The following is a 57,671-nucleotide window of genomic DNA, read 5'->3' on the forward strand; positions in this document are numbered from 1 at the left end:
GGTAGCCCTCGGCGTACTTGTTGGTCAGGACGGAGCCCTGCGCTTCCATCACGGCGCGCGGAGCGAAGTTCTCGGAAGCGATCATTTCCAGGGTGCCGCGCTGGCGGCCCAGTTCCTGGGCCAGTACGGCGGCAATTTCCGGATCGAGTTCGGCCAGCGGCTGGTTGCTCACGGCGGCTGAGGTGGCGGTAGTAGTAGTCACGAGGAACTCCTGGTAGGCAACGGGTACGGCTATTGGTCAGGCTACCGGCTGGCCCGTTGCACCGCCTATGATTACGCGCTCCTTGCCAGCAGAACTGACAGCGGACCGCGACAGCGGCAGTTGACACCCCGCGCGGGCGCCAGCAACGGTACGGCAGCGGTGATTGCTGCCGACCGGTAAGACATGACCCTCGGCCCAGGCGTACGATCCGTGGTCTTCGTGAGTGCCGCTCCCTGATGGTTAGCCATCCAACGCCAGTTGCGACGGGTTAACACTACCAAAACCCTTTCAGAACTGCCCCTGAAGCGCAGGTAGGCTGGTCCTCGTGACTGACGTAAACCTGACTGCCTCCTACATCCTGACCCTGTCCTGCCCGGACCGGCCCGGCATCGTGCACGCCGTCGCCGGAGCCCTGCTGGTGGCGGGCTGCAATATTACAGACTCCCAGCAGTACGGCAGCCAGGGCACCGGCACGTTCTTCATGCGGGTGGAGGCGACGACGGCGGCGGCCCAGGCGGAGCTGCAGGCGGCGCTCGAGCCCGTGGCGCAGGCCTTCGGGATGCAGTGGAGCCTCAACCCCGCCGGCCGGAAGGTCCGCACCCTGCTGATGGCGAGCACCTCGGCCCACTGCCTGAACGATCTGCTGTTCCTGCAGCGCTCCGGCACCCTGCCGATCGAGATTCCGGCCATCGTGTCCAACCACCGCGACCTCGAGGGGTTGGCGGAGTTCTACGGCATCCCGTTCCACCACATCCCGGTCACCCCGGACACGAAGATCCAGGCCGAAGACGCCCTACGCGTGCTGATGAAGGAGCACGACATCGAGCTCACCGTCCTGGCCCGGTATATGCAGATCATCTCTGACGAGCTCTGCAACGACCTCACGGGCAAGGCCATCAACATCCACCACTCGTTCCTGCCCTCCTTCAAGGGGGCCAAGCCCTACCACCAGGCGCATGCCCGCGGGGTGAAGCTCATCGGCGCCACGGCGCACTACGTCACGGCCGCCCTGGATGAGGGACCGATCATCGAGCAGGAAGTGATCCGGGTGGACCACCGGCGCACCGCCGAGCAGTTCGTCCAGATGGGCCGCGACGTGGAGGGCCGTACCCTTGCCCAGGCCGTGCAGTGGCATGCTGAACACCGCGTCCTGCTCGACGGCAACCGGACGGTTGTCTTTAACTGAAACCGGTTCTTCACTAGAGCTATGGACTCCACCCGCAGGGACCGGCTCGAATCGTTCGTGGCGATGCTGAAGAACGAGGGCCGACACGCAGTACTGGGGCTGGATTGCGGACAGGGCGCCGACGGGCTGCACTTTGTGCAGTCCGGCATCCATTTCATCGGCGTCGACCGGTCCGAGGAAAACATCCACATAGCCCGGGCTCACGGGCTGGAGGCCTCCGTGGCGGGCCCGGCATCGCTGCCGTTCGCCGACGCCGCGTTTTCCTCGGTGTGGGCGGTGGACGCACTGTCAGGCCTGCCCCCCGAGGACTGGGTCGACGTCGTCCGCGAACTTGGCCGGGTGGCCGAACCCGGCGCGCCAATCGCCGTCGTATTCCCCGTCCCCGACCCGCGCAGCCGCGGCGAGGGCTTCACGGTCCTCCGCTCCCCCGCCTGACCCAACTAGCTCGCAGCAGGGGCCGTTTTGGGCGCTCAAAACGGCCCCTGCTGCGAGCCAGTTGGGCCGGGAGATGTCCTAGGCTGGGGGCATGGCTCCCCTCTACGCATTCGCCGGCACCGCCCCGGCCGTCCATGACTCCGCCTTCATCGCGCCCACGGCATCCGTGATCGGCAATGCCACCCTGGCCGAGAACTCGAGCGCCTTCTACGGCGTTTCCGTCCGCGCAGACACCGCCGCCATCAGTGTGGGCGCCGGCAGCAATCTGCAGGACAACGTGGTGCTGCACGCGGACCCCGGCTTCCCCTGCACGGTCGGCGCGCGGGTCAGCGTGGGCCACAGCGCCGTGGTCCACGGCTGCACGGTTGAGGATGACTGCCTGATCGGCATGAGCGCAACCATCCTCAACGGAGCCGTGATCGGCGCCGGATCCCTCATCGCCGCCGGTGCCGTGGTGCTGGAAGGCACTGTCATCCCGCCCCGCTCCCTCGTCGCCGGAGTTCCGGCCAAGGTCCGGCGCGAACTCAGCGACGAGGAGTTCGCGGGCGTCCAGCACAACGCCGCCCACTACCAGGAACTGGCGCGCGCGCACCGCGAACTCCACAACGCCTGAGGAGCGCCCGCAAAAGCGCGACTGGCTCCTCCGGACTGACCGTTCGCGCCGCTCAGTCCAGGGCGATCGGACCCAGCTCGGCCAGCAGTTCGCCCGGTCCGGGGTTCCCGGTCAGGGTCCGGCCGCCGAGGTGGTTGACCACACCCCAGACCGCGTTCAGGCCGGTGGTGACGGCGCCTTCGGCCCAGCCCGCGGTGAAGGAGACGTCGTCCCCGGCGAGGAAGATCCCGCGCTGTTCGGCCGGCAGCCCGTCCTGCTTGAAGTGGGTGAAGAGCCGCTGCTGGTACCGGTAATGTCCTGGCAGGTTGGCCTTGAAGGCGCCCATGAAGTTGGGGTCGGCCTCCCAGGAGACCGTGATCGGCTGGCCCACGATGTGGCAGGCGATGTCGACGCCAGGGTAGATCTGCTCCAGCGAGTGCAGCATGAGTTCCGCCCGCTCGTCCGCGTCGAGTGACAGCCACTTCAGCGCGTCGTCGTTCCAGGTATAGGACAGCAGGATCACGGCCGGCTGGTCCGGACCGTTGTCCAGCAGGTACGTGGCCCGGTTCAGCCTGTCGGTCAGCGTCATGGACAGGACCTCGCGGCCGGTTTCCGGGTCGATGTCCTTCCAGAACGGCCGGTCCACCATGACGAAGGTCTTGGAGGACTGCATGTAGTGGGAGCGTTCGATCGCCGTCCACAGTTCCGCGGGGAACAGGGATTCGTCGGTGTGGATCCGCGTCGAGAGCAGCCACGACTGGCACGTGGTCACCACCGCCGGGTACGCGGATTCCCGTCCCCAGCGTTCGCGGATCCGGAAGTCGCCGCTGCCGTCTCGGGCGATGCGTTCCACCGCGCCCCGCGGGGCACCGGCGTGCAGGGATGCCAGGGACGTGCCGTCCGGCCAGTGAGCCATGCCCGACGGCGCATGCTCCCACAGCGCCTCCGGGAGCCGCTGCGCGCCGCCGGCGATGAGCCGGTGCTGGTCATCGGCGTCGGTGTAGACAACCCGGAGGATTTCAAGGATGGAGTTGGGGAAGTCAGTGTCCCAGCCGCCGGTGCCGAAGCCCACCTGCCCAAACGCCTCGCGATGGGCGAAGCCGGCTGCCTTGAAGGAGTCGCTGCCGGCGATGAAGCCGTAGAAGGTCTGCTCGTCCAGCTCCGGGAGCAGAGCGTTCCACAGTTCCTTGATCCGGCTGGTGTCCCGGGCCCGGATCGCTTCCTGCATTTCGGCGAACCGGGCGCCGTCGTTCACGGCCGCCTTCCACGCGTCCGCCACCTCGAGGAAGAACGGGGGAAGATCCGCGGCGGTCTCGGCGTAGTGCTTCTGGCCGGCGAGCTCGATCACCGTGCTGGAGGTGGCAGCCGCCAGCGGATTGGGGAACTCCTGGGTCTGAAGTCCGAGCAGGTCCACATAGTGGTAGAAGGCTTTGCCGGAGACTGGGAACCGCATGCCGCCGAGGTCGGCCACGATGCCCGGCGCGGACGGGAAGCTGGCGGTCCTCAGCCGGCCGCCGATCCTGTCGGCTTCATAGACCACCGGCCGCAGGCCCAGCTTCATGAGTTCATAGGCGGTGACCAGCCCGGACAGGCCGGCACCGACGACGGCGACCTCCGTCCCGTACAGTTCGGGCGGCACCGAGCCCAGGCCGTCAGGGTGGGCGAGGTAGTGGTCGTAGCTGAACGGGAAATCCGGATTCAGCATGGTGATGGGCGCCTCGGCCGGGATGGAAGCCGGTTTGGGGGCCGGCAGTTCGGTGGCGGTGGTCATGAGGTCTCTGCCTTCAGTTCCTGGGTGGTGTTGGCGCGTTGGTGGGTTGAAAGTTCACGGTATTCCTCGTGGCTCAGGGCGGCCACCCTGGAGTTCTTCCGTCCGTAGCCGAAGTACGCGGCCAGGCCCACGAGCATCCAGACACCGAAGACCTCCCAGGTCTCGGCGCCGAGGTTGGCCATGAGGTAGGCGCACATGAGGGCACCGAGAATCGGTGTCAGCGGGAAGAGCGGGACGCGGAAGCTGCGCGTGAGCTCGGGCCGGGTCCGCCGCAGGTGGATGACCGCCACGTTGACCAGGGCAAACGCGAACAGCGTGCCGATGCTGGTGGCGTCCGCGAGGGCGCCCAGCGGCACCAGGCCGGCAGTCAGTGCGACGGCGGTGCCCACGATCAGGGTTCCGGCAACCGGTGTGCCGGTGCGCGCCGAAACCCGGCCGAACACCCTGGGAACCAAGCCGTCGCGCGACATCGAGAGCAGGATCCGGGTCTGCCCGTAGAGGACGGTCAGCACGATGCTGGCGATGGCGAGCACGGCGCCGACGGCGAACACCAGGCCAACCCACGGCTGGCCGGTGATTTCCTCGAGGATTTTCACGAGGGCGGCCTCGGTGCCGTCGAACCAGCCCCACGGGCGGGCGCCGATGGCTGCGACGGCCACGAGGACATAGATGCTGGTGACGATCAGCATGGAGAGCAGGATGGCCCGCGGGAGGTCGCGCTTGGGGTTGCGGGCTTCCTCGCCGGCCGTGGAGGCGGCGTCGAAGCCGATGTAGGAGAAGAAAACCCGGGAGGCAGCGGCCGAGACGCCAGCGGCGCCCATCGGCATGAGGGGTTCGAAGTGTCCGCCGTTGAAGGCGGTGAAGGCCACTGCGCAGAAGAACAGCAGGATGCCGATCTTGACCAGGACGATCGCCGTGTTGATCCAGGCGCTCTCCTTCGCACCGCGGACCAGCAGCACCATGGCCAGGACCACAATGACGATTGCCGGCACATTCAGCAACCCGCCGGCTCCCGGCGGCTGGGACATGGCGTCCGGAAGGGCCAGGCCAAAGACAGCCAGGGCCTCGTTGACGTACTGGCCCGCGCCGACCGCGACGGCGGCCACGGAGACGGCGTATTCCAGCACCAGGCACCAGCCGCAGATCCAGGCCATGCCCTCGCCCATGGTGGCGTAGGTGTAGGAGTAGCTGGACCCGGCGGCCGGGACCAGTCCGGCCATCTCCGCATAGGACACGGCGGAGAGCAGTGCAGCGAGCCCGGCAATGGCAAAGGAGATCCAGATGGCCGGGCCCGCGAGTGGCACCGATTCGCCCAGGACCACCAGGATGCCGGTGCCGAGCGTGGCGCCGACGCTGATCATGGTCAGCTGGAGCACACCGAAGCTGCGGACCAGCCGCGTGCCGCCGTGCCCGTTTTCGGCCTCGCTGACCAGCTGCCCGATCGGCTTGAGGCGCATCAGCTGGGCGGCGAGCCTGGGACGGCCGGCGGCGGCCCGCGGGCGTTCCCCGATCAGAGTTGGCACAGTCATCGTTGACGTCCTTAGCTTCAGTAATGGTCGGTTTCCCCTGACCACCCTAGGCGTGTGAGCCACCTCTCACGGTTGTGCAAAATGACCTGTATTCTTCAGTCATGAGACTTAATGCACCGTCAGACCGTCGGCCAGCCGGGCTGGACAGGGGCAGCAGCCGTGGTTGCTGAGGACTCCGAGCGGTTTGGCTTCGTCACGCTGGCGCAGTTCCTGCGCCAGCTGCCGGAGCTCGGCGTCCTGCACGACGGTGGCAACGGGGATGAGCGCCTGCGCTGGGTAGAGCCAAGCGAGCTGGACGACCCGACTCCGTACCTGCTCGACGGCGAGTTCCTGCTCACCGCCGGGCTGCCGTTCGCGGGCGACGGGGGCGGCGAGGAATCGGTGGATGCCTACGTGCGGCGCTTGGTCGAGGCCCGCGTCGGCGCCCTCGGATTTGGCCTGGAACCGTACTTCGAGGCCGTGCCGGATACCGTGGTCCGGGCCTGCCGGCGGCACGACCTCACCTTGGTGTCCATTCCGGGGTCCATCCCGTTTGCCGCGCTGGGTCTCGAATTCTCCCGGCTCCTTGAGTCAGACAACGCAAAGACCTTTCGCCAGCTGGCCGATACCAACCGGCAGCTCATGCGGGCGGTCTTGTCGGCACGCCCGGAGCACGAGCTCCTCGCGGCCCTGGTCCAGCGCGTCCCGGTCTGGGCCGTGTTAGTCGGGGCCGACGGGCGGGCGCGGGCCCGGGGTGCGGGCAACTCCCCCGGCCCGCACGCCGCAGGCGGCATTGCCGGCGCCGTGCAAGGAGTTGATTCCGCCGCCTTGCAGCCGCTGCTTGCCCGGCTGCTCGCCGGCAGCGGACCCCGGGTGGAGATGGATTCATTCGACGCCGCCGGCTCATCGCTGGTCTTCGGATATCCGCTGCGCAGCACCCGGGACGCCAACCTCGGCGCGCTTGTCCTGGGCACGGACGCCCCGCTGACCCCGGCCCAGAACAGCGTGGTCTCCACCGCCGTCGGGCTGCTGGAACTGCTGGTGCGGCAGCGCACAAGCGGTTCACTGGCCCCCAGCCAGCTTGCCACGGCGCTGTTGTTGCATCCGGAAAGTGTGGCCTCGGGAACGGCGCGGCAGGTCAACGGCCTGAAGGACCTGCTGGCCCAAAGCATTTCCTCCACCCGGTCCGGGCAGCTGCGGGTGGTGCAGGGCGTCCGGGTGGACGCCGCCGCGGGCAGCGACCGGACGGCCGCCGGACCGCGCCACGCGGGCGAGGGCCCGGTGCGGGAGCTGCTGGAATGGCGCAGGCTGTTCGACACCAAACTCGTGGAGCACACCGACTACGGCTTTGCCGCCATCACCCGGCTGAAGGTCGACGACGCCCTGCTCGCCGAGGTGGAGCGGCTCGGCTGGCGCCTTGTGATCGGCAGCGGCAGCGAATTCGCGGGCCTGGCGGACGCCTACCAACTCGCGTCCTCGCTGCGCAACCGGGTCCTGACCAGCCGCCGGAGCGTCCGGGCGGATGAGGTCACCTGGTCGGTGACGGGCCTGCTGGGCTCCGAGGCCGGCACCATGCTGGCGGACCGTCTGCTGGCCCCCGTGCTCGCGCTCGAGCCGGAGCGCCGCGACGCACTGCTGGGCATCCTGCGGGCCTGGCTTGGTGAAAACGGCAGTTGGGACGCCACGGCGAAGTCCACGGGGCTGCATCGCAACAGCGTCCGCCGGCAGATCGGCGTCATCGCCGAACTGCTGGACCTGGATCTCAATCGGGCACAGGCCCGCGCGGAGCTGTGGATTGCCCTCCAGTACATCGCCTACCAGGACCAGCGCGGGTCCGGGCTGCCCGACGCCGCGGCCGCCGTCGCTGCAGCTGCCGCCTCACCCGCCCCCGGTCATCCCGCCGGTCAGATGCCCCAGGAACGGTAAATGTCGGGGCGGCGGTCGCGCAGATAGGCCACGGCGTCGTCTTCATCTTCCGCCCCGCCCGCGGCGGCGCCCACAGCGCCTCCCAGCTCGGCAAACAGCAGTTCCGTCCCGGGGCCGGCCGCGGCAAGGACCGTGCCGTCCGCGCCCGCCACGATGCTGCCGCCGCGGAAGTCGCAGCCCTCCTCCTCGCCGGTGTGGTTGGCGTACGCCACCGTCATCTGGTTCTCCAGCGCCCTGGCCCGGACCAGCACCTCCGGCACGGCCTCGAATCCGCCGGACAGTGCCGTCGGCACCAGCAGCAGTTCGGCGCCGCGCACGGCGGCGGCCCGCGCGGACTCGGGAAACTCGATGTCGTAGCAAATGGCCAGGGCCGTTTTAAGTCCATGAAAATCCACCACCCCGGGGGCTGCGGCGGCCGGGGCAAACGCTGCGCGCTCCTCGGGCCCGAAGAGGTGCACCTTGTCATAGCTGAGGAGCTCGTCGCCGGATTCGTCAACCAGAGTGGCGCAGATGTGCCATTCTCCCGCGGGCGTCACGGCGGGGAGACTGTAAACCAAGGCGATGCTGTTGCGCCGGGCAATGCCCGCCAGCTCCTCCCGGAGCCCCGGCAGCATGCCGGGATCGAAAGACGCCCGCAGCCTGCGCGGCGCATAGCCCACGGGAAAAAGTTCCGGCGTGAGCAGCAGTTGCGCGCCAGCGGCGGACGCCGCGCGCGCCGCCTCCTGCACCGCCGCACAGTTCGCCTTCATGTCCAGCACGGCAGCGTTCGCCTGCAACAGGGCCAGCAGCATCATTACCACCTCAGGATTTCCGGGCACGTCGGCAGCACCGCTGCGGACTCTCATATTCAGCGTAGCCGCGGCCCGGGAAACCGCATTTGGTGCATTTCCGCCCGCGTGGCCGACCAACAGGGCGGAACGTCCCACCGGCGAAGGGAGGGAGGGCGGACGGCGAGCCCGGTCCCCGGAATCTCCATGATGTCGTTATCAATGCGTTAACTTCTTGACTACAAGCTGCTGATGCGTCACGCTTCATAGCATGCCCTCACCAACGCGCTCAACGAGGAGCCGAACCAAGAACCCCGGATCGCAGTCCGCACTCCGGCATCTGAACCAGCAGCGGATCATCGAATGCCTCCTCGCGGGCCCTTCCACGCAGGCTGAACTGGCCCGCCAGACCGGCCTGTCGACGGCCACCGTCTCCAACATCGTCAAGATCATGCAGGACGCCGGGCTGGCCTCCACTGAACCCATCACCAGCTCCGGCCGGCGCGCCCTGAACGTCCGGCTCAACAGCAACGGAGCCGTCGCCGTCGGGATCGACTTCGGCCGCCGCCACCTGCGCGTCGTGCTGGCCTCGCTCAGCTACCACGTCATCGCCGAACAGTCGGTGCTGCTGCCCCTCGGCCACCACGCCGAGGAGGGCATCCAGGCAGCCGTCGGCGTGCTGGACCGGCTGCTCGCGGACAGCGGCGTGGAGCGCAGCGCCCTGGTGGGAGCCGGCGTCGGAATTCCCGGCCCCATCGACCGCCGCACCGGCACCGTCGCGCAGGGCGCGATCCTGCCGGAATGGGTGGGGATCAATATCCTCAAACGCCTCGAAGAAGCGCTGGAACTGCCGGTCTTCGTGGACAACGACGCCAACCTGGGGGCCCTGTCCGAGGTCACGTGGGGGCCGCACAGCGGCATCAGCAACCTGATGTTCCTCAAGATCGGCTCGGGCATCGGCGCGGGGCTGATCCTCAACGGAATCCCCTATTACGGCAACGTCGGCATCACTGGGGAGATCGGCCATGCCACCATCCACGAGCACGGGCTGATCTGCCGCTGCGGGAACCGTGGCTGCCTGGAAACCATCGCCTCCACCACCACCATGATCGAGCTCCTGGGCCGCGGCGAGGACCGGCCGCTCGCACCCGGTGACATCGTGCGCAAAGCCTTGGAACGGGACTCCGCGACACTCCGCGTGGTGGACGACGCCGGGCTCGCCGTCGGACGCGCCCTGGGCAACGTGGCGAACCTGATCAACCCGGAAGTGATCGTGGTGGGTGGGCCGCTGGCAGGACTCGGCGATCTCCTTTTGGACCCGATCCGGCGCGGCCTGATTCGCCATGCGGTGCCGGTTGTCGGCGAGACAACCACCCTCACAATGTCGTCCCTGGGCGACCGGGCCGAGGCCCTCGGGGCCACGGCTTTGGTCTTCCAGCACGCCGGAATCCGGCGAAACTAACCATTTCGTTATCCGCTCGTTGCGTTAAAGACTTGACGACAAGGGCGTGATCCAGTTTACTTTTCCATCAGACGGCCCTGCGGTTTGCAGGGGCGGACAACGAAGTCATGCATTGGAGGCGTAAGGGCACATGACGTCCCTCAACACGCACAGTGATCCGCTAATCCTCGAGATGCGCTCCATCACCAAGGAATTCCCCGGCGTTAAAGCTTTGGCCGATGTGAGCCTGCGGGTGAAGGCCGGCGAGATCCACGCCATCTGCGGTGAGAACGGCGCCGGGAAGTCGACCCTGATGAAGGTGCTCTCAGGGGTCTACCCCTTCGGCACCTACACGGGCGACATCGTGTACCAAAACGAGGTCCAGGAGTTCAAGGACATCCGGGCCAGCGAACACGCCGGAATCGTGATCATCCACCAGGAACTCGCGCTCATCCCCGAGCTGTCGATCATGGAGAACATCTTCCTCGGCAACGAGCCCACCAAGCGCGGCGTGATCGACTGGGCCGAGGCCCGGCTGCGGTCCACCGAACTGCTGGCACGGGTGGGGCTGCGCGAGGACCCGGACACCCCCATCAAGGAGATCGGCGTCGGCAAGCAGCAGCTCGTCGAGATCGCCAAGGCCCTGAACAAGTCGGTGAAGCTCCTGATCCTGGACGAGCCCACGGCGGCGCTGAATGAGTCCGACTCCCAGCACCTGCTGGACCTCATGCTGGGCCTGAAGGGCCGCGGCATCACCTCGATCATCATTTCGCACAAGCTCAACGAGATCGAACAGATCGCGGATGAGATCACGATCATCCGTGACGGCAAGTCGATCGAGACCCTGAACGTCGTGGCCGACGGCGTCGACGAGGACCGCATCATCAAGGGCATGGTGGGCCGGACGCTCGAATCCCGGTTCCCGGACCACGAGCCGAAGATCGGCGACGTCCTCTTCGAGGTGAAGAACTGGAACGTCGGGCACCCGGCCATCCAGGACCGCCTGGTGTGCAAGAACTCCAGCTTCTTCGTCCGCCGCGGCGAGATCGTCGGGTTCGCGGGTTTGATGGGGGCCGGGCGCACCGAGCTGGCCCGGTCCGTGTTCGGCCGCTCCTACGGCCGCTTCATCTCCGGCCATGTCTACAAGGACGGCAAGGAGCTGCAGCTCAAGAGCGTCCGCCAGGCGATCGACGCCGGGCTGGGCTACGTCACGGAGGACCGCAAGTCCCTGGGCCTGAACCTGCTCGACGACATCAAGGCCACCACCGTCTCGGCGAACCTGCGCAAGATCAGCAAGCGCTTCGTGGTGGACGCGAACAAGGAATACGCCGTCGCGGAGGAATACCGGAAGTCGCTGCGGACCAAGACGCCCTCCGTGGAGGAAGGCGTCGCGAAGCTCTCCGGCGGCAACCAGCAGAAGGTCGTGCTGGCGAAGTGGATGTTCACCGACCCGGACGTGCTGATCCTGGACGAGCCCACCCGCGGGATCGACGTCGGGGCCAAGTACGAGATCTACGGCATCATCCAGAAGCTGGCCAACGAGGGCAAGGCCGTGATCGTCATTTCCTCGGAACTGCCCGAGCTGCTGGGCCTCTCGGACCGGATCTACACGATTTTCGAAGGCGCTATCACCGGCGTGCTGGACAAGGACCAAGCCAGCCAGGAAAACCTCATGAAACTCATGACATCCGCCCGCAAAACCGCCTGACCCTTTGGGACCAACCAGAACAATCCGAACACCCCGGACACAAGGACTGAAACAATGAACGCGCTCAAGAAGCTCTTTGGCGGCAACACCCGCCAATTCGGCATGATCTTCGCCCTGGTTGCGCTGATCGTGTTCTTCGAGATTTTCACGGAGGGCCGCACGCTCACGTCGGGCAACGTCATCAACCTCTTCAACGGCAACTCCTACATCCTGATCCTCGCCATCGGCATGGTGCTGGTCATCATCGCCGGCCACATCGATCTCTCCGTCGGCTCCGTCGCGGCCTTCGTGGGCGTCTGCGTGGCACTCTTCATCCGCGACTGGGGACTGCCCTGGTACATCGGCGTCCTGATGGGGCTGGGGCTTGGCGTCCTGATCGGCATGTGGCAGGGATTCTGGGTGGCCTACGTCGGCATTCCGGCGTTCATCGTGACACTGTCGGGCATGCTGATCTTCCGCGGCGCCAACCAGTTTGTCGGCAAGTCGAACACCATCCCGGTCCCGACGGATTTCCAGTACATCGGCTCCGGCTACCTGCCTGAATTCGGCCCGAATACCGGCTACAACAATCCCACCATGCTCATTGGACTGATCGCCGTCGCGTACATGATCTTCAGCGAGATCCGGTCCCGCCGCAACGCCAAGAAGCTCGGCGCCGAGGTCTCCGAAACTTGGGTCATGATCCTCAAACTTGTACTGGTCAGCGGCGCCATCCTCTACGCCACCTACCTCTTCGCCACCGGCCGGCCGGGCACGTCCTTCCCGGTGCCGGGCCTGATCCTCGCCGTCCTGATCCTCGTGTACGGCTTCATCTCCTCCAGGACCGTCATCGGCCGCCACATCTACGCGGTCGGCGGCAACCGGCACGCCGCCGAGCTCTCCGGCGTCCAGTCCAAAAAGGTCAACTTCCTGGTCATGATGAACATGTCCTTCCTGGCCGGCCTCGCCGGGATGATCTTCGTCGGCCGCTCCACAGCCTCCGGCCCGTTTGACGGCGTCGGCTGGGAACTGGACGCCATCGCGGCTGTCTTCATCGGCGGCGCCGCAGTCACCGGCGGCGTGGGCACCGTGATCGGCTCGATCATTGGTGGCCTCGTCATGGCCGTGCTGAACAACGGCCTCCAGCTGCTCGGCGTCGGCGCCGACCTCACCCAGATCATCAAGGGCCTGGTCCTGCTGATCGCCGTGGCGTTCGACGTCTACAACAAGTCCCAGGGCAAGAGGTCCGTGGTCGGCATGCTCATGAAGAACTTTGGCCGCAGCAGCGAGATCAAGGCCGACGAGACCACGTCCACCAAAGAGGTCATCTCCAAGGGAGCCTGAGAGGCTCCCCTGGTCCACGTTTCCCCGATTTCTCCGCACACCACCAAAAGAAAGTGAACCAAGCAATGCGAATGATTGGTAAAGCAGGAAAGGCAGCAGCAATCGCTGCTATTGCGGCACTGGCGCTGACAGCCTGCGGCCGTTCCGACACCGGGACTACCGGCGGCTCGAGCTCCGGAGGCGAAGCATTCCCGAAGGGCTCCGCGATCGGCGTCGCACTCCCCCAGAAGACCTCCGAAAACTGGGTCCTGGCGGAGCAGCTGTTCAACGACGGTCTCACCAAGGCCGGCTACAAGCCGGACGTGCAGTTCGCCAACGGCGGCGTTTCGGAGCAGCAGAACCAGATCAGCGCCATGATCACCAAGGGTGACAAAGTCATCATCGTCGGTGCCATCGACGGTGCACAGCTGGGCACCCAGCTCAAGCAGGCCAAGGACGCCGGCGCCACGATCATCGCCTACGACCGTCTGCTCCTGAACACCCCGGACGTGGACTACTACGTGGCCTACGACAACTTCAAGGTCGGTGAACTCCAGGGCAAGGCGCTGCTGGACGGCATGAAGGGCAAGAAGCCGTCAGGCCCCTACAACATCGAGCTTTTCGCAGGATCCCCTGATGACGCCAACGCGAAGGTCTTCTTCGACGGCGCCATGAGCGTCCTGAAGCCGAAGATCGACGACGGTACCCTGAAGGTCCTCTCCGGCCAGACGACCTTCGAACAGGCCGTCACCCAGGGCTGGAAGGCCGAGAACGCCCAGAAGCGCATGGACACCCTGCTCGCCGGAACCTACGGCAGCGCACCGCTCGACGGCGTGCTGTCCCCGAACGACACGCTGGCCCGCGCGATCATCACCTCCGTCAAGGCCGCCGGCAAGCCGATCCCGATCGTCACAGGCCAGGACTCCGAGGTTGAGTCCGTCAAGTCCATCATGGCGGGCGAGCAGTACTCCACCATCAACAAGGACACCCGCGCGCTCGTTGAGCACTCGATCGTCATGGTCAACGACATCCAGGCAGGCAAGAAGCCGGAGATCAACGACGACAAGTCCTACAACAACGGCAACAAGGTTGTTCCGGCGTACCTGCTGGAGCCGGTCATCGTGACCAAGGACAACGTCCACACGGCCTACGTCAACGACCCGGTACTCGGACCGATCACCAAGCAGTAGTTCCCGCCCCGGCACGCGCCAGTCGCGCGCCAGGCAACAGAGCCCCGGCTCCCCCGCAAGGGAGGGCCGGGGCTCTTGCGTTGCCGGGGCCCCTGCGTTGGCCGGGGCTTCTGCGTTGGCCGGGGCATCTGCGTTGGCCGGGACGCACTGGGTCGCTCCTCGGCGGTGGCGCTGCCTGCCGCAATCCGCTTCACAGCGCACACATAGCTTCACAGCGGACACATAGCTTCACAGCGAGGTTCGCACAGCGGCCCGTACCACTGTGGGATCAGCGCCGGACATCGGGTCCGGCAAGAGACACCCAAGCGACACCCAAGAATAATTAGGAGTACCGTGAGCGTTCTTGCCCGGAGTGTAGGCAACGCCTTTCGAAACAAGGTCAGGACCGCCGCGGTGGTGGCCGTGCTGGCTGTAGCCATCGGCCTTGCCCTGGCCATGCTCGTGGCCAACCAGGCCGTCACCGGCAAGGTTGCCGAGCTGAATGCCTCGGTGGGCACGGTCCTGACCGTGAACCCGGCCGGCGGCCAGGGCTTCGAGGGCGGCGGCGAGCCGCTGACCGCGGCACAGGCCGCCATAGCGGCGGCCGTCCCCAACGTCAGCAGCGTAGTGGGCACCAAGACACTGCGCCTGCGCAACGCCGTTGTGATTGCCGCCGAGGCGGCGTCCGGACGGACAGGCCAAGGCGGCCCTGGCGGGCAGTCGGCCACGACCGTCACCACGAGCCTCAAGGCCGCCGTCGACGCCGGCACGCTCGGCAACCGTAACCAAGCCAGTACCGGCACCACGGGAAGCACCGCATCCGGAACCGGCACTACCGCGGCCGCCCCCGCCTTCTCGCTGCCCATCACCGCAACGGGCATTGGCGCCGAGGTGGACTCCACCGGCAAGGCCCTGCAGTTGACGCAGGGCACCGGCCTGGGCACCTACACCGCCGCGTCCACCGGCGCCCTGCTGGGCACCACGCTGGCGGAGAAGAACGGCCTCAAAGTGGGCTCGACCTTCACCATCCAGGACAAGACCTTCACCGTGCACGGCCTGTTCGACGCCGGCACCGCCTTCGGCAACAATGCCCTGTATGTGACACTTCCGACCGCCCAGACCCTCGCCGCGCTGCCGGGCGAACTCTCCACCATGATCGTCACGGTCAACAGCATGGAAAACGTCGATTCCGCCAAGACCGCCCTGCAGGCGGCACTCGGCTCCGGCAAGGCCGACGTCACCCAGGGCCAGCGGAACCTTGCGACCGCCGTCAGCTCGCTGGACAGCGTCAAGAATATTTCCTTCATCGCCTTCGTTGCCGCCCTTGGCACGGCAGGCCTGATCATCCTCCTGATCATGGTCATGCTGGTCCGCGAACGCCGCCGCGAGATCGGCGTGCTGAAGGCCATCGGTGCCCCTAACCGCACCATCGGCCTGCAGTTTGTGCTGGAGGCCCTCGTGCTGGTGGCCCTGGGCAGCGTGGTGGGCGCCGCCGTCGCCTCCCTCGCGAGCGGCGGCATTGCCAGCGCCCTTATCAGCTCAAGCAGCTCCAGCACCATCAGAAGCGCGGCGACTGGCCAGCGCGGCGGCGCTGGCGGCTTTCCGGGCGGCGGCTTCCCCGGCGGCCAGGGCGGACCGTTCGGCGGGGCCAGCCAGCTGCTGACCTCCGTGACGGCGAGCGCCTCTCCCGGCGTCATTGCCGCGGGCATCGCCGCGGTGTTCGGCGTCGCCATCATCGGCGCCCTCGTCCCCGCCCTGCTCACCGCCCGCATCCGTCCCATCGAAGTCCTCCGAGGAGAGTAGCCATGATCGAAGTCAAGAACCTGGTCCGCACGTTCAAGTCCGGCGACCGGACCATCAAGCCGGTAAACGATGTCAGCTTCGAGCTCGAACAGGGCACGCTGGCCTCGATCGTGGGCAAGAGCGGCAGCGGCAAGAGCACCCTGCTCTCCTTGCTCGGTGCGTTGGACAAGCCGACCAGCGGCGATGTGGTGGTCAACGGCGTGAGCCTGGCCAGCATGCCGGACGGGAAGCTGACCAACTACCGGCGCCGGGACATCGGATTCGTGTTCCAGCAGTTCAACCTGATTCCGAATCTCTCGGCCGTGGACAACGTGATGCTGCCAATGGAGTTTGCCGGGATGCGCAAGGCTGCCCGGGCCGAGCGGGCCCGGCAGCTGCTCGAACAGGTCCAGCTCGATCCGGACAAGCACGTCCGGCGCATCAACCGGCTCTCCGGCGGCGAGCAGCAGCGCGTGGCGATTGCCCGGGCGCTGGCGAACGAACCCAAGCTGATCCTGGCCGATGAGCCCACCGGCAACCTGGACGAACAAACCGGCGAGCACATCATCGAACTGCTCAGCACGCTCAGCCGGGACCACAACACCACCATCCTGGTGGTCACCCACGACCGCGCCCTGGCCAACAAAACGGACCGGCGCTTCCGGCTTCAGCAGGGCCGGCTCACGGAGGAACCGGCCCGGACCCGTGCGACGGCGGCCCTCACCAGCTAAGCCTGCCCTTCGTCGCTGCGCGGCGTCGCTGCGGCGCCGCTGTGGTGTCGGAGCTGCGGACGACCGATATGCGGCGGAAGTCAGGACTGCGGGCGGGCCTTGGGGGCCCGCCCGCAGTTCCGGCGTCGACACGTCTGACCCGAACCTCCTGAATTGAACCTCCGGCGCTGAACAGCCGGCGCTGAAGCTCCGGCGTGCCACGGCCGACCACACCGCGGCCCGTCCGCCCCGGGTGAGAAGATGGCACCATGTCTGACCTCATCGCGAAACCGTGGCTGTTCAGCCAGCCGGACCAGGATCCCCGCACAGCCACCGGCGCCCGGCTGCGCTGGGGCATCATCGCCACCGGCGGGATCGCCGCTGCGGTCACCCGCGACCTGGAACTTCTGGCGGATGCGGAACTGTATGCGGTCAGCTCCCGCACCCAGGCCGCGGCGGACGCGTTCGCGGCCGACTACGGCTTTGTGCGCTCCTACGGTGACCGGGACGGCGTGAGCGGTTACGCCCGCCTGCTCGCCGACGACGGCGTCGACGTCGTCTACGTCGCCACGCCACACGCCCACCACCACAAGATCGCCCTTGCCGCCCTGAACGCCGGCAAGCATGTGCTGTGCGAGAAGGCCCTCACCGTCAACGCACGGGAAGCGGCCGAGCTGATTGCAGTGGCTCGGGCAAACGGCCTGTTCCTGATGGAGGCGGTGTGGAGCAGGTTCCTGCCCAGCATGCAGCGGGCGTTCGAGATCGCTGCCTCGGGCGAGATCGGCGCGGTCAAGTGGGTGGGCGCGGATCTCGGCTTTCCGGCACCGTACTCGCCCGCCTCCCGGCTCTGGGCGCCCAAGGATGGCGGCGGCGCCCTGCTGGATCTGACGGTCTACCCGCTGCTCTGGGCACTTGGCACCCTGGGGTTTCCGCAAACTGTCAGCGCCACAGGTTGGCTCAATGATGAAGGCGTGGACGCGCAGAATGCCTTGACGCTTGGCTACCACCACGGCGCGCAGGCCCAGCTGACGTCCTCGTTGCTGGCGCACGGGCCGCGCACAGCCACCGTCGCCGGCAGCCAGGGCTTCCTCCAGACGTCCGGTTCCATCAACAACCCCAAGGAACTGCAGGTCAGGATCGGCTTCGACGATCCCCGGACCGAGCTGTTTGCGGTGGTCGGGCGGGGCTACACGTACGAACTGCGGGAGGTCACGCGGTGCATCCAGCATGGACTCACCGAGAGTCCGGTCATGCCACTGGAGGACTCCCTGAACACCATGAGGCTTTTCGACGGTGTGCGCGCGCAACTCGGGGTGACCTACCCGAACGACGTCCACTGAACACGTCCCGCGGGCACCTTCGCGAGCGCATTCCGAGGGTCTCGGTATGCGTACAGTTTCGGTTCCGCTCTGGACTCTCCCGCTGGGGCCGACTTACCCTGTAGGCAATCGTCCAGTCTTCGGGGAGCGGGGGTGCGCGCATGGATCCAGCAGCAGCGTCCTCCCGCGCGGGCCGCACCCTGCGCCGCATGCTCCCCATGCGCCCCTTGCGCCGCATGCTCTTTGTCGCCGTCGCCGGTGCCGCATGGCTGACCCTTTCCGGTACGGCCGCACAAGCGGATGACACGTGCACGTTAGCCGGGACGGCCGACGCCGCCGGCGACAGAGCGGCGGCCGCCGAGTGCAGGAACGCCGACGGCCTCCCCGTTACCTCCCTCGACGGCCTGGCCTCCGTGGATATCGCCCCGGCCCCGCCGGGCACATGGTCCGCTGGTGCAGTTCCGGGCCCACGACCGGATGTCTCGGACGTTGCTCCCGCCGACGCTTACCAGCCCGCGCAGGCTGACCCGGGCTCGGCGGCTCCGGTTCCGGATTCCCCACCGTCCGCCACGGTGCCCGCGGCACCCGACCCGACTCCAGCGGCAGTCGACCCGGCGCTGCCCGATCCGGCAGTGACCCCGCCAGCGGTGGACCCCGCCGTCCCGGACCCTGTTGTTGTCCCACCGGTCGTGGACCCACCGGTTGTTGTCCCACCGGTCGTTGTCCCACCGGTCGTGGACCCACCGGTTGTTGTCCCACCGGTCGTTGTCCCACCGGTCGTGGACCCCGCGGCACCGGATCCCGGCGTTGTTCCGCCAGTTGTAGACCCCACGGTTCCGGTTCCTGATCCAGCCGCCCCGCTGCCCGGTGGCCCCGCGGCCGTGCCGCCGGGCGGTGTCGTTCCGGGCGGTGTCGTTCCGGGCGGTGTCCCAGCGGGGACGCCAGTGGGGACGCCGGCAGCCATCGACGGCGCATCGACGTCGGCTGGCGCTTCCGCCGGTACCGGAAAAGCAGGCACCGCAAAAGCAGGCACCGCCCACTCATCCGCACCGCGGCAGCCGTCGCCCGATTCCACCGGTCCCGATGCGGCCCGTCCCCTCGAGGCATACCAGCCCCAGATTGCACCAGTAGCCTATGGCTCCTGGCTGATGCCTGAACCTCGGGCAGCGGCAGCGGCACCTGTCCGGCTGGGCGCGGCCCCTTCGGCTGACCGCCCTGCCGGGACTGGCGCCCAGCCGGCTCCCTCCGGGAACCCGGGCCCGAGCCCGAGCCCGTGGCATGGCGGCACGGGCCTGCCAGCGCCGGAAGCACTCCCGCCTGCGCCGGGCTCGGGGTCCGGGAACGGGAACTCCCCCAACGGGCCAGGCGGAACGGCTGCGTGGATGCCCAGCCTGTTCTTCTACCTGCCCACGATCGGGGCCGACCCCATCGGCGGTCCGCTCCAGCACGAGTACGCAGCCGTTTGCGCTGATCCCGGTTCTTCTCCTGACTAGTCGGGCCGTCTCTGCCTCCACAGAGCGCGGCCCGTCGGGCTGCCTTGGCCGCCCGCTAACAGTCACCCAGGAGAATTCTCAATGGACTCGACCGTCCACCGCCCGGTTCCCGGTACCCCAATTCGCGTCAGCCTGACCCTGTCAGCGCCATCATCGCTCACGTGCTCCGCCTCAGTGCCACCACCGTCCATACCCTCCAAATCCATGCCCTCCCTGTCAGCGCCTTGGCTGGCACGAGAAGTGCCGGCAAGAGTAGGGCGGACCCGGGGACGACGCGCTCCCGCGTATCCTGAGCATTCCGGTCCGCAGCCGCGCCCCGGCTGCAAACCCCGGCCGCCCTAACGCAGGCCTCTGCTCCCGTCGAGTCGCGTAACCGCCGGAGCGAGGTCGTTGGGTCCGCTGGGGGACCCAACGGCATGCTCTGGCTCCGGCGGAAGGGCGCCGGCGAGTGAACGGCCGGCCTGGCAATGCCGTTCATTGCCGGGCCAGGTGCGTCTGCCCCCTGAGCGGATCTGCCGAACGAACAGAAGCGGATACTAATTGCCCTTATCATTCTTTAGGAGCGCCGCCAGTGCGCATACGGAAGGTATGGGGACATTGTGGACAGTTCGCCCAACAGCGTCACGGCCGAGCCCTTGGGCGGCCGCTATCAGCTGGGGGAAGTGATTGGCCGGGGCGGCATGGCTTCGGTCTACACCGCCAAGGACCTGAACCTTGGACGGGACGTTGCCCTGAAACTCTTCGCACCTCAATCGGCCGATCCTGACGAGCTTCGCCGGCAGGAAGCAGAGATCCAACTGCTGGCGACCCTGAACCATCCAAGCCTGGTGACGCTGTTCGACGCCGGGACGGACACCCGGATTCCCGAGGAGCCCCGGCCCTTCCTGACCATGGAGCTTGTGGACGGCCAGGATCTGCGGACCCGGATTCGTCACAGCCCCCTGCCCCTTGACGAGTTGGCAGTGGTGGGCGCCGGGATCGCCGACGCCCTCGCCTACGTCCATGGCCTCGGCATCGTTCACCGGGACATCAAGCCCGCCAATATCCTCCTGGTGCCGGTCCGGCCGGGAGAGCCGTTTCGGCCCAAGCTGACGGACTTCGGCATCGCCCGAATCATCGACGGGACCCGGCTTACAGCCACGGGAACCATGGTGGGGACCGCCGCCTATCTCAGCCCGGAACAGGCCCGCGGCGCCGACCTCGGTCCGGCGAGCGACATCTACTCCCTGGGCCTGGTCCTGCTCGAATGCCTCAAGGGCGAAGTGGAGTACCCGGGCAGCGCCGTCGAATCCGCCGTGGCCCGCTTGCACCGGGCGCCGGTCATTCCGGACGCCGTGCCCGGGGAGTGGGCCCGCCTTATCCAGGCCATGACAGTCCTCGAACCCTCGGACCGCCCCTCGGCCGCCGAACTTGAGGCAGCCTTCCGGACGGCCCTCGTTTCCCCAGGTTCCCTGCCGGGGCCCGTCAGCGCGGAAACCACACGGATACTCCCAGCCCCGCCCGCAAAGCGGCCCCGCCGGCCCCGGCCCCGGCCCGAAGACGCAGCTGCAGCTGCAGCGGGGACACGCCCCCTGAACTGGCTGGACCCGGATGCTTTGCCGCCCCGGCCGCGCCACCGTCCCTCGCTTAACCGGCCGCCGCTAAAGCGCGCTGCCGCATGGTTCCGCCGGGCCCGGCTCCGCACTCGCGTGGCTCTGCTGCTCGCCGTGCTGGCAATTCTTGCTGTCGGGGCAACAGTCGCGCTCGCCCTGTCCGCCCCTGCTGCCCCCGACGTCGTCCCCTACCCCACCGTCACGGGGCCGCTCGGCGATCATCTGAAGGATCTGCAGAAGGGCGTGGAACCGTGAGCCATTCGCGAACAGCCGGGCACCACCGCAGCCGTTCCAGGCATCGGATGCCTGCAGCTCTCCTCGCAGGACTGCTGGCAGCCGGGGCGCTGGCCGGGTGCAGCCCTGCCCCCGAGCTGGGCCGCAGCGCGGCCAGCCAACTGCAAACCCAGGTCCTGGCCGTCAGCCAGGCTGCGGCCGCCAATGATCGCGCCGGAGCCCTGAAACACCTCGACGAACTGCTGACCCGCTTGGATGCCGCCGCCGCGAGCGGCGAAGTGTCGTTCAGACGGCACCAGAGCATCAAGTCGTCGATCGACGCCGTCCGGGCAGACCTGGTCGCGCAGCAGGCGGCGGCCGAGGCAGCCCGAAAAGCGGCGGAAACAGCTGCGGCTAAACAAGCTGCCGCGGCCCAAGCGGCCGCGCAAGCAGCGGCGGCCGCGAAGGCAGCCCCGGCCGCCGTCGCACCGGCGCCGGTCCGGGCGCCAGCCGCCAACGGTACTGGGAGCGCGAAGGGCAAGCCGAAAGACAAGCCGAAGGAGAAGGGGAAGGGCAAGGGGTGAGGCAGGAGTTGCCTGCTGCCTCACCGGTGTCAGGACACGTTGGTCGGCAACGCGCGTCCGCACGGCCGCAGACCGACCGTAGCGCTTCCGCCGTCGCCATCCTCAGCCTGCTTACTATTTCGGCGGAAGCCCGCTAGCGTGGAGGAACGGCTTTGTGCCGGTCAACGACAAGAATCGCGGACTGCCGTCCGCCAATCGAAGGAGTCACGCCTGCATGGCAACTGTTCAGGAATCCATCGAAGTCAACGTTCCGCTGAGCCAGGCCTACAACCAGTGGACGCAGTTCGAGGAATTTCCGCACTTCATGAGCGGCGTGGAATCCGTTAGTCAGCTGGACGACACCACTGTCCATTTCAAGACCAGCATCGGCGGCGTCCGGCGTGAGTACGACGCGCGGATCACTACGCAGGAACCGGACCAGCGCGTATCGTGGGAAAGCATTGATGAACCACGGAACGCTGGCACCGTCTGGTTCGATGCCCTCGGCGACGCCGAAACGAAAGTGAACGTCGAGCTGACCTGGGAGCCGGACTCGGCTGCGGAAAAGATCGGCGCGGCCATAGGCCTTGATTCCCGTCAGGTTGCTGCCGACCTGAAGAAATTCAAGCAGTTTATCGAAGGGCGCGGCGCCGAGACGGGCGGATGGCGCGGACGCGTGGACCCCGTCGCGCCCGGTGCCACTACTGCCGTACCGCTCCAGGAAGAAGTGGACTACGGCACGGAACCTGCCTTCCAGCGCGTGGACGCCGATCCGGACCTTGCCTCCGAGCCGCCCTTCGGCCAGGAACAGCAGCGCTGACCGGGTAACACTGACCTGGCTGATCTGCGCAGATCAGCCAGGTATGCGCTGACCCACCTGGTTTGCATTTTGCGGACTGGCAGCAAAACGCCCCGCCTCCGTTTCGGGAGACGGGGCGTTTTACGTGGCGATCAACCGGGCGATGCCGGAATGTTGCCTGCTCTGCGGCGGGACTACTTGGTCAGCGTCGCAAGCACTTCGCTGAACGTCGCAGACGGGCGCATGACCGCTGAGGCCTTGGCTGCGTCCGGACGGTAGTACCCGCCGATGTCTACCGCGGAGCCCTGCACGGCCAGGAGTTCGCCGGTGATGGTGTCTTCGTTTGAGTTCAGCGCGTCCGAAACGGCGGCAAAAGCCGCGGCGAGCTCGGCGTCGTCGGTCTGGCGGGCCAGTTCCTGGGCCCAGAACTTGGCCAGGTAGAAGTGGCTGCCGCGGTTGTCGAGCTCGCCGGCCTTGCGCTTCGGGGACTTGTCCTCCAGCAGGAACGTGCCGGTGGCGCGGTCCAGGGTGTCGGCCAGGACCTGGGCACGGGCGTTGCCGGTGCTGGTGGCGAGGTGCTCGAAGCTGACGGCCAGGGCGAGGAATTCACCCAGGCTGTCCCAGCGCAGGTGGTTTTCCTTGAGCAGCTGCTGGACGTGCTTCGGGGCGGAGCCACCGGCGCCGGTCTCGAACAGGCCGCCGCCGTTGATCAGCGGCACCACGGAAAGCATCTTGGCGCTGGTGCCCAGTTCCAGGATCGGGAAGAGGTCCGTGAGGTAGTCGCGGAGCACGTTGCCGGTCACCGAGATGGTGTCCTCGCCCTTGCGGAGGCGTTCCACCGTGAAGGCGGTGGCCTTGTCCGGGGACATGATGGCGATTTCCAGGCCCTCGGTGTCGTGGTCCTTGAGGTATTCCTCCACCTTGGCGATCATCCGGGCGTCGTGCGCGCGGCCCTTGTCCAGCCAGAAGACGGCGGGCGTGGCGGAGGCGCGGGCACGGGTGACGGCCAGCTTGACCCAGTCACGGATCGGCACGTCCTTGGTCTGGCAGGCGCGCCAGATGTCGCCCGGGGCGACCTGGTGCTCGATCAGCACGGTGCCGGCGTCGTCGACGATCTGGACCGTGCCTGCTGACTGGATCTCAAACGTCTTGTCGTGGCTGCCGTATTCCTCGGCGGCCTGGGCCATGAGGCCGACGTTCGGGACGGTGCCCATGGTGGTGGGATCGAAGGCGCCGTGGGCCCGGCAGTCGTCGACGACCACCTGGTAGATGCCGGCGTAGCTGCTGTCCGGGAGGACGGCGAGGGTGTCGGCTTCCTTGCCGTCGCGGCCCCACATGTGGCCGGAGCTGCGGATCATGGCCGGCATTGAGGCGTCGACGATCACGTCGGAGGGCACATGCAGGTTGGTGATGCCCTTGTCGGAGTCGACCATGGCGAGTTCGGGACCGTCGTTGAGGCCCTTTTCGATGGCTGCCTGGACGTCGCCGCGGATCTCCTCCGGGAGGTCCTCGAGGCCGTTGAGGATGGAGGCCAGGCCGTTGTTGGGGCTCAGGCCGGCGGCGGCGATCTGCTCGCCGTAGGTGGCGAAGAGGTCAGCGAAGTAGGCCTTGACGACGTGGCCGAAGATGATCGGGTCCGAAACCTTCATCATGGTGGCCTTCAGGTGGGCGGAGAACAGCACGCCCTCATCCTTGGCCCGGACCACCTGGGCGGCCAGGAAAGCATCCAGGGCCGCCGCGCGCATCACGGTGCCGTCGATGACCTCGCCGGCCAGGACCGGGAAGGCACGCTTGAGGACCTTGACCGTGCCGTCTTCCTTGACGAGCTGGATCTTGATGTTGGTGTCCGCATCGATCACCACAGACTTCTCGTTGGAGCGGAAGTCATCGGCCTCCATGTGGGCCACGTTGGTCTTGGAGTCCGGGGTCCACGCACCCATGCTGTGCGGGTTCTGGCGGGCGTAGTTCTTGACCGACAGCGGGGCACGGCGGTCCGAGTTGCCTTCGCGCAGGACCGGGTTCACGGCGGAGCCCTTGATCTTGTCGTAGCGGGACCGGATGTCCGTTTCCTCATCCGAGGAGGGGTTGTCCGGGTAGTCCGGCAGGGCGTAGCCGTGGCCCTGGAGCTCGGCGACTGCGGCCTTCAGCTGCGGCACGGAGGCGCTGATGTTGGGCAGCTTGATGATGTTGGCTTCGGGCGTCTTGGCAAGGGCGCCAAGCTCGGCCAGGGCGTCGCTGAGGCGCTGCTCTTCGGTGAGGTAGTCGCCGAACGCGGCGATGATGCGGCCGGCCAGCGAGATGTCGCGGGTCTCCACTTCCACACCGGCCGTCGAGGCGAACGCCTCAATGATCGGCAAGAACGAATAGGTGGCCAGCATCGGCGCTTCGTCGGTGTGGGTATAGATAATCTTTGCCATTGCTCGGGCGTCTCCCTGAAGGTCTGGGTATTTCCGGAATCTTGTGTTATCTCAACACCCCTAACTTACCCGAGGTGCCCCCGTTGGTGCCTACCGGCGTCGTGCGCGGGCGGATGCGTGACACCTCAACGCCGCTTAACAAGAATTGACAAGCTACTTTACAGATTAGTCAATTTGCCGTAGTTTCGTTCCATCCAGCGGCCGCCAACCAGCGGCCGCCCCGCATTTCCACCGGTTAGGACACCATGAGAACACCCAAGACTCTGGCCACCAACCTGCTGACACTGTCGGCCGCCGCACTGCTGGCCCTGAGTGCCGCGGGGGCGGCCACCGCCTCCCCCGCGCCGGCCAAGGCACCGGTTTCCGCCTCCGATGTCGCAAGCCACACCGTCACCGAAACAGGGACGGCCGGCTACTGGACCGCGGAACGCATGCGCAACGCCGTTCCCGGCGACGTCCTGGCGGACAAGGCCATGAAACGCAATGGCAAGGCCACGGCTAAGCCCGCGGCGGCACTGCTGGAGGGTGCCGCCCCGAGCACGGTCGAGGCAGCCGCACCGAAGCAGCAGTCCCAGACGCTTCAGACCAAGGCGAATGCGAGCGAGACCCCCGTCCCGCACATCGGCAAGGTCTTCTTCACCCTCGGCGGGACCAACTACGTCTGCTCCGGCAACTCGGTCTCCTCCGCCAACAAGAGCACGGTCACCACAGCGGGACACTGCGTGAATGAGGGCCCGGGCGCCTTCGCCACCAAGTTCACGTTCGTCCCGGCGTACCTCAACGGCGCGGCCCCCTACGGTATGTGGACGGCCAAGGCCCTCTACGCCCCCACCCAGTGGAGCTCCTCGGGCGACATGACCTACGACACCGGCTTCGCCGTCATGTCCACGCTCAACGGCCAGTACCTGAGCGACGTCGTCGGCGGCTCCGGGCTGCAGTTCAACGCCGCCCGCGGCCTGAGCTACAAGTCATTCGGCTACCCCGCCGCGGCGCCCTTCAACGGGGAATCCCTCAAGAGCTGCTCCGGCACCGCCTCCAACGATCCCTACAACCCGCAGTTCAACACCCAGGGGATCGCCTGCAACATGACCGGTGGTTCCTCGGGCGGTCCGTGGTTCATCGGCACCAGCGCCTCCGGCTACCAGAACTCCATCAACAGCTACGGCTACGGCACCAACTCCACCAAGATGTACGGCCCGTACTGGGGCACAGTCATCCAGCAGGCGTACACCACCGCGGCCGCCTCCTAGCCTGAGGGCACTGGCCCCGTACACGCGGGGCCCGTGCACCGGGCTTGTTAACTCAGCTTCGTTGCCCAACCCTTGTTACCCCAAGCGCGGGCACCCCGGCATTGTTGCCCAGCCCTGTTTGTTCAACCTTGTTTACCCCGGCCTCGTTACCCAACCCTTGTTACCCCAGCGTGGGGTTATTGCGGCCCCTCTTCAGCAGTGGGGAGGACGCGGTGGCCCCGCGCTGGCATCAACCCGCGCTGGCATCAATAGGCACGGTGGATCACCGCTGGACATGCCCTCCCCACCCGCCAAGGCCCGGACATATACCCCCTATGTCCGGGCTTTGGCGTGAAAAATGAGCATGTCCCGGGCCTGTCCACGACCCTCCGCGATGAATGAGCATGCCCCGCGGCAAGAAAGAGCATGTCCCTGGCAAGAAAGAGCATGTCCCCAAGTTGGCCCTGCCAGGACCAGAGCCCACGGGACATGCTCTCCGCACGCCCGGAGGCCTGGACATATCCCCCATATGCCCACTCCTTACCGCAATAAACGAGCACGTCCCGCGGAAAGAATGAGCATGTCCCGCGGAGCTGTCTAGGAGCTTCGGCAAGAATAAGCATGCTCCCCGGTTAGCCCTGCCCGGGTCAGAGCTCACGGGGCATGCTCTCCGCACATCCCGAGGCCTGGACATATCCCCCACATGCCCACCCCTTGCCGCGAAAATCGAGCATGTCCCGCGGAGCTGCCTCTACGCGCTCATGCTCTCCGCGATGAACGAGCATGCCCCTGGCAAGAATGAGCATGTCCCCTCGTTGACCCTGCCCGGGTCAGAGCCCACGGGACATTCCCTACGCACACCCCGAGGCCTGGACATATCCCCCACATGCCCACTCCATGCCGCGAAAATTGAGCATGTCCCGCGGAATGAATGGGCATATCCCGTGGTCCGGCCACCACCCCACTCTTAGGCACAAAAATGGACATGCCCTCCGGATAAGGGAGGGCATGTCCATTCTTTGTGGGGCTTCCTGGTGCCCCGGCGGGTCCAGTCAGACCTCAGTGCACCGAACCAAAGGCCTAGTGAAAAAAGGACTAGTGGAAGAAGTGGCGGGCTCCCGTGAAGTACATGGTGATGCCGGCGGCGTTGGCCGCGGCGATGACTTCCTCGTCCCGAACGGATCCGCCGGGCTGGACCACGGCGCGGACGCCGGCATCGATCAGGATCTGGAGTCCGTCGGCGAACGGGAAGAACGCGTCGGAGGCCGCCACCGCGCCGCGTGCGCGCTCCGGCGAACCGCTGGCGTCGGCGTTGGAGGCCCCGCCTGCGCCGTCGACATCGGACGCCACGGTGACGCCGAGGGTGTTGGCGCGCTCGACAGCAAGCTTGCAGGAATCGAGCCGATTGACCTGTCCCATGCCGATGCCGACGGCGGCACCGTTGTCCGCGAGCAGGATGGCGTTGGACTTCGCTGCGCGGCAGGCGGTCCAGGCGAACGCGAGGTCGGCCAGGGTGGCGGCGTCGGCGGCGTCACCCGCGGCGAGGGTCCAGTTCGCGGGGGTGTCGCCGTCGGCGTCGACCTTGTCCGTGGCCTGGACCAGCATGCCGCCGGAGACCTGGCGGAACTCGGTCGGGTAGCGGCCGTATCCGTCGGGGAGGGCCAGGAGGCGGATGTTCTTCTTCTTGGACAGGATCTCCACGGCCTCGGCGTCGAAGCCCGGCGCGATCACGACCTCCGTGAAGATGCCGGCGACGGTCCGCGCCATGCCGGCGGTGACCGTGCGGTTCGCGGCGATGACGCCGCCGAACGCGGACACGGGATCGCAGGCGTGGGCCTTGGCGTGAGCGTCGGCGATGGGGTCAGCCGCGGACGCGGAACCCACGGCCACGCCGCAGGGGTTGGCGTGCTTGATGATGGCGACGGCGGGCTCGGCGAAGTCGAAGGCGGCGCGCAGGGCGGCGTCGGCGTCGACGAAGTTGTTGTAGCTCATGGCCTTGCCGTGCAGCTGGTCGGCCTGCGCGATCCCGGCCGGGGCGGCCTTGTCAACATACAGTGCGGCCTGCTGGTGCGGGTTTTCGCCGTAGCGGAGCACCTCGGAGCGTTCCAGGGCCAGGCCGGCGTAGGCGGGCCAGTCGATCACGCCGTCGCCGTCCTCGTCGCGGAATTGGCTGGCGGTCCACGTGGCCACGGCGGTGTCGTAGGCCGCGGTGTGCGCGAACGCCTTGGCGGCGAGCCGGCGCCGGGTCTTCAGGTCAAAGCCGCCCGAGGCGGCTGCCTCCACCACGGCACCGTAGGATGACGGGTCCACCACGATGGCGACGGCGGCGTGGTTCTTCGCGGCGGAGCGCACCATCGCGGGGCCGCCGATGTCGATCTGCTCGACGACGTCGTCCGGCGCGGCACCGGACTTCACGGTCTCCACGAAGGGGTAGAGGTTGACGACGACGAGGTCGAACGGCTCGATCTCCATGTCCGCCAGCGTCTGCATGTGGGCCGGGACGCGGCGGTCCGCGAGGATGCCGCCGTGCACGCGCGGGTGCAGGGTCTTGACCCGGCCGTCCAGCATTTCCGGGGAGCCGGTGACTTCCTCGACTTCCTGCACGGGGATGCCCGCGGCTGCGATCTTCTTGGCCGTGGAGCCCGTGGAGACGATCTTGACGCCGGCGGCGTGCAGGCCCTGAGCGAGCTCCTCCAGACCGGTCTTGTCGTAGACCGAAATCAGTGCCCGGCGGATGGGCACTCGGTCGATGGATACACGGTCAAGCTGCGTGAAGCTCACAAAAGTCTCCGTCTTATATCGCGGCGGGGGCCGCGGGTGGTGGGGATGCGGCCAGTTTATCGCGTCCCGGTGCCGGGCCCTTCCGCGCGCCGGAGTGTGAAGCACGTGGGCCGCGGCCGGGCCACGTAGAGTTTTCACAGGAGGCCAAGATGAACACGTACACCACTGTGCCCAGCGGCGAACAGGTGGTCCAGGAGCTGCCGTGGCGGTGGAAGGTCCAAGGCCGGATCTTCCTGATCGGCGGACTGGGCTTCATGTTCGATGCCTGGGACGTCACGCTCAACGGCATCCTCATACCGTTGCTGTCCAAACACTGGTCGCTGAGCCCGGGCGATGCCGCCTGGATCGGCACGGCGAACCTGATTGGCATGGCCCTGGGCGCCTTTGTCTGGGGCACCATCGCGGACACCATCGGCCGCAAGAAGGCCTTCACTTCCACCCTGCTGATCTTTTCGATCTTCACCGTGTTCGGGGCGTTCTCCCCCGATTTTCTGTGGTTCGTCGTGTTCCGGTTCCTGGCCGGGTTCGGCCTGGGCGGCTGCATCCCGGTGGACTATGCGCTGGTGGGCGAGTTCACCCCGCGCAAACAGCGCGGCCGGGTGCTCACGGCGATGGACGGCTGGTGGCCGATCGGCGCGGCCCTTTGCGGTTTCGTCTCCGCCGGGCTGGTTGCGGCCTTCGCGGACTGGCGGCTGACCATGCTGGTCATGGTGCTCCCGGCGCTGCTGGTGTTCTGGATCCGCCGCAGCGTGCCGGAATCCCCGTTGTTCCTGATCCGCAAGGGCCGCCGCGAGGAAGCCGCGAAGGTGATCGACAGCCTGGTCGAGGCCACCGGCGCCGAGGCCCGGGTCTACAGCCTGCCCGCACCGCAGGACGCGCCCCGCCTCTCGGCCGGCAGCGCATGGACACAGTTGCGAGCACTCTGGCAGTTCAACTGGAAAATCACGACGGCGGCGTGGGCCCTCTTCTTCAGCATCCTGCTGGTCTACTACCTGTCGCTGACGTGGATGCCGCGGATCCTGATCGGCGCCGGCTTCGAGGAGTACAAGGCCTTCCTGACCACGGCGTCGATGGCCGCCGTCGGGCTCCTCGGCGTGGTGGTGGCCGCCCTGCTGGTGGAGCGGGTGGGTCGCAAGTGGATCCTGGCGATCACCGGCCCGCTGTCCGCGCTGACGCTGGTGATTGTTGCGATCGTGGTGGACATCCCCACGGCCGCGGTGTTCTGGCTCCTGGTGTTCGGCTTCGTGGTGCAGGTGGCCATCCCGGTGCTCTACGCGTACGTCTCCGAGCTGTACCCCACCGAGCTGCGCGGCTCCGGCTTCGGCTGGGCCTCGACGTTCTCCCGGCTCGGCGCCGGGTTCGGCCCGCTGATCTTTGCGGCCTTCCTGTGGCCGGAACTGGGCCTCGCGACGTCATTCGCGCTGGCCGGCGGACTGGTGCTGATCTCCGTGCTGTGGATGGCGTTCTTCGCCCCCGAAACCAAGCAGCGCCGGCTCGACTAACGTCCCCACTCCTTGCCCCTCAACTCGGCCTCGGCTGGCGAGTGCCGCGCGGACCTTGGAGACTGCGGCTCGCGCGTCGTTCTCCATGTGCCGCTTCGAGATCCGGACCAGGATCCAGCCAGCGCCGCTGAAGTCCTCTTCCCTGGCGATGTCACGGATGACCTGGGCCGGTTCGGAGTGCCCGTCACCTTCGTACTCCACGGCAACCCGGTGCTCCGGATAGGCAAGATCGGGTTGACGCACGACGCCGGAACGCAGCACTGTGGCCACGTTCAGTACCGGTTCCGGCAGTCCCGCACGGCACAGCGCAAGCCGGAGCCGCGTCTCGGGCGCCGAATCTGCACCGATCCGGGCCTGTTCCAGGGCGAGCCGCGCCTTCCGGATGCCGGGCGTACCCTTGTGCCGGTCCAGCATCTCGGTGAGTTCCCCAAGGCTGGCATACGCCTCCGTCCGGCTTTCAAACGCCTGGCGCGGGTGGCGCAATAAGTGGTCCGCCACCACGGTCAGCTCATCGATGCTCATCTTCCGGGCGCAGTCCAACCAGGTCCTGGTCCTCGTGGTGACAAACACGCCGTCGACCGTCGTGATCTCGTCGGCGAAGAATTGCCCGACGTGGCCAATCACGCCCCTACGCCGCGGTATTGCCATCGTGTCCGGACGGGAAATGTGGATGCCCGGGGTATGAGAGCCCGGGAGGAAGCCCGGAAACTCCCAGATCAGGAAGGCGGTCGCGTGGGAGACCGCAGAGAATCGCGTAATAAGGGCGAGGGGCCGGGCGTGGAGCTTCAGTTCAACAGAGTGTTCTGATGGCAACCGGACCCCGCGGCTCGGGATGTACAGGGAGCGATGCTTGAGCCTGCGCCGGCTGACTCCGGCGTCGGCTGCCTCCGAGACGGTAAAGGGCGCCGAGCGGAGCGGCGCCGGTAGTGGCCGGGGTGTCTTCATCGACCTATCGTCGCAAGGCCCAGGACTTCGTCGGGGAGTTATCCACAGACCGTGACCCGTCTAGCCAACTACCTAGCAGCAGGGGCCGTTTTGGGCGCTCAAAACGGCCCCTGCTGCGAGTCAGTTGGGTGCGAGGCAGTCGGGCAGGTCAGGCAGGGGCGTGCCGGGCTGCTGCCAGGGAGGCCAGGGTGGAGACCAGGAGCCGGCGCTCCACGATCTTGATGCGTTCGTGCAGGGATTCCTCGCTCTCGCCGTCCCCGATCGCCACGGCTTCCTGCGCGATGATGGGGCCGGTGTCCACGCCTGCGTCGGCCCAGTGCACAGTGCAGCCGGTGACCTTCACGCCGTAGGCCAGCGCGTCGCGGACACCGTGGGCGCCGGGGAAGGACGGCAGCAGCGCCGGGTGCGTGTTGAGGTATTTGCCGCCAAACGCGTCGATGAAGTCCGCGCTGACAATCCGCATGAAGCCTGAGGAGACGACCACATCCGGGGCGAAGCCGGCCACGGCCTCGGTCAGCGCCGTGTTCCAGGCCGCCCGGTCCGGGTACGCCTTGAAGTCCACCACGAACGTGGGGATGCCGGCGGCGGCGGAGCGCTCCACCCCGAAAGTCCCCGGCCGGTCGGCGCCGACGGCGGCGATCTCGACGTCGAGCGCGCCGGACTTAGCGGCATCGATAACTGCCTGGAGGTTGGAGCCGGTGCCGGAAACGAGGACAACTATGCGCATGGTCCTAGCTTATGGGGCCGCTCGCGTAGGCTGGAAAACATGAATTCCCCCACGGACTCCGGCAAACCCCAGCCGGGCCCGCATCCGCACGCCCCGGCGGTCCAAGAATCCACGCGGCTGACCCACACCCTGTTCCGGCTGTTCATCGTCGCGGTCCTGGGCTCCTTCTTCGTCTTCCAACTCGACGTGAGCTACCTGTGGCTGACGGCCCTGCTCACGGCGGCCGCGATTGTGCTGGGCATCGTGGTGCTGATCCGGGCGGCGAAGTACAAGGAATCGCGGCTGGTCCTGTTCGGCACGATTTCCGGGCTGGTGGTCTCGGCGGTGATGCTGCTGGTGATCCTGACCTCGACCCTGTTCTTCAACCAGATCCGCGACTACCAGCAGTGCGTCCGCCACGCCTTGACGCAGCAGGCAACCTCGGAATGCCGGACGCAGCTGGAGAACTCCATGCCCACGCAGCTGCGCTAGCCGCCAAACGGTTCCCCTGGCAGCTGCCCTCGCAGTGCGTCAGAGAGAGACTGTCAGCGGTTGACCGTTTCCAGGTCTGCCTCGCGCAGCGTCTGCTGGCGTTCCAGCCAGGGTCCGGCCGCGTAGCCGATCACGACGCCGATCCCCACCTCCGCGGCCACGAACAGTGCCATGCTGAGCGGGTCGGGCCCGATCTCCGTCAGCCGCCCGATGCCGGCCGAGCCGCGGGCCAGCCAGGCGAGTCCCGCCGCGAGCAGCCCCGCCACGGAGCCGATCACGGCGCCCAGCACCAGGGTGGAGGCCGCGGCGGTAAACCAGCGGGCCCGGATCTTGATAGACAGCCATTCGTCGAAGTGGTTTTCGCCTTCGCGCAGGAACCACCAGCCGGCCAGCGCCCCGGCCAGCGCCGGCACCACCAGGGCCACGAAACCGAAGCCGAGGGAGCCGGACGGCAGCGCGGCGAACACCGGAACGGACGGCAGCGGGCCGACGGCAGTCCCGAGCGGCCCGGCCAGCGAGCCGACGCCGAGGGCGAACCCCGAGCCGGAGATCCACGCCAGGGCAAACACGACGAGGTTGGGCAGGAAGCCGAGCTGCACGATGGTGAGCACGCCGCCGCCCATGGCACCGGCGTCGAGCCCTTCATAGACGGCCACCACGAGGTTCCAGTGAATAAAGAGGTCGACGGCGAGCAGCGCCGCCGACATCGCCAGGCTCGCCATCAGCGCCACCGAGCCGGCCTTGATGGCCGAGCCCAGGTAGGAGCCCGCCCAGCGGGAGTGCTGGCTGGTGCGGGACAGCCAGGCCACGGCGTCGACGCCGATCAGCCGGCTCCACGAGCCTGCCTCCCGGCGCGCGCCCACCACCATGCCGAGCCCGAACGGGATGAGGGGAATGAACGCGGCGGCCCAGAGACTGATGCCGACGTCGGCCGCGCGGCAGACGAAGCCCGTGGTGATCCCGAACGCCGCGTACATCAGCCAGGACCCGAGCAGCGCCTGCCAGAGCTGGTCCGTGTAGGAGGCGCGGGCCAGACGCCGTCCGGCACGCCAGGCGAGCAGGAACGGGATGAGGGTCAGACCCAGCGGGATGAGCGAGAGCGTGCCCGATTCCGGGTACGCGGCGGACCCTGCGCCGGGAGTGTCCAGCAGCAGGGGGACGCCGTGGATCAGCAGCCAGGCCTGGCCGGCCAGGCGGGCCAGGACGTCGAATCCGCTGTGCTGGAATCCGGCCGTGGCCCAGACCATGACGATCGGCGCCACCACCACCAAGGCGGAAATGACGGCGGCCTGGGCGGACTCGAGGGCACCCTGCAGCCCCAGGGGCATGGGAAGGCCACGTTGTCCGGTCTGATCAGCGCGCAGTTTCATCGAGATCCATGGTGCCATGGGCCCGGCATCCGGCCGGTTTCCGACAGGCACATTGCCCAGATCCGCGGTATTTGCCGTCCGGGCCTCCCGGCGCTTTTTCCAGACCCGGGTCGTAAAATTGTTAGTGTCCGCAATCAGTGGTTGGAGGCAGAACATGACTACTGCATCTCCCCATGCGCATGGCGTTCACTTCGGTCGGACAGATGTACAGAACGTAGGCATGGGTGTGGGTATCGTCCTGATCGTCGTGGGCATCTTGGGGTTCATCCCCGGCATCACTACGAACTACAGCGAACTGAGGTTCTTCGGGCCTGATTCCAAGGCCCTGTTCCTGGGCCTGTTCCAGGTGTCGATGTTGCTGAACATCGTTCAGCTCGCGATCGGCGCCACCGGCCTGACCATGTCCCGGAGTGCCATGGGCGCCCGGAATTTCCTCATGGGCTCCGGTCTGCTGTACATCGTCCTTAGCATCTACGGTTTCATCGTCGGCGTGAATTCGGCGGCCAACTTCCTGTCGCTGAACACCATGGACAATTGGGCCTTCATGGTAATGGGCATAGTAATGGCCGGCGCAGGCTGGCTGATGACGAGGCACCTTGAAGAAGACGTAGAGACCCGGTCATCAACCCCCGGGACATAGGGAGCCGCGAATGAGTAACGTTTCATAGTATTCAGAAAATTCGTACTACCTGCTGGTGCAGTGGTTTAGCGGAAACGCGGCGGCTGCACCAGCTTCCTGTGTGCCCGGTTTCTGCCCGGCACGGCGTCCGGACAACGACGGCGGCGGCAAGGTTTCCGCGTACGACATGCGCCCAACTGACTAGCAGCAGGGGCCGTTCTGAGGGTTCAAAACGGCCCCTGCTGCGAGCCAGTTGGGCTGACGTGCTAGGTGGTGCTGTCCTCCACGCGGGGCGGAAGGGTGTCCCACTCCGTTTCCGTGGCGCGCATCCAGGGAAATGGCAGCAGTTCCTTGATCCGGACCTTCCCCACTTCGCCCTCGGCATCGACCAGGACGGAGGTTTCGGTTCCGTAGGAACGCAGCAGTTCCCGGCAGAGGCCACACGGGTTCGTGACCTGGGGTTGTCCCTGCCCGTCCATGCTGACGGCCACCACGGAGTGGATTGATGCCTCCTGCGCCATGCGGGCATTGGCGAGGGCGCTGGATTCGGCGCACACATTGATGCGCTTCGCGCCAATGTGCAGTCCGAGGTAGATGGCCCCGGACCCACCGCGCATGGCCGCGGCCACCCGGTGGTTCTCGCTGTGGTGGGCAGTCAGCAACAGCCCACGCGCTGCCTCGTAAAGCTCCACGTCTGACGCGCTGAGGTCAAAGGAGATCACTTTTGCCTCCGCGCCTCTTCCGTCCGGGCGACTCGCGTCCATTGGGGGTTCCCACTTTCCGTTCAAACTGTCCTGACGTTGTTACCGGCGCGTTCTTACCGGCAGGCCGCCAGGTTCTTACTGGCAGGTTCTTACTGACACGTTCTTACCTGCAGTGATTACCTGCCGATGAAGATGCCGTTCTTCTGCCGGGCCAGCAGGTAGAAAACAATGCTGAGCGCCGAGAGCACGGCCACGTAGACGGGGAAGATCCAGGATGCGTTCAGGGACTGCAGCCACACCAGGAGGTAGGAGGCCGTGCCGCCGAAGAGCGCCACGCCCAGGCCGTATCCGAGCGCAGTTCCGGCGCCGCGGCAATTCTTCGGCATGAGGGAACTGCTGACCACGTTGTACAGGGTCATGTTCAGGACCAGCACCACCGAGCCGCCGAGGAGCACGGCAGCGAAGCCGGCGATGCCGGGCTTGACGTACATCAGCATCAGGAAGACCGACGGGATGGACAGTGCACGGGTGATCAGGAACCACTTCGAAATCGACTTGCCATCGGCAACCTTGCTGATGATGAGGCTTCCGACCACCAGCACGACGCCCAGCACGGTGGTCAGTGCGAAGACAGCGGTCGCGTCTTCTTTGAAGCCGGTGCGGGCAGCCGTCGGGAGGCCGGTGTTCCACGCGTAGTTGTAGGCTTGCGCTGCTCCGACGACGAACGTGATGGCCAGCACGCTGAGCCAGTGCTTGCGCACCCCGCCCCAGACCATCTTCGTGGAGTTGTCCGCCAGTTCCTCGGGCTTCATGGTTTCCGGAAGGGTCCGGCGAAGGTACACCACCACAAAGCCGAAGGCCGCGCCGACGACGAAGGGCACACGCCAGCCCCAGTCGGCCATGACGGCTGCGCCGAGCATCAGGGATGACAGCCAGCTGACAAGCGAGGCGAGCAGGATGCCCGCGTTGACGTAGAAGGAGATGATGCCGGCGACAAAGCCTTCGCGGCCCTCGGGGACGAGTTCGACCGCGTGGGCGGTGGACAGCGGGGCTTCAACACCCGTGGAGATGCCCTGGATGATGCGGCAGACCAGGAGAATGACGCCGGCGGCGGCACCGATCTGGTCGTAAGTGGGGCAGAGGGCAATGATCAGGGTGGTGCCGGCCATCATCATGATGGACCAAAGCATGACCCGGCGCCGTCCGATCCGGTCGGCCAGGGTACCGAGCAGGATTCCGCCCAGCGGACGGAATGCGAAGCCGACGGCGAAGACTGCCAGCGCGCTCAGCGTTGCCGCGACGGGGTCCTGCGACGGGAAGAACTTTGGCCCGATGAAAGCCGACAGAAGGCCAAAGACCATCCAGTCGTACCATTCCAGGGTGTTTCCCAGTCCGAGGCCAAGCAGCCCGCGGCGTACTTCCGGCGAGAGCCGGGACTTCCGGCCGCTCTCTAGGTCAATCTTGACGGCAGTGTCAGTCATGATACTTTTCCTTCCCCCTCGCCTTCGGGGCGCGGGAGGGTACGGATCACCGGCGGACGCCCTGTTGGGGCCGGCAGTGATCGAAACTATCGTTTGGCTTGGTCCGCAGGGCGGGACCGGTTCACCACATGGGAGGTGAGTTAGCCCAGATAGCTACGCGTGCCTCTTCGTAGCGATTGAATGCAACGGGCCATCCAGCTCGGAAACAGGGGACGGATCGCTAAGGAACGCGCCTCGAGTTTACCGGGCAACATCAGGTCTGCGGATGGCTTGGCAGATACCACTGCATCAGTACAAGGGAACGATCACGAACGCGGGCCGGGCGCACCTTCCGCCAGAAGGTGGCTGCGCCCCCATCTCTGTTCACTAAGCTTCGAACCCTTAGTGGTGCGGCTCACACAACTATATTGAAGATCTTCACAGAGTCAATGGTTCTATGGAAAAAACGGCCTCACCTCGCACGATGCCGCCAAGCCGAAGGGAGGCGCATCGAGAGCCCGGCCCGGACGGAACGTGAAACCCGCGCAATTCCGGCCCGAACGGGGCGCGAGGCGGCCTCAAGCCGCGACTGGCCTCCGGCCCGGAGCGCCCGGATCAAGAACGGAAACCGTAAAGAAATTTACGAAAACCATTGATTCGCTAAAAGTTTTCACTATAGTTATGTGTGTTAGCTCACCAAGAGAAAGTCGGACCATGGCTACCGAAAGCGTCACGGGATCTTCCCCAGCCGGCACAAGCGTCCTCCTTGCCACCGTAGGCAACAAGGTACGCAACATGCGCAAAGACAAAGGAATGACCCTTGCCAAGCTCTCGGAAATCACCGGCCTCAGCCCGGCGATCGTAAGCCAGATCGAACGCGGCCTGGCCAATCCGTCCTTCACCACCTTGGCACAGTTGGCCCACGGCCTGGACATCCCCGTAGGGAAGTTCTTCCTCGGGCAGGAAGAAACCAAGTCCCCCGTGGTCCGCAAGGGCGAGCGGAGAAACCTCAAAGGCGTCACCAAGAAGTCCGTGGGTGAAGCGGTCTACGAGCTGCTCACCCCGGACCTCAACGGTGCGCTGGAGGCCCAATGGATCGTGAGTCCGCCAGGCCACGACACCAGTGCCACCCCTTTCCGGCACAGCGGCGAGGAATTCGGCATCATTCTCTCCGGCCGGAAAGACATCTTCCTGGACGGCGAGTGCTACACCCTGGAGGAAGGCGATTCGATCACCTTCTCTTCGGAAACGCCTCACTGGTACAAAAACAGCTACGAAGAGGTCTGCGTAGCGATCTGGGTTAACGCACCTCACGCGTGGTGATCGGCCGGCTCTAGCCGCCGTCGCCGTCCGGTCCGGATACGTCCCCCGGAACCTTTTCCATACCCTGCAGCCAGGTCCGCAACGGGCCGCGCTGCGTCATACCCTCCGCCGGGTCGATTTCGCGGTCAACGCCGCCGCGATCCCCTCCTGAGCACCGTCTTCTACGTCACCGGCCGCCCTCCCAACGGCACTTCGCCGGAATAGTTAGGATCCCCATGAACCCGTCTACAGCCACGTCGTCGCTGGAACTCAGCACCACCACAGCGGACCTCACCGCTCCCGTCATCTCCCGCTCCGACGTCCTCGTGGTGGGCGGTGGCCCCGCAGGTGTGGCCGCCGCCGTCACCGCGGCCCGCTCGGGTACCTCGGTCACGCTGCTGGAACGCTACTCCTCCCTCGGCGGCCTCGCCTCCGGCGGCATGGTGCTCGTCCTGGATGACATGATCAACGGCCAGGAAATCACCGTCACGGGCATCGTGTCCGAGTACGTCGAGCGCCTGCAGAAGCTGGGTCTGGCGATCGTCCCGCCGGCCGGTGACCGCAAGACCTCCGAGGAACTGTGGAACAAGTGGGGCCGCTACGGCACCTTCGACTTCCACTCGCACACCACCCCGAAGCCGGTCTGCTACGCCGCCGCCTTCGACCCCGACGGCTGGAAGCGCGTCTCCAACGACCTCGTCCGCGAGGCCGGCGTCAACCTCCGCCTGCACTCCTGGTTCTCCCGCCCCATCGTGGACAACGGCGTCATGAAGGGCGTCATCTGCGAGACCAAGTCCGGCCCGCAGGCCTTCATGGCCGACATCGTCATCGACACCACGGGCGACATCGACGTCGCCTCCCGGGCCGGCGCCAGCTACGTCAAGGACAGCTACCTCACCACGCTGGTCTTCCGCCTCGGCAACGTCGACACCAACGCCGCGGAAGCCTTCGAACAGGCCAACCCGAAGGAAGCCCGCGCCATCAACCGCAAGATCAAGCGCCTCCTCGGCGGCGCCTGGGAACTGTGGTGGCTCAAGACCCCCATCGACGGCGTGGTCTGGTGCAACGCACCGCACATGACCGGGTTCGACGGCGTCGACCCGGCGGACATGACCGCCGCCGAGTTCGCCGCACGGGACCGCATCACCGAGGCCGTGGACTACGTGCGCGCCAACCTGCCCGGCTTCGAGAACTGCTACATGCTCGATGTCGCGTCCCAGATGGGCGTCCGCCAGACCCGGCTGCTGGAAGGCGAATACGTCATGACCAAGGACGACGTCACTTCCCGCCGCCACTTCGCCGACACCGTGGCCCGCGGCCGCGACTACTACTACCCGTTCCGCTCGCTGCTGCCCAAGGAAGTGGACCAGCTGCTGGTCGCCGGCCGGCACTACTCCGCCACACCCGAGGCGCAGAAGATGTCCCGCGAGATCCCGCCCTGCATGGCGATGGGCCAGGCCGTCGGCGTCGCCGCCGCACTCGCCATCGAAAACGGCACCCTGGTCCGCAACGTCTCCGCGCTGGACATCCAGCAGGGCATGCGCCGGCACGGCGCAGACCCGGGCGACGTCCCGTCGTCGAACGCCACCCTTGACGTGGACGCGGTGGTGGGGGCATGAGCACCGTCATCGACGAACTCTTCACCGGAGACTCAACAGCAGAAGGCACGACGGCGGCCCCCGCCGCCGCGCCCGTTGCTGCCGGCACGCCGCTCCCCCTAGACGGCATCAAGATCGTGGACTTCACCCAGGTGTTCATGGGCCCGTCCTGCACCCAACTGCTGGGCGACTACGGCGCGGACATCATCAAGGTGGAACGCCCGGGCGCCGGGGACATCTCCCGCAACTCGTTCCCGGACAAGGACGGCCAGGACAACCCGATCTTCCTGTCCATCAACCGGAACAAGCGCAGCATCTCCGTGGACACCCGCACCGACGACGGCAAGGCCGTGCTCCGCCGGCTGCTGTCCGACGCGGACGTGGTGGTCAGCAACTTCCGCTCCGGCGTGATGGAGCGGATGGGCTTCGGCTACGAGGACCTCAAGGAGCAGAACCCGGGCATCATCTGGGCCTCCGGCACGGGCTTCGGCCCCGAGGGCCCCTACTCGCACAAGGGCGGCCAGGACGCGATCGCCCAGGCCTACTCCGGCGTCATGTGGCGCCGCGAATCGGACGACGTGAAGCCGTCCATCTACCCCACCACGCTGTGCGACTACATCACCGGCATGCACCTCATGCAGGGCATCCTGCTGGCGCTGCGCACCCGGAAGGGCTCCGGCGTCGGGCAGAAGGTGGAGGTGACCATGTACGACTCCATGCTCCACTTGCAGATGCAGGAGGCGTGCATGCAGCTCAACCGCGGCTACGAGGTCAACTGGGGAGCCATGCCGCTCAGCGGCGTCTTTGAAACCACCGACGGCGCCGTCTGCATGGTGGGCGGCTTCACCCCGGACCCGCTGGCCAGGATCTCCGAGGCGCTGGGCCTGGACGAGGACCTCACGTTGCGGCCCGAGTTCGCCAACCTGGAGCAGCAGTTCGAGAACAAGCCGGCGCTGCAGGCGATCTTCCGCGAGCGCATCGCCACCAACACCACCGAATACTGGACCGGCCAGCTGGAGGACAAGGGACTGCTCAACGCCCCCGTGCACACCCTGGAGCAGACCCTGGCCGATGCGCAGACGCACGCCAACGGCATGATCGTCGAGGCAGAACACCCCGCCGTCGGCACCGTGAAAATGCTCAACGCGCCCATCCGGCTCTCCGCCACCCCTCCCACCATCCGCCGCGCGGCCCCGCGGCTCGGCGAACACAACGTGGAGGTGCTGCTGGAGAACGGGTTCGACGCCGAGACCATCGAGCGCCTGCAGCAGCTGGGGGTCCTCCGATGACTGCCACAGTAGAGCAGACAGTGGACCAGGTCACCCTGACCATCGAGAACCACGTGGCCACGGTGGTGATCGACCGCCAGCACGTGCTCAACGCCGTCGACGGTTCCGCGCAGGCCCGGCTCAACGAAATCTGGGACCAGCTCGAAGCCGATCCCGACGTCCGGGCCGTGGTCATCACGGGCGCCGGAACCCGGGCATTCTGCGTCGGCGCGGACATGTCCGCCTCCGCCGTGGACAAGACCGGCCTCGAGTACTGGGCGGGCCTGGACCCCAACGGCTTCGGTGGGCTCAGCCTGCGCACCACGCTGGACATCCCGGTGATTGCCCGGGTCAACGGCTACGCGCTCGGCGGCGGCATGGAGATCGTGCTCGGCGCGGACATCGTGATCGCCGCGGACACCGCACGCTTCGGGCTGACGGAACCGCGCGTCGGGCGCCTGGCGCTGGACGGCGGCATCCACCAGCTGGTGCGCCGGATCCCGTACACCCAGGCGATGGGCATGCTCGTCACCGGGCGGAAGACCGAGGCCGCAGAGATGCAGTCCATGGGCCTGGTCAATGAGGTGGTCCCCGCGGATGAGCTCGACGCCGCGGTGCAGCGCTGGCTGGACCAGATCCTCGCCTGCGCCCCCACCTCCGTCCGGGCGGTCAAGCAGATGGTCACGCAGACCGCGCACCTGACCGCCACCGAGGCCCGCGGGCTCCGGCTCCCGGCCCTCATGGCGGCGCTGGACAGCGAGGACTCCGCCGAGGGCGTCCGCGCCTTCCAGGAAAAGCGCCCGCCGCTCTGGCCTGGACATTAAAGCGACAGCCGCTAGCCTCCACCGCCCGATATTCAGCCGCTCGAAGAACAACAAGAGCTTAGAAGGAGAAACCTATGCGGGAGTCACTGACACCCGGCGTGTGGGGCGTCGTCGCCACACCCTTCCAGGGCAGCGCCCTGGATGTCGACACGGACAGCCTGGCCCGACTCGTGGGCTATTACGAGTCGATCGGCGCCACCGGCCTCACGGTCCTGGGCGTGTTCGGCGAGGCCGCGGCCCTCACCGCGGCCGAACGCAGCCTGGTCCTGGAAGTGGTCGTGGAGGAAACGCGCCTGCCCCTCGTGGTGGGAGTGACCTCCCTCTACACCGGCACAGCCGTGGATGAGATCCGTTCCATCCAGGCTGCCACCGGGGACCGCCTGGCTGCCGTCATGGTGCAGGCCAACTCCGCCAACCCCGGCGTGGTCACCGCGCACCTGAACGCCATTCACCACTCCACCGGCGCCAACGTGGTGCTGCAGGACTACCCCCTGGCCAGCGGCGTCAGCATCAGCACCGAGGCACTGATCTCCGTGGTGCAGGCTTGCAGCTTCGTCACCGCGGTCAAGGCCGAGGCCCCGCCCACGTCCGTCGCGATCGCACACCTCACCGCAGCCCTGGACGTCTCCGTGTTCGGCGGCCTCGGTGGCCAGGGACTCCTGGACGAGCTCATGGCCGGCGCCGCCGGGGCGATGACCGGGTTCTCCTACCCGGAAGCTCTCATCGCCTGCGTGCGGGCATGGCAGAAGGACGGTTACGAGGCCGCCCGCGATGCCTTGCTTCCGTACCTTCCGCTGATCAACTTCGAACAGCAGGCCAAAATCGCGCTGGCGGTCCGCAAGGAATGCCTGCACCAGCGCGGACTGATTGCCGACGCCGGCGTCCGGGCCCCGGCCGCGGCCTTCCCGGAGGGTCTCCGGACTGGCTTGCGCACGCATCTGGCCGAGGCCGCCGAGGCCCTTGGCCTGCATCCGGCCGCCGCCCTCAGCACGGCGGGGAGGAACTAATGGATCTCGGAATCAGCGGGAAGACCGCCTTCGTGGCCGCCTCCACCGGCGGGCTCGGCCTCGCCATCGCCCGGGCCCTCGCGGCCGAAGGCGTCCGGGTGGCCATCACCGGCCGCCGCGAGGTGCGCGCCAAGGAGATCGTCGCCGAGCTGACGGACGCCTACGGCCCGGGCGCCGTCGCCATCGAGGCAGACCTGAGCACCGCGGAAGGCGTGGGTGCCGCCGTCGAACAGACAGTGGCGGAACTCGGCCCCATCGACATCCTGGTCCTCAACGGCCCCGGACCGAAGCCCGGCGCGGCCGCCACGCTCGGCGCCGACGACATTGCCGCGGCATTCGAACAACTGGTCAAACCCCACCACGCCCTGGTCTCGCACATCCTTCCGGGCATGCGGGAACGGCGCTGGGGACGGATCCTGGCCGTCGGTTCCAGCGGCGTCGTGGCGCCGCTGCCCAACTTGGCCGTCTCCAACACCGGCCGCGCGGCACTGGCCGCTTACCTCAAGACCCTCGCCGCCGAGGTGGCCCTGGACGCCGTCACGGTCAACATGCTCCTGCCCGGACGCATCGCCACGGACCGGGTCGCGGAACTGGACCAGGCCGCCGCCAAGCGGCGCGGCACCACGCCCGAGGACATCCAGCTCGAATCCCGCAAGACCATCCCCGCCCGCCGCTACGGCGAACCCGAGGAATTCGGCGCCGCCGCGGCGTTTCTCTGCAGCGCCCCGGCCTCCTACATCACCGGCGTGGCACTGCGCTGCGACGGCGGCCTCATCCGCGGGCTCTAACCGCTGGCCCTGGACACTCACCACTCACCCTGCTCCGACTCCCCCGAAGGAACACCATGACTTCCACAGCATCAGACACCTCAACTGACACCGGCACCGGAACCGCCACCGGGCGGGACCTCATCACCGCCCGGCATCTCATCAACGGCGAATGGATCGGCGGGGCGGACACCGAACGGATGAACCCGGCCCGCCCGGGCGAGCTCGCAGCCCTCTCCCCCGGCGGCACCGCAGCCGACGTCGACGCCGCCATCACCGCCGCCAAGTCTGCGCAGCCGGCCTGGGCAGCCCTGCCCGCTCCGGCCCGCGGCGCCATCCTGATGGCCGCCGGAAACCTGCTCCTGGACCGCCAGGCTGCCATCGCCGAGGACCTCGTCCGTGAAGAGGGCAAGACCCTGGCCGAGGCCAAGGGCGAGGTCAAGCGCGCCTCCGACGTGCTCCGCTTCTTCGGTTCCCTCGGCTGGGCCGCCACCGGCGAGGTGCTGCCCAGCGGCCTGCCGGACACCACCATCACCACCCGGCGCGAGCCGCTCGGCGTCGTCGGGCTCATCACGCCGTGGAACTTCCCCATCGCCATCCCCGCCTGGAAGGCCGCCCCGGCGCTGATCAGCGGCAACACCGTGGTCATCAAGCCGGCCGAGCTCACCCCGCTCTCCGCCACGCACCTGGCCCGCGCCTTGCAGGACGCCGGCCTGCCCGCCGGCGTGTTCAACGTGGTCCACGGCAAGGGCCGCGTGGTGGGCGACGCCCTGGCCCGCGATCCCCGGATCGCCGGGCTGTCCTTCACCGGCTCCACCAACGTGGGGCTCGGGCTGCAGGAAATCCTGAACGCCCGCCGCGCCCGGGTCCAGCTGGAAATGGGCGGCAAGAACGGCGTGCTGGTCCTGGACGACGCCGATCCGCGCAAGGCGGCCCAGGTGGTGGCGGCCGGCGCGTTCGGCCTCACCGGCCAGGCCTGCACCGCCACGTCCCGCGTCTACGTCACGCCGGGAATCCGTACTTCGTTCCTTGAGGCCCTCACCGCGGAAGCCGCGCAGTACACCGCCGGTGACGGGCTCGAGGGCGCAAAGATGGGCGCCGTCGTGAGCAGCCAGCAGTTCGAACAGAACCAGGCCGCGGTGCGCACCGCCGTCGAGCGCGGCGCCACGCTGCTGCACGGTGAGCACGACGGCGGCACGGACGCCGGCTTCCTCTTCCCGGCCGCCATCCTCACCGACCTGCCGTTCGACGACGCCGCCGTGACCGAAGAGATCTTCGGACCCGTGGTGGCCGTCCTCGAGGTCCCGGACTATGAAGCCGGGCTCGCCGCGATCAACGATTCCCGCTACGGCCTCACCGCCGGCATCTGCACCGACTCCCTGGCGTTCTCCACGGACTTCGCCGCCCGCGCCCAGGCCGGGGTCATCAAGGTCAACCGCCCGACGGCGGGGCTGGACCTGAATGTGCCGTTCGGCGGCGTCAAGGACTCCTCCACCAACACGTTCCGCGAACAGGGGAAGTCCGCGCTGGACTTCTTCACCTGGGGCAAGACCGTCTACACGGGTGTGTAACCTGCCATGACGTACGTGATCGCCCAGCCCTGCGTGGATGTGAAGGACAAGGCCTGCATCGACGAATGCCCGGTGGACTGCATTTACGAGGGTGAACGCTTGCTTTACATCCACCCGTCCGAGTGTGTGGACTGCGGCGCGTGCGATCCCGTGTGCCCGGTGGAGGCGATCTACTACTCCGACGATGTCCCGGACGAGTGGGCCGATTACGTGCGCGCCAACGTGGAGTTCTTCGAGGAGCTGGGGTCGCCGCAAGGCGCCTCAGCCCTCGGGAACCTGCACCGCGACCACCCGATGGTGGCGGACGCGCCCGTGACGGCCGGCGCCGTAGGCTGAGCCTATGACTTATGGCTCTAGTCGGCTGCCGCCTGTCTGAGGAGCATCACAAGGGTCAGGACGGTGCCCGGCCAGGGGCGTCCTCCTACGCCGACTACAAACCCGACCTGCAAGAAGGACCATCATGACGGTGGCCTGGACTCGAGCATCGTTCCGCCGGCTCACAGCCGCGATCCTTGCCGTCGCTCTGACTGCGGCCCTGGGCGGGTGCAGTCCCGGACCGCACCCGCCGGTGCAGCCGGTCTCGCCCGATCCCGGCTACCGGACCATGCTCGACGAGTTCAGCAGGAGAATGCTCGGCGACGGCGCCCCTGCCGTGCTCATCCAGCTCCGCGTGGGCGGCGACGTGTGGTCCGCGGCCTACGGTGTTCGAAACCTGGCCAGCCCATCCCGGGCCGAGATCACGGACCCTGTGCACGTCGGCGGCATCACCAAGTCCATGGTGGCGGTCTGCGTGCTCAAACTGGCAGAGGAAGGCAAGCTGGAGCTCGACGCGCCGGTCAGCAGGTATCTGCCGGATTTCAACAAGGTGATGCACCCGCCGGGACCTGTCACCGTCCGCCAGCTGCTGCAGCACCGCTCTGGCATGCCCTCCGTGGACGGGCCGTTGTTCGATCCGGCCACGGTGCGGCAAGCCCTGACCACCAAGGTGAGCCTGGCGGACCTGCTGGCCATGGCGGGACGGATCTCGTGGCAGGCGAAGCTGGCCCAAGGATTTGAGTACTCCAACTCGAACTACATTGCCCTGGCGCTGATCGTCGAGCACCTGAGCGGCCGGCGGATCGGCGAGGTGATCAGCACCGACATCATCCAGCCGCTGGGCCTGAGCGAAACTTTGATGACCGCGGCCGGGCCTCCGCCGTCGTCGATGGTCCACGGCTACATCGCGCTGGGCCGCAACCAACTCGACGTCACCTATCCGGCCGCGCAGATCGACAACGCCGCCGGCGGCATGGTGTCCTCCGTGGCGGATGTGAATACGTTCTACCGCGCACTGCTGCAGAACCGGCTGCTCAAGCCGGACACGATCACGCAAATGGAGAGCCCGCTCTACGCCAGGTATGGACTCGGGGTGGTCCGCTGGAACGACCTCTGCACGAACGATTTCTACTACGGCCATCCCGGCGACGTGCCCGGCTACGGCACCATCGCCATGACCAGCGCGGACGGAACCCGGCAGCTCACCATGGCCGTGGCCTATCCCCCGGAACCGCTCCAGCCCGGTGGCACCCGCATCCTGCACCAGATGGAATCCGTCGCGGAGGACACCCTCAACGCCACGTGCCAGACCGGGCCGACAGGGCCGCTCAACAACGCGGCAGGAAGTCCGGGGTAACGGCCGCGGCCGGTCGCTGCAGACACTGCGACAATGGGCAGATGACAGCCATCATCCTCGTCTGGAACCCGGACGAATGGAACGATTGGACCTATCCGGCAGTGCTGGAGGAGGTCGCCGAATCCGGCCGGTTCCTGGCCAGCTGGGAGGTCGGTCTGGCGGGCGCCGCCGCCTCCGGCGCGGTGGGCGGTCTGGCGGATGCCGACAACGTGGCTGACGCCGCCGTCTCCGGCGCGGTCGGCAGCCTCTCGGACGCCGACAACCTGGCTGACGCCGCCGTCTCCGGCGCGGACGCGTGGCTGGTGCTCCAGGGCCGCCACGGGCGCGGCCTGATCGGCCACGGTGTCATCGTCTCGGAGCGGCCGGCTCCCCGCCTCCAGGCACCGGACACCGCGAGCGCCGCAACGGCCGGGTCCCTGCTCTGCATCCGTGTGGCCTTCGACGGCCTCCTGCCCGCCGGGGACCAGATCCAGCCCGCGGTCCTCCAAGAGACTGTGCCCGGCATCGACTGGGAAGCGCTGCCCGGCCCAGCACTTGCCATCGAACCGTCCCTCGAGCCCCTCCTGCGCAGACTCTGGCGAGAGTTTGGCCCGCCACCAGGGGCCGACCCCACCCAGCCCGTGCCCGGCACCGTCCCCGCCGCGGCCGTCATCCGGGTCGAGGTGAACCGGTACGAGCACAGTGCGGACGCGTGCCGGGCCTGCATCGCCCATCACGGGACCAGCTGCGCGGTGTGCGGGTTCTCCTTTGAAATCGCGTACGGGGACATCGGCAAGGACTTCATCCCGGTCCACCACCTGGTCCCGGTGTCCCAACTGGGCGGCAGCTACGAACTTGATCCCGTCACGGACCTCGTGCCGCTCTGCGCCAACTGCCATGCCATGGCACACCTCGGGGTGACCACGCCGCGCACGGTCGCGGAGCTGCGCCGGGCCATGGCCTCCGCCGGCTACCTGACCGGGCAGGCCCTGACCCAGAGAGAGCTCCAGGCCCAGCAGGACGCCCGGCGGATCCTCAACCAGCAGTAGACGGCAGTGAACGCTCTCAGGCGGACCACACCTGCCGGAACTTGCCGCTGCCGTCCGGCCGGGGCGGCTCCCCGGCAAACCGGACGTCGACGCCGTCTGCGCCCTGGGCCGCGAAGAACGCACCCAGGCGCTTCCCCACCGCCGCCTGCACGTCAGCCGGCACGGCATCCGGCCCGAACTCGAGCCGCACGGTGAGCGACCGCGGCCCGGTGCGGATCGCCTGGAACCGGCGGACGCCGGCAGTCTCCTCGATCACCGTGCCCAGCGCCAAAGGCAGCACCGTGACTACTTTTCCGTCCAACGCTGACTGCTGGTCGAGAACACCACCGTCCGGCCTTGCCCCGTCCGGCCCTGTCTTTCGGTCTAGCACTGCCCCGTCCAACGCTTCCCTGTCCAGCGCCGCCCCGGCGGCGAAGCTCAGCACGTCCCCGCTGCGGCCTTCCACCCGCAGCGTCGGAAAGGGACTCCCGCAGGTGCACGGGCCGGCATCCAGCTGCACCCGGTCGCCGAGGTTGTAGCGGATCAGTGGCTGGACCCGGTTGGCCAAGTTGGTGACCAGCACCGTGTGTGAGAGTTCCCCGGCCGGGACTGGCCGGAAGGCGTCGTCCACCGGCTCCACAATGTTCCAGTCAGCATTGACATGCAGCAGCCCCTGCCGGCAGCGGCTGGTCAGGGCGAGCGCCTCCGAAGCAAGGTACCGCACGGTGACGCGGCAGCCGAGGGCGGCCTCGATGTCTGCCCCGGCAGGGGCTGCCAGGCCCTCCCCGGACGCGACCGCAAGGACGGGACGGATGTTGAGGCGTCCCGATTTCTGTTCGCTGGCCAGTTGCAGGAAGGCGCTCGGATAGCCGTAGAGCACGGTCGGCTGGAAGTCGTTGAGGTCCGCCACGAGGTCCGGGAGCGGCCGGAGCACGGAGAACACGCGGACCCGGCGGCCGATGCGGGCGCTGCGCCGGCGCGCGGCTTCGGTCAGCACGACGCCGGCAAAGTGGTCCCCGTCCGCGATCAGTGCCGCGGCCCGCAGCCCCCGCCGGAGGAAAGCCCGGGCCTCCGCAGCCGTCATCAGGGTCCGCCGTTCACGGATCGGGCCGAGGAGGTTCGCCACCTGCAGCGAGGTCCGGTCGTGGACCAGGACCGCGGGTTCCCCGGTGGACCCCGACGTCGTCATCACGAGGTACTGCCCGCGGTAGAGGCCGCCGATGCGTGAGGCGTCGCCGACGAGGTATTTCTTCAGTCCGGCGAGGGTGATGTGGGGGTCGGTCATCCAGTCATCGAAGTTCTCCATGAGCTCACGTTTGCCCACCGGAGGCAGCTCCCCCAGATTCGCCGCCAGATCGGTGACCGTCTCCGGAACGTCCCGGTACAGCCTGCGGTAGTAGGGCGAGGAGGACCGCGCGCATTCAACCAGCGTGCCGAGCCGGTCCCGTTGCCGGCGGGCGATCGCGTCCGGGCTTGCCCGGCCGGCCCGCCAGATGTCCCACGCGATCCCGGTCATCCGTGTCATCCCGAGAGGAGAGCCGCGCATCACCCATCACCCCTTCACGGCGCCGGCCCTCGAGACGCACCCTCTCCCACGCTGGCACGGCTTCGGCTGGCCCAACAGGGGCTTTAGGCACCGGATGGACCTGCGCGAATGCCCGGACACCGCCGAATTGCTGGACTAACTGGCAGGTAGCACCACAGACTGTGTACAACAGCTGGCTGGGCGGCGTGAGAATTCCTGCCACCGGGCCGGCCGGGGACTACCAGCAGCATCGTTTGGGGCTTTGCCTAACACCTTTTTCCACCGCCGTGAAAGGACCTGGTTATGCCGGACTTGTCATTTTTGTATCCGCTCATTTCGATCATTCTGGGGGCGGTCGCCGTCGTCGGCGTCATCTGGGTGGCGACAAAACTGATGTGGAAGGTGGCGGAGCCGAACGAGGCCCTCATCATCTCCGGGCTGACGCGCGGCACCCTGGATACCCGGGAGGGGATGGATTTCAAGATCGTCACGGGCAAGGGGGCCCTGGTGCTCCCCGGCCTGCAAACAGTGCGGCCGCTGTCCCTGACGCTGAATGAAACCGAGCTCAAGGTCTCCTGCGTGACCTCCCAGGGCATCCAGGTGATTGTCGACGGCGTGGTCATCTACAAGATCGGGGATGCCCCGCCGTTTATTGCCAACGCCGCGCGGCGGTTCCTGGGCCAGCAACCGAAGATGGAAAGCCAGGTGTACAACGTCTTCGAAGGCCACCTGCGCTCGATCATCGGCAGCATGACGGTCGAGGAAATCATTCGCGAGCGCGACAAGCTGGCCTCCCAGGTCCGCAGCGCCAGCGGCGTCGAAATGGAGAAGCTGGGCCTGGTGGTCGACTCGCTGCAGATCAAGGACCTCCAGGACCCCACGGGCTACATCCAGAACATCGCCAAGCCGCACATCGCCATGGTCAAGATGGAGGCCCGCATCGCGGAGGCCACCCGGAACCGCGAGGCCGCGGAAAAGGAAGCGGAGGCCGAGGCCTTGATTGCCGACGCCCGGAGCGTGTCCGCGATCCGGCAGTCCGTGGCGCAGGCCAATGCCGAGCGCGCCAAGGCGAACGCGGCCCAGGCCGGCCCGCTGGCGGATGCGACGGCGCGTCAGCAGGTGGTAGTCCAGGAAACCGAGGTGGCAAAGCTGGAGGCCGACCGGGAGGAACAGAAGCTGCAGACCACCGTCCGCAAGCCCGCGGACGCGAGGGCCTATGCCAAGCGCACCGATGCCGAGGGCCAGAAGTCCGCGGACATCAGCGCGGCCGAGGCATTGGCACGGCGCACCGAGCTCGAGGCCCAGGCCAACGCCCGGCGGACCGAGGTGCAGGCGCAGGCGAACGCGACGGCGGCGGCTGCGGCGGCCGGTGCCACCAAGGTCACCGGCGAGGCCGAGGCTGCCGCTACGAAGGCCCGCGGCGATGCCGCCGCCTCCGCCATCAAGGCCAAGGCACTGGCCGAGGCGGAAGGCATCAAGGCCCGTGCCGAAGCCCTCGGAACCAACCAGGACGCCGTCATCTCCCAGCAGCTGGCTGAGAACATGCCGGCGATCGTTGCGGCGGCCGCCGAGCCGTTTGGACATGTCGGCCAGATGACCGTCCTCAACGGCGGCGAAGGGGTCAACCAGATGATCGGCGGGATTTTGGCACAGGTGGGCGACTACCTCCCGGCACTCTCCGGCGCGCTCAAGAACAGCCGGGAGGCCGCCAAACGGGATATCAAGGCTCCGGGGGCGTAGCGGTCGCTATGCGGGGGCAAATCACCGGGATTCTGAGGCGTAGGGGAATCGATGTACGGGGATTGTGATGCACAAGGATGTTGACCGGAGCTTGACCGGAAAGATTGGGCGGGTCACGGGTCGGATCGGCCCGGGCACAATCGGCGAGGTCATGCTGCCCGTCCGCGGTGGCACCAGCGCGTTCCATGCTCACCCGTTCGACAACAGCAGCGTCTTCGCCGTGGGCGAGCAGGTCCTGGTGATCTATTTTGAACCGCCGCAGACCGTGTTTGTGGACGAGCTTCCGGATGTCCTCAAGGCCGAATGACACTCTGGACGCCGGGAGGCGGCGGGCGTATTCTGAAGTTCCGTAGCCTCTGGAGGTATTTCTGATGGAAGGCAATAAGCGTCTGCGTGGCTGCCCGGCTGTGAGGGTATTAATGGTTTCTGCCACCCGTACTCTCTTCCCGGTCGGCAACTGGCCCGATCCGCTATAGCTCGTCTTTCGTCATGCCGTCCGGCACCGCTGCTTCGTTCGGGTTTGCGCCGTGAACGCATGGCCGCAATCAGCTGCGCCCGTTGGCGGTTTCCGACAGTGCGCACCCTGCCCCCTCCGCGCACCGTCTTCCTCTGGATAGCTCCGTCCTGACCGCGCCTACCTGTTAACCCACTCTTCCCCCGCCGGCCACGCCCGCTCCCCCGCACCGCAAACCGCCCCCCGCACCGTGGAGGGGTGAGGATCGCAATCGTCGCCGAATCATTCCTGCCGCTCATGAACGGGGTTACCCACTCCATCCTGCGCGTGCTGGAGCATCTGCAGGAGCGCGGGGACGAGGTGCTGGTGCTCGCGCCGTCCACGCAGACCACGGAGGTCCCGCACGAGGTCTATGGCGCCCACGTCCACCGGCTTCCCTCGGTCCCGCTGGCCGGCTATGCGAACGTCCGCGTGGCGATGGGCGGTGTGTATCGGGTCAAGCGCATCCTTGCCGACTACGCGCCCGACGTCGTTCACCTCGCGTCCCCGTTCGTGCTCGGCTGGCGGGCAGCGCAGGCCGCCCACCAGCTCGGCATCCCCACGGTGGCGATCTACCAGACCGAGGTGCCCGGCTACGCGGGCCGCTACGGGGTCCCGTTCCTCGAAAACTGGGCCTGGAACCGGGTGGACCAGATCCACCTGCTGGCCTCGCGCACCCTGGTCCCCTCCACCTTCGCGTTCAACCAGCTCCGCGGCCGCGGCATTCCGCGCGTGGACATGTGGCGGCGCGGCGTGGACACCCAGCGGTTCAACCCTGCGAAGCGCGACGCCGGCTGGCGGGCTACCGTGGCCCCCGGCGGCGAGCGCCTCATCGGCTACGTCGGCCGGCTGGCGGCCGAGAAGCAGGTGGAGGATCTGGCGGCGCTGGCGGATGTACCCGGGACCCGGCTGGTGATCGTCGGTGACGGGCCACAGCGGGCCGCTCTGGAAGCTGCCCTACCGCAGGCGGTCTTCACCGGGTTCCTCGGCGGCGATGACCTCGCCCGCGCCGTGGCTTCCTTCGATCTCTTCGTCCATCCCGGCGAATTCGAGACCTTCTGCCAAACCATCCAGGAGGCCATGGCGTCCGGCGTGCCAGTGGTGGCCACGGGCCGTGGCGGCCCGCTGGACCTGGTGGAGAATTCGCGGACGGGCTGGCTGTACGAACCCGGCGACCTCGCCGCGCTCCGCGCCCGGGTGATGGACCTGATGGGCGACGACGCCAAGCGCCGCGCGTTCGCCGCCGCCGCACACGCCTCGGTCCAAGGCCGGACCTGGTCCGTCCTCGGGGCAGAACTCGTGGGCCACTACGAGGCCGTGATCCGCGAGCCCGCGGTTTCCCGCTCCCCCCTCGTTGCCCTATCACTTAGGGCGGCCAAACCCGGGTTTTAAGCACCAAAAGTGATAGCGCAACGGGGGGACTTAGGGCACTGGCCGTCATCGGCTGATCCTCCGACCATGAAGACGACATACAGGGGCCGCATCCGCCCCTCCAGACACGAGCCCAATGCAGAAGCAGACGCTCCCCCAGAAATCAGGTCAAGACTGTGGATGAAACGAATGCGAACGAGAAGGTAGTCAACCGGCTAATCGCTTGTATCAATGACCGTCAGGTTGCGGTCATGGACGAGTTGTTTCATGACGACGCGGTCATGCACTGGCCACAATCCGGAGAACTCGTGCGCGGCGCCGAGAATCGGAGGGGAATCTACAACGCCTTCCCACAACTGCCAACCATCACCCCGCGCCGGCTGACCAGTGGCGGGGACCTGGTCGTCGCCGAGGCGTTGTTGGATTACGGCGGCCCACAGTACGAAACGGTGTTCATCTTTGAATTTCGCGAGGGCAAAATCGCCAAGGAGACAGCCTACTGGAGCGAGGCATTCGACGCGCCACAGTGGCGTGCCCAATGGGTTGAAAAAATCTAGACAGAAAATCCGTAACCGGGTCAGGTCAGACGTCGCTATTGGGCAATTGCGTTCAGGTGCTTGATCGCATCGGCCGGCAGCTCGAGGGCGGCAGCCGAAACGTTGTCCCAGGGGTGCGCGAGCGAGGACGTGCCGGGGATGAGCAGGATGTTCGGCGAGCGCTGCAACAGCCAGGCCAGGGCGACACCCATCGGGGTTGCCTGCAGGCGTCTGCCGGCATCCCTGAGGGTGCCGGACTGAAGCGGCGTGAATCCGCCCAAGGGGAAGAACGGGATGTAGGCGATGCCCTGCTCCGCGGCGTGCCAAGCCAGCCGCCCGCACGCGACCGGCGGGGCTGGCCAAACGCGCCGTCCACCGGCGGCAGATCGCAGATATGAGCGGCTACACGCCTCAAAGACCCGTCAACGCTACGTCCCCGGGTCAGGTGCTGGGCTCGGGTTCGACCAGCATCAGGATCGTGTCCCGGCGTACGCCGTCGAATTTCATGGCGTCGGCCGCGGCCTCGGACTCCATCATTCGCTGGAACGTGTCCATGTCCGGGACTTCGACGATCAGGCCGACGCGGTTGGATTTCTCCGGGTCGACAAAGGTTCGAACAGTCATGCCCATAGGTCCGAAGAGCTCCTGGCGTCGCGGCGAGCTGAGCCAGTGGTCAACGTCGTCGACCTCATGGAAGATCAATAGAGTTGCCATCGTTGCCTCTGCTTTCGAAAGCGGTATCAGGAGCCGGATTGGAAGGCAATCGCATGAGGAACTCCTAATCCAAGCAGAAATTACCACGCCCGCCTGATCTTCGAAAGGCAGCCAGAATAAGCGGCCTGGATCGCTCGCGGCGGCCTTCGTACGTTATGCCGGCGGGCTCGCCCGCGGCGAGCGTCAGGGTGACCCATAGGCCCTCACGGCAAGTGTCAGGAAATCCATAACAGATCCCAATCTGCCGCAATTATCGGTACTCAACAGACGTCAGTCAGGGACTTGCCATCACTGAGGACGCTGACAGCCAGGCATACTCATCCGCTCCGATACCTGCCGGAATCTCTCGGGGGCGGCCTGCAGAATCAAGGTTCAGTCTCCGCGGCGCGGCACAAGAAAATGCCAACGACACAAGCGCACAGTAAGAGTATGAAATCACTACTAAGCGATGAAGTCGTCGCCGTACGTGGCGTCCTTACCGATACACACCCGGTCGACTTCCATGCTCTTGGGGTAACCGGTGCAATTGACCGCCTGACGCTTCCCCTCCGCGAACGCGGGACCGTGGTGCATCTGGAGACTCCGCACCACAGGACGGAAGTAGACCGGAAATCCGCAACTCTTCTGTACCGAGCGGCGCAGGAGCTCCTCAGCAATATCTACAAATTCGCTCAGGCCTCGGTTGTGACCGTCCGGCTGGGCTGCGTCACCCAAAGCATGAGCCACGGCGTTCAGCTCAAAGTGACCGACGACGGCCGGGGTTTCGATGTGCCGGCAGCCATGATTGGTCGGCACACCGGCATGGGACTGCGCCTCATGCAATTGGCCGTGATCCTCGCCGGCGGAGAGATCATCATCGATTCCTCCGCCGCTGCGGGAACCTGTGTGACGATAACACTGCCTCTGGACTAGCATCCGCGGCACCGCTTTTCTGCTCGGGACCAGCGGCCGGGCTGGCGTGCTGCTGGCTTGCTCACGACCATCGCTCGGGTGGAGTCCACGGCAGTCCAGTCCACGTGGCGGCAGTCTCCGTTGTGCATTAGCCGGAGACGGAGACCAAATCCGTGCTTGGGTTAGTCGTTTCTCCTTCTCTTCCGAGGACCGGCTCGCCGAAGCTGAAATGATCGGCGGATTCTTGATGGGTGAGGCCGGTGGCGAGGGCGACGACGTCGGCGAGTCTGCCGTAGCGGTCGAAAGCCTGCCTCTGCTGGGTGGCTCCCGTGCCCTGATCAAGGATCCTTTGCAGGGACTGCTCGACGTAGGCGGTATCGCTGGTGTCCTCCAGGGCCTCCCGGACATGGCCGCGGAGTGCGTCAAAGACATTTCGTGCGGTGTCTGGCCGGTGCGTTACCGGGTGGAGGAGCTCTCCGTCCGTGCCCCAACGGCTGGCGCGCCAGGCTCCCTGACGCAGGATTGCGGCGGGAACCAGGTCCGGTGGCTGGCCGGCCTCCCATTCCCGGGCGGCGGTCTCCACAAGTGCCCGTACCAGCGCAGCAATCAGAGCGGCGTCGCGGGCATCAAGACAAACATCCGCCACCCGGACCTCGACGGTCGGGTGGCGTATGGACAGCCGCGCGTCGAAATCCGGGCTGGTGACGACCCCGGTGCCCAACAGGCGTTCCCCCAGCGAGTGGTAGGCCTGTGCCGAGCCGAAGACCTCTGTGGGCCCTGCAGTGGACCACCGGTTCCACGCCTGGGTTCGGAAACTGGCGTACCCGCTGTCTGCGCCGTTCCAGAAGGGGGAATTTGAGCTCAATGCTATGAGGGGCGGCAGCCAGGATCTGATCCGGTCCAGGACCGCGACCCCTTCCTCATCGGAGCCCACGGAGACATGGACATGGAATCCACAGGTCAGCTGCTCTCGGGCCGTCAGAGCGAACTTTTCCATCAGGGCGTCATACCGGTCGTTGCGGGTGGCGTGCGGTGCGGCCGGCAGCGGGGACGTGGCCAGGGCAGCGATCCTCGCGCCGGCCATCCGGGCCAACGAGTCGGCATGGGCCCGGCCCGCCCGTATCTCGGCCGCGAGTCCGCTCAGGCTGGAATGCGGGTGCGTAATGACTTCGAGCTGCTCCTGCTGAAGCTCGGCGGCCAGCATTTGGACGGGTGCCAAATGGTTCACCGCCTGGCGGCCGGGATCGTGCAGGCGAAGCACCTCTCCGGCCAAGGGCAGAGGGTATCCGTTATCGGGATCCACGATCAGGAATTCCTCTTCAACACCAAAAGTACGCACGTGCTAAGTGTGACGGACGAAAGCGACCGCCGAGTACCACACGGCAGAGGCTGCGCGCAGGGGCGGCAGTGGTCACGCGGGTGGAATCAGGAGTCCGGCCAAACCCGGGTTTTAAGCACCCTAGGTGACAGCGCAACGGGGGGTTTGGTCGTTCCGCGCGGGCCCCAGTGGGGCTCTGCCCCGCCCCGCCCACGTGTTGACACGGCGTGTACCCCCCGGGCGCCTATGATTTCCCGATGGGAGGGTTCTCTATGTCTCGTTGGTGGTCTCAGGTTCGCCCGGCGGTAGCCGGATGACGGCGTCGTCGTACCCGCCGTCGTCGTACCCGGAGGAAATCTCCGGCGAAGTCTCCGGGACAGTTCCGGAGGAAGTCTCCAGCGCGGTGCCGGGCTATGGGGACCTGGTGGAATCCAGCCCCGACGCCCTGCTGGTGGTGGCCGAGGACGGGACCATCCGGATGGTCAACACCGCCGCGGAGCGCATGTTTGGGTACCACCGTGGAGAACTCGTGGGCTCGGACCACCGCATCCTCCTGGCCGAGGGGTTCCGGAACGGGCTGGAACGGCTGTTCTTCAACCTCCGCCGCCGCGACGCCCACGCCCATACCGACGTCGTCGACGACGAGACGGACACCGCTCCCGTGGAGGCCTACGGGGTGCGGCGGGACGGCACGGAGTTCCGGGCCGAGGTGGCCGGGGCCATCTTCATCACCGGGGACGGCACCGGGAATGGGACTGGTGTTGGCGCGGTAAGCATGATCGCCGCGGTCCGGGACACCTCGCACCGGCCGGAGAACGATGACAGCCTCCGCGAGGCCATGTCGCTGCTGAGCGCGACGCTCGAATCCACCGCCGACGGCATCCTGGTGGTCAGCAGCGAGGGCGAGATAGCCGGCGTCAACAATCAGTTCCTCACCATGTGGGGCATCCCGCGGGAAATGCTGGCCACCGGGGACGATGAGGCCGTGCTGGGCGTCGTCGTGGACCAGTTGCGGGACCCGGCCCAGTTTGTCGAAAAGGTCGAGGCTCTCTACGCCGACCCCGCGGCGGAAAGCCACGACATCCTGGAATTCCGCGACGGCCGGACCTTCGACCGCTATTCGCGCCCGCAGAAAGTCGCGGACCAGGTGGTCGGACGGGTGTGGAGCTTCCGCGACGTGACCGCGGCCAAGGATGCCCAGGACCGGATCACCCGGGCCATGGCAGATCTCGCAGCGCAGTCCGCCCAGCTCAAGGCGCTGGCGTTCCGGGACGGACTGACCGGGCTGTCCAACCGCCAATTGTTCAACGACACCCTCGCCGGCGCCCTCGCGGGCCCGCACAGCACCGCGGTGGATGTCCTGC

Annotated in this window: 49 protein-coding genes (2 of these 49 running past the window's edge); 34 read left to right on the plus strand and 15 right to left on the minus strand. The window is 67.1% G+C overall.

Annotation, left to right across the window (positions count from 1 at the left end; all coding sequences use genetic code 11):
- Positions 1-202: the beginning of a serine hydroxymethyltransferase gene (gene glyA / locus AC1DEM_RS07035; protein ID WP_476883793.1), read on the minus strand. It extends 1,097 nt beyond the left edge of the window; the window shows 202 of its 1,299 coding nt (coding positions 1-202); its start codon is at positions 200-202; the stop codon falls past the left edge of the window.
- A 325-nt stretch (positions 203-527) separates the two neighbouring features.
- Between glyA and purU the strand changes: the two genes are divergently transcribed.
- From purU to AC1DEM_RS07050, 3 genes are all read left to right on the plus strand, one after another.
- Positions 528-1,388, plus strand: a complete 861-nt coding sequence (purU, locus tag AC1DEM_RS07040; RefSeq protein WP_476883794.1) for a formyltetrahydrofolate deformylase — start codon at positions 528-530, stop codon at positions 1,386-1,388.
- Between the two features lie 21 nt (positions 1,389-1,409).
- Entirely contained in the window at positions 1,410-1,823 is a 414-nt protein-coding gene (locus AC1DEM_RS07045; RefSeq protein ID WP_476883795.1) for a class I SAM-dependent methyltransferase, read from the plus strand.
- A 91-nt stretch (positions 1,824-1,914) separates the two neighbouring features.
- On the plus strand, positions 1,915-2,436 hold the full coding sequence (locus tag AC1DEM_RS07050; protein ID WP_476883796.1) for a gamma carbonic anhydrase family protein: 522 nt from the start codon (positions 1,915-1,917) through the stop codon (positions 2,434-2,436).
- A gap of 52 nt (positions 2,437-2,488) precedes the next feature.
- On the opposite strand, the gene AC1DEM_RS07055 is transcribed toward AC1DEM_RS07050, so the two are convergent.
- On the minus strand, positions 2,489-4,186 hold the full coding sequence (locus AC1DEM_RS07055; protein WP_476883797.1) for a flavin monoamine oxidase family protein: 1,698 nt from the start codon (positions 4,184-4,186) through the stop codon (positions 2,489-2,491).
- Complete coding sequence (locus AC1DEM_RS07060; protein WP_476883798.1) at positions 4,183-5,715, minus strand: amino acid permease; 1,533 nt, start codon at positions 5,713-5,715, stop codon at positions 4,183-4,185. The genes AC1DEM_RS07055 and AC1DEM_RS07060 overlap by 4 nt, the downstream gene beginning before the upstream one ends.
- A 111-nt stretch (positions 5,716-5,826) precedes the next feature.
- Here AC1DEM_RS07060 and AC1DEM_RS07065 point away from each other — a divergent pair, with 111 nt between their 5' ends.
- Entirely contained in the window at positions 5,827-7,620 is a 1,794-nt protein-coding gene (locus AC1DEM_RS07065; protein ID WP_476883799.1) for a PucR family transcriptional regulator, read from the plus strand.
- Here the strand turns inward: AC1DEM_RS07065 and AC1DEM_RS07070 are convergent.
- Positions 7,599-8,414 carry a nitrilase-related carbon-nitrogen hydrolase gene (locus AC1DEM_RS07070; RefSeq protein WP_476883853.1) on the minus strand — a complete coding sequence of 272 codons (816 nt, stop codon included), beginning with the start codon at positions 8,412-8,414 and terminating at the stop codon, positions 7,599-7,601. The two genes, AC1DEM_RS07065 and AC1DEM_RS07070, sit on opposite strands and share 22 nt — an antisense overlap.
- Before the next feature lie 244 nt (positions 8,415-8,658).
- On the opposite strand from AC1DEM_RS07070, the gene AC1DEM_RS07075 reads away from it, so the two are divergent.
- From AC1DEM_RS07075 to AC1DEM_RS07120, 10 genes are all read left to right on the plus strand, one after another.
- Positions 8,659-9,849 (plus strand): ROK family transcriptional regulator, encoded by a 1,191-nt coding sequence (locus AC1DEM_RS07075; protein WP_476883800.1) that lies wholly within the window; start codon positions 8,659-8,661, stop codon positions 9,847-9,849.
- 130 nt (positions 9,850-9,979) lie between these two features.
- Positions 9,980-11,536 carry a multiple monosaccharide ABC transporter ATP-binding protein gene (mmsA, locus tag AC1DEM_RS07080; RefSeq protein WP_476883801.1) on the plus strand — a complete coding sequence of 519 codons (1,557 nt, stop codon included), beginning with the start codon at positions 9,980-9,982 and terminating at the stop codon, positions 11,534-11,536.
- Between the two features lie 54 nt (positions 11,537-11,590).
- Positions 11,591-12,859, plus strand: coding sequence for a multiple monosaccharide ABC transporter permease (gene mmsB, locus AC1DEM_RS07085; protein WP_476883802.1), 1,269 nt, complete (start codon positions 11,591-11,593; stop codon positions 12,857-12,859).
- A gap of 65 nt (positions 12,860-12,924) precedes the next feature.
- Positions 12,925-14,028, plus strand: a complete 1,104-nt coding sequence (locus tag AC1DEM_RS07090; RefSeq protein ID WP_476883803.1) for a substrate-binding domain-containing protein — start codon at positions 12,925-12,927, stop codon at positions 14,026-14,028.
- 333 nt (positions 14,029-14,361) lie between these two features.
- The gene (locus tag AC1DEM_RS07095; protein ID WP_476883804.1) at positions 14,362-15,810 is read left to right on the plus strand and encodes an ABC transporter permease; all 1,449 of its coding nucleotides are present in this window, start codon (positions 14,362-14,364) and stop codon (positions 15,808-15,810) included.
- 2 nt (positions 15,811-15,812) lie between these two features.
- On the plus strand, positions 15,813-16,520 hold the full coding sequence (locus AC1DEM_RS07100) for an ABC transporter ATP-binding protein (RefSeq protein ID WP_476883805.1): 708 nt from the start codon (positions 15,813-15,815) through the stop codon (positions 16,518-16,520).
- A 248-nt stretch (positions 16,521-16,768) separates the two neighbouring features.
- Entirely contained in the window at positions 16,769-17,839 is a 1,071-nt protein-coding gene (locus tag AC1DEM_RS07105; protein WP_476883806.1) for a Gfo/Idh/MocA family protein, read from the plus strand.
- A 2,068-nt stretch (positions 17,840-19,907) separates the two neighbouring features.
- Positions 19,908-21,158 (plus strand): serine/threonine-protein kinase, encoded by a 1,251-nt coding sequence (locus tag AC1DEM_RS07110; RefSeq protein ID WP_476883854.1) that lies wholly within the window; start codon positions 19,908-19,910, stop codon positions 21,156-21,158.
- A gap of 47 nt (positions 21,159-21,205) precedes the next feature.
- The gene (locus AC1DEM_RS07115; protein ID WP_476883807.1) at positions 21,206-21,700 is read left to right on the plus strand and encodes a mucin-associated surface protein; all 495 of its coding nucleotides are present in this window, start codon (positions 21,206-21,208) and stop codon (positions 21,698-21,700) included.
- Positions 21,701-21,914: 214 nt separating this feature from the next.
- Positions 21,915-22,499: an SRPBCC family protein gene (locus AC1DEM_RS07120; protein WP_476883808.1), complete on the plus strand. Its 585-nt coding sequence runs from the start codon at positions 21,915-21,917 to the stop codon at positions 22,497-22,499.
- Between the two features lie 173 nt (positions 22,500-22,672).
- Here the strand turns inward: AC1DEM_RS07120 and AC1DEM_RS07125 are convergent, their stop codons facing one another.
- Complete coding sequence (locus AC1DEM_RS07125; RefSeq protein ID WP_476883809.1) at positions 22,673-24,895, minus strand: NADP-dependent isocitrate dehydrogenase; 2,223 nt, start codon at positions 24,893-24,895, stop codon at positions 22,673-22,675.
- 245 nt (positions 24,896-25,140) lie between these two features.
- Here AC1DEM_RS07125 and AC1DEM_RS07130 point away from each other — a divergent pair, with 245 nt between their 5' ends.
- The gene (locus tag AC1DEM_RS07130) at positions 25,141-26,145 is read left to right on the plus strand and encodes a trypsin-like serine peptidase (RefSeq protein ID WP_476883810.1); all 1,005 of its coding nucleotides are present in this window, start codon (positions 25,141-25,143) and stop codon (positions 26,143-26,145) included.
- Positions 26,146-27,219: 1,074 nt separating this feature from the next.
- Here the strand turns inward: AC1DEM_RS07130 and purH are convergent.
- Positions 27,220-28,905, minus strand: coding sequence for a bifunctional phosphoribosylaminoimidazolecarboxamide formyltransferase/IMP cyclohydrolase (gene purH, locus AC1DEM_RS07135; RefSeq protein WP_476883811.1), 1,686 nt, complete (start codon positions 28,903-28,905; stop codon positions 27,220-27,222).
- Positions 28,906-29,054: 149 nt separating this feature from the next.
- Between purH and AC1DEM_RS07140 the strand changes: the two genes are divergently transcribed.
- The gene (locus tag AC1DEM_RS07140) at positions 29,055-30,407 is read left to right on the plus strand and encodes an MFS transporter (RefSeq protein WP_476883812.1); all 1,353 of its coding nucleotides are present in this window, start codon (positions 29,055-29,057) and stop codon (positions 30,405-30,407) included.
- Here the strand turns inward: AC1DEM_RS07140 and AC1DEM_RS07145 are convergent.
- Positions 30,318-31,352 (minus strand): hypothetical protein, encoded by a 1,035-nt coding sequence (locus tag AC1DEM_RS07145; RefSeq protein ID WP_476883813.1) that lies wholly within the window; start codon positions 31,350-31,352, stop codon positions 30,318-30,320. The genes AC1DEM_RS07140 and AC1DEM_RS07145 overlap by 90 nt on opposite strands.
- A gap of 148 nt (positions 31,353-31,500) precedes the next feature.
- Positions 31,501-32,079 (minus strand): phosphoribosylglycinamide formyltransferase, encoded by a 579-nt coding sequence (gene purN / locus AC1DEM_RS07150; protein ID WP_476883814.1) that lies wholly within the window; start codon positions 32,077-32,079, stop codon positions 31,501-31,503.
- A 39-nt stretch (positions 32,080-32,118) separates the two neighbouring features.
- Here purN and AC1DEM_RS07155 point away from each other — a divergent pair, with 39 nt between their 5' ends.
- The gene (locus AC1DEM_RS07155) at positions 32,119-32,550 is read left to right on the plus strand and encodes a hypothetical protein (protein WP_476883815.1); all 432 of its coding nucleotides are present in this window, start codon (positions 32,119-32,121) and stop codon (positions 32,548-32,550) included.
- Positions 32,551-32,603: 53 nt separating this feature from the next.
- Here AC1DEM_RS07155 and AC1DEM_RS07160 read toward each other — a convergent pair whose 3' ends face one another.
- Positions 32,604-33,920: a cell division protein PerM gene (locus AC1DEM_RS07160; RefSeq protein ID WP_476883816.1), complete on the minus strand. Its 1,317-nt coding sequence runs from the start codon at positions 33,918-33,920 to the stop codon at positions 32,604-32,606.
- Between the two features lie 220 nt (positions 33,921-34,140).
- On the opposite strand from AC1DEM_RS07160, the gene AC1DEM_RS07165 reads away from it, so the two are divergent.
- Positions 34,141-34,560: a DUF4383 domain-containing protein gene (locus AC1DEM_RS07165; protein WP_476883817.1), complete on the plus strand. Its 420-nt coding sequence runs from the start codon at positions 34,141-34,143 to the stop codon at positions 34,558-34,560.
- Between the two features lie 245 nt (positions 34,561-34,805).
- Here AC1DEM_RS07165 and AC1DEM_RS07170 read toward each other — a convergent pair whose 3' ends face one another.
- Positions 34,806-35,303 (minus strand): cytidine/deoxycytidylate deaminase family protein, encoded by a 498-nt coding sequence (locus AC1DEM_RS07170; RefSeq protein WP_476883818.1) that lies wholly within the window; start codon positions 35,301-35,303, stop codon positions 34,806-34,808.
- A 116-nt stretch (positions 35,304-35,419) separates the two neighbouring features.
- Positions 35,420-36,724 (minus strand): MFS transporter, encoded by a 1,305-nt coding sequence (locus tag AC1DEM_RS07175; protein WP_476883819.1) that lies wholly within the window; start codon positions 36,722-36,724, stop codon positions 35,420-35,422.
- Positions 36,725-37,417: 693 nt separating this feature from the next.
- Between AC1DEM_RS07175 and AC1DEM_RS07180 the strand changes: the two genes are divergently transcribed.
- The 10 genes from AC1DEM_RS07180 (at position 37,418) to AC1DEM_RS07225 (ending at position 47,740) form a co-directional block, all read left to right on the plus strand.
- Positions 37,418-38,026, plus strand: coding sequence for a helix-turn-helix domain-containing protein (locus AC1DEM_RS07180; protein ID WP_476883820.1), 609 nt, complete (start codon positions 37,418-37,420; stop codon positions 38,024-38,026).
- 215 nt (positions 38,027-38,241) lie between these two features.
- Positions 38,242-39,624: an FAD-dependent oxidoreductase gene (locus tag AC1DEM_RS07185; protein ID WP_476883821.1), complete on the plus strand. Its 1,383-nt coding sequence runs from the start codon at positions 38,242-38,244 to the stop codon at positions 39,622-39,624.
- A complete protein-coding gene (locus tag AC1DEM_RS07190) occupies positions 39,621-40,892 on the plus strand; it encodes a CaiB/BaiF CoA transferase family protein (protein WP_476883822.1) in 1,272 nt (423 codons plus the stop codon). Before AC1DEM_RS07185 ends, AC1DEM_RS07190 begins: the two co-directional genes overlap by 4 nt.
- Entirely contained in the window at positions 40,889-41,695 is an 807-nt protein-coding gene (locus tag AC1DEM_RS07195; RefSeq protein WP_476883823.1) for an enoyl-CoA hydratase-related protein, read from the plus strand. The genes AC1DEM_RS07190 and AC1DEM_RS07195 overlap by 4 nt, the downstream gene beginning before the upstream one ends.
- Positions 41,696-41,769: 74 nt before the next feature.
- Positions 41,770-42,702, plus strand: coding sequence for a dihydrodipicolinate synthase family protein (locus tag AC1DEM_RS07200; protein ID WP_476883824.1), 933 nt, complete (start codon positions 41,770-41,772; stop codon positions 42,700-42,702).
- On the plus strand, positions 42,702-43,490 hold the full coding sequence (locus AC1DEM_RS07205; RefSeq protein ID WP_476883825.1) for an SDR family oxidoreductase: 789 nt from the start codon (positions 42,702-42,704) through the stop codon (positions 43,488-43,490). Before AC1DEM_RS07200 ends, AC1DEM_RS07205 begins: the two co-directional genes overlap by 1 nt.
- Before the next feature lie 56 nt (positions 43,491-43,546).
- A complete protein-coding gene (locus tag AC1DEM_RS07210) occupies positions 43,547-45,040 on the plus strand; it encodes an aldehyde dehydrogenase family protein (RefSeq protein WP_476883826.1) in 1,494 nt (497 codons plus the stop codon).
- Positions 45,041-45,046: 6 nt separating this feature from the next.
- The gene (gene fdxA, locus AC1DEM_RS07215; RefSeq protein ID WP_476883827.1) at positions 45,047-45,376 is read left to right on the plus strand and encodes a ferredoxin; all 330 of its coding nucleotides are present in this window, start codon (positions 45,047-45,049) and stop codon (positions 45,374-45,376) included.
- Positions 45,377-45,500: 124 nt separating this feature from the next.
- Entirely contained in the window at positions 45,501-46,712 is a 1,212-nt protein-coding gene (locus tag AC1DEM_RS07220; protein ID WP_476883828.1) for a serine hydrolase domain-containing protein, read from the plus strand.
- A 41-nt stretch (positions 46,713-46,753) separates the two neighbouring features.
- Complete coding sequence (locus AC1DEM_RS07225) at positions 46,754-47,740, plus strand: HNH endonuclease (protein ID WP_476883829.1); 987 nt, start codon at positions 46,754-46,756, stop codon at positions 47,738-47,740.
- A gap of 16 nt (positions 47,741-47,756) precedes the next feature.
- Here AC1DEM_RS07225 and AC1DEM_RS07230 read toward each other — a convergent pair whose 3' ends face one another.
- Positions 47,757-49,244 carry a phenylacetate--CoA ligase family protein gene (locus AC1DEM_RS07230; protein ID WP_476883830.1) on the minus strand — a complete coding sequence of 496 codons (1,488 nt, stop codon included), beginning with the start codon at positions 49,242-49,244 and terminating at the stop codon, positions 47,757-47,759.
- Between the two features lie 303 nt (positions 49,245-49,547).
- Between AC1DEM_RS07230 and AC1DEM_RS07235 the strand changes: the two genes are divergently transcribed.
- The 4 genes from AC1DEM_RS07235 to AC1DEM_RS07250 all read left to right on the plus strand — a co-directional run bounded on the left by AC1DEM_RS07235 (position 49,548) and on the right by AC1DEM_RS07250 (position 53,405).
- A complete protein-coding gene (locus tag AC1DEM_RS07235; protein WP_476883831.1) occupies positions 49,548-50,984 on the plus strand; it encodes a flotillin family protein in 1,437 nt (478 codons plus the stop codon).
- A gap of 67 nt (positions 50,985-51,051) precedes the next feature.
- The gene (locus tag AC1DEM_RS07240) at positions 51,052-51,291 is read left to right on the plus strand and encodes a hypothetical protein (RefSeq protein WP_476883832.1); all 240 of its coding nucleotides are present in this window, start codon (positions 51,052-51,054) and stop codon (positions 51,289-51,291) included.
- Between the two features lie 405 nt (positions 51,292-51,696).
- Complete coding sequence (locus AC1DEM_RS07245) at positions 51,697-52,869, plus strand: glycosyltransferase family 4 protein (RefSeq protein WP_476883833.1); 1,173 nt, start codon at positions 51,697-51,699, stop codon at positions 52,867-52,869.
- A gap of 155 nt (positions 52,870-53,024) precedes the next feature.
- Complete coding sequence (locus AC1DEM_RS07250; protein ID WP_377988472.1) at positions 53,025-53,405, plus strand: nuclear transport factor 2 family protein; 381 nt, start codon at positions 53,025-53,027, stop codon at positions 53,403-53,405.
- A 35-nt stretch (positions 53,406-53,440) separates the two neighbouring features.
- Here the strand turns inward: AC1DEM_RS07250 and AC1DEM_RS07255 are convergent, their stop codons facing one another.
- Entirely contained in the window at positions 53,441-53,665 is a 225-nt protein-coding gene (locus AC1DEM_RS07255; RefSeq protein WP_476883834.1) for an aldo/keto reductase, read from the minus strand.
- Between the two features lie 160 nt (positions 53,666-53,825).
- On the minus strand, positions 53,826-54,098 hold the full coding sequence (locus AC1DEM_RS07260) for a hypothetical protein (RefSeq protein WP_476883835.1): 273 nt from the start codon (positions 54,096-54,098) through the stop codon (positions 53,826-53,828).
- Positions 54,099-54,527: 429 nt separating this feature from the next.
- On the opposite strand from AC1DEM_RS07260, the gene AC1DEM_RS07265 reads away from it, so the two are divergent.
- Positions 54,528-55,010, plus strand: a complete 483-nt coding sequence (locus AC1DEM_RS07265; protein WP_476883836.1) for a sensor histidine kinase — start codon at positions 54,528-54,530, stop codon at positions 55,008-55,010.
- Positions 55,011-55,137: 127 nt separating this feature from the next.
- Here the strand turns inward: AC1DEM_RS07265 and AC1DEM_RS07270 are convergent, their stop codons facing one another.
- Entirely contained in the window at positions 55,138-56,328 is a 1,191-nt protein-coding gene (locus tag AC1DEM_RS07270; protein WP_476883837.1) for a carboxylate-amine ligase, read from the minus strand.
- A 292-nt stretch (positions 56,329-56,620) separates the two neighbouring features.
- Between AC1DEM_RS07270 and AC1DEM_RS07275 the strand changes: the two genes are divergently transcribed.
- On the plus strand, positions 56,621-57,671 hold the 5' portion of the coding sequence (locus AC1DEM_RS07275; protein WP_476883838.1) for a putative bifunctional diguanylate cyclase/phosphodiesterase. It continues 1,205 nt past the right edge of the window; only the first 1,051 of its 2,256 coding nucleotides appear in the window; the start codon lies at positions 56,621-56,623; the stop codon falls past the right edge of the window.

It is taken from the genome of Arthrobacter sp. 05T420, from assembly GCF_056396305.1.

Coding starts and splice junctions, on each gene's coding strand:
- AC1DEM_RS07195 (WP_476883823.1), top strand. CDS start 40,889: ATGACTGCCACAGTAGAGCAGACAGTGGACCAGGTCACCCTGACCATC.
- AC1DEM_RS07130 (WP_476883810.1), top strand. CDS start 25,141: ATGAGAACACCCAAGACTCTGGCCACCAACCTGCTGACACTGTCGGCC.
- AC1DEM_RS07180 (WP_476883820.1), top strand. CDS start 37,418: ATGGCTACCGAAAGCGTCACGGGATCTTCCCCAGCCGGCACAAGCGTC.
- AC1DEM_RS07070 (WP_476883853.1), bottom strand. CDS start 8,414: ATGATGCTGCTGGCCCTGTTGCAGGCGAACGCTGCCGTGCTGGACATG.
- AC1DEM_RS07260 (WP_476883835.1), bottom strand. CDS start 54,098: ATGGCAACTCTATTGATCTTCCATGAGGTCGACGACGTTGACCACTGG.
- AC1DEM_RS07140 (WP_476883812.1), top strand. CDS start 29,055: ATGAACACGTACACCACTGTGCCCAGCGGCGAACAGGTGGTCCAGGAG.
- AC1DEM_RS07105 (WP_476883806.1), top strand. CDS start 16,769: ATGTCTGACCTCATCGCGAAACCGTGGCTGTTCAGCCAGCCGGACCAG.
- purN (WP_476883814.1), bottom strand. CDS start 32,079: ATGCGCATAGTTGTCCTCGTTTCCGGCACCGGCTCCAACCTCCAGGCA.
- AC1DEM_RS07090 (WP_476883803.1), top strand. CDS start 12,925: ATGCGAATGATTGGTAAAGCAGGAAAGGCAGCAGCAATCGCTGCTATT.
- AC1DEM_RS07065 (WP_476883799.1), top strand. CDS start 5,827: ATGCACCGTCAGACCGTCGGCCAGCCGGGCTGGACAGGGGCAGCAGCC.
- AC1DEM_RS07155 (WP_476883815.1), top strand. CDS start 32,119: ATGAATTCCCCCACGGACTCCGGCAAACCCCAGCCGGGCCCGCATCCG.
- AC1DEM_RS07120 (WP_476883808.1), top strand. CDS start 21,915: ATGGCAACTGTTCAGGAATCCATCGAAGTCAACGTTCCGCTGAGCCAG.
- mmsA (WP_476883801.1), top strand. CDS start 9,980: ATGACGTCCCTCAACACGCACAGTGATCCGCTAATCCTCGAGATGCGC.
- AC1DEM_RS07145 (WP_476883813.1), bottom strand. CDS start 31,352: ATGAAGACACCCCGGCCACTACCGGCGCCGCTCCGCTCGGCGCCCTTT.
- AC1DEM_RS07240 (WP_476883832.1), top strand. CDS start 51,052: ATGCACAAGGATGTTGACCGGAGCTTGACCGGAAAGATTGGGCGGGTC.
- AC1DEM_RS07230 (WP_476883830.1), bottom strand. CDS start 49,244: ATGACACGGATGACCGGGATCGCGTGGGACATCTGGCGGGCCGGCCGG.
- AC1DEM_RS07115 (WP_476883807.1), top strand. CDS start 21,206: ATGCCTGCAGCTCTCCTCGCAGGACTGCTGGCAGCCGGGGCGCTGGCC.
- AC1DEM_RS07050 (WP_476883796.1), top strand. CDS start 1,915: ATGGCTCCCCTCTACGCATTCGCCGGCACCGCCCCGGCCGTCCATGAC.
- AC1DEM_RS07190 (WP_476883822.1), top strand. CDS start 39,621: ATGAGCACCGTCATCGACGAACTCTTCACCGGAGACTCAACAGCAGAA.
- AC1DEM_RS07175 (WP_476883819.1), bottom strand. CDS start 36,724: ATGACTGACACTGCCGTCAAGATTGACCTAGAGAGCGGCCGGAAGTCC.
- AC1DEM_RS07265 (WP_476883836.1), top strand. CDS start 54,528: ATGAAATCACTACTAAGCGATGAAGTCGTCGCCGTACGTGGCGTCCTT.
- AC1DEM_RS07160 (WP_476883816.1), bottom strand. CDS start 33,920: ATGAAACTGCGCGCTGATCAGACCGGACAACGTGGCCTTCCCATGCCC.
- AC1DEM_RS07200 (WP_476883824.1), top strand. CDS start 41,770: ATGCGGGAGTCACTGACACCCGGCGTGTGGGGCGTCGTCGCCACACCC.
- fdxA (WP_476883827.1), top strand. CDS start 45,047: ATGACGTACGTGATCGCCCAGCCCTGCGTGGATGTGAAGGACAAGGCC.
- AC1DEM_RS07075 (WP_476883800.1), top strand. CDS start 8,659: ATGCCCTCACCAACGCGCTCAACGAGGAGCCGAACCAAGAACCCCGGA.
- AC1DEM_RS07225 (WP_476883829.1), top strand. CDS start 46,754: ATGACAGCCATCATCCTCGTCTGGAACCCGGACGAATGGAACGATTGG.
- AC1DEM_RS07045 (WP_476883795.1), top strand. CDS start 1,410: ATGGACTCCACCCGCAGGGACCGGCTCGAATCGTTCGTGGCGATGCTG.
- AC1DEM_RS07205 (WP_476883825.1), top strand. CDS start 42,702: ATGGATCTCGGAATCAGCGGGAAGACCGCCTTCGTGGCCGCCTCCACC.
- AC1DEM_RS07125 (WP_476883809.1), bottom strand. CDS start 24,895: ATGGCAAAGATTATCTATACCCACACCGACGAAGCGCCGATGCTGGCC.
- AC1DEM_RS07165 (WP_476883817.1), top strand. CDS start 34,141: ATGGGTGTGGGTATCGTCCTGATCGTCGTGGGCATCTTGGGGTTCATC.
- AC1DEM_RS07185 (WP_476883821.1), top strand. CDS start 38,242: ATGAACCCGTCTACAGCCACGTCGTCGCTGGAACTCAGCACCACCACA.
- mmsB (WP_476883802.1), top strand. CDS start 11,591: ATGAACGCGCTCAAGAAGCTCTTTGGCGGCAACACCCGCCAATTCGGC.
- AC1DEM_RS07170 (WP_476883818.1), bottom strand. CDS start 35,303: ATGGACGCGAGTCGCCCGGACGGAAGAGGCGCGGAGGCAAAAGTGATC.
- AC1DEM_RS07100 (WP_476883805.1), top strand. CDS start 15,813: ATGATCGAAGTCAAGAACCTGGTCCGCACGTTCAAGTCCGGCGACCGG.
- AC1DEM_RS07235 (WP_476883831.1), top strand. CDS start 49,548: ATGCCGGACTTGTCATTTTTGTATCCGCTCATTTCGATCATTCTGGGG.
- AC1DEM_RS07055 (WP_476883797.1), bottom strand. CDS start 4,186: ATGACCACCGCCACCGAACTGCCGGCCCCCAAACCGGCTTCCATCCCG.
- AC1DEM_RS07210 (WP_476883826.1), top strand. CDS start 43,547: ATGACTTCCACAGCATCAGACACCTCAACTGACACCGGCACCGGAACC.
- AC1DEM_RS07220 (WP_476883828.1), top strand. CDS start 45,501: ATGACGGTGGCCTGGACTCGAGCATCGTTCCGCCGGCTCACAGCCGCG.
- AC1DEM_RS07060 (WP_476883798.1), bottom strand. CDS start 5,715: ATGACTGTGCCAACTCTGATCGGGGAACGCCCGCGGGCCGCCGCCGGC.